Source organism: Vibrio navarrensis, from assembly GCF_015767675.1.
In the GTDB taxonomy this organism is placed as follows: domain Bacteria; phylum Pseudomonadota; class Gammaproteobacteria; order Enterobacterales; family Vibrionaceae; genus Vibrio.
In genome coordinates, this window is record NZ_CP065218.1 from 922744 (window position 1) to 979897 (window position 57154).

Consider the following 57154-nt stretch of genomic DNA (forward strand, 5'->3'; position numbering starts at 1 on the left):
CCTGATGGACCATTTGCAGCGCCCAGCCACGCAAGCGGAAATCGAGCAGATGCGCGCGGCACTGACAGAAGCGATGGAGCAGGGCGCACTGGGGCTCAGCTCGGGTCTGGCGTACGCCAGTGCCAAACAAGCCACCGCCGAAGAGGTGGTGCAACTGGCTAAGGTGTTGGCCGGGTATCAAGGCATTTACACCACGCATATGCGCAGCGAGTTTGCGGAGATCCTCACCGCGATGGAAGAAGCGTTTGCGACGGGCAGACAAGCGCGGGTGCCTGTGGTGATCTCCCATTTGAAATGTGCGGGCGCGGGAAACTGGGGACGCAGTGTGCAAGTACTGGAGCGGATGGAGAGCGCAGCAGCCCTGCAAGAGGTCAGCTGCGATTGCTACCCATATTCGGCCAGCTCCTCAACCCTAGATTTAGCGCAAGTGAATGACGAAATTGATATTTTTATTACCTGGTCAAAAGGATTGCCACAGCAGGCGGGCAAAACCCTCAAACAGATCGCAGAGGATTTACAGTTGCCGTTGCTGCAGGCCGCAAAAGCACTGCTGCCTGCCGGCGCTGTCTACCACTGCATGGCAGAGCAAGATGTTAAACGAGTGCTCAAATACCCGTTAACTATGGTGGGATCCGATGGTTTACCCAACGACCCGCATCCCCACCCGCGTTTGTGGGGCGCTTTTCCCCGAGTGCTTGGACACTACTGCCGCGAGGAGAAACTCTTCTCCCTTGCCGAGGCGATTTTTAAGATGACCGGAATGTCGGCGCAGCGTTTCAAACTGGCGGATCGCGGCGTGATTCGGCTGGGCGCTTTTGCCGACTTGGTACTGTTTAACCCGCACACCATCAAAGATACCGCGACCTTTGCCAACCCAATTTCAGCCGCGCAAGGCATTGAAGCGGTGTTTGTCAACGGGCACCTCTCTTATCACGCTGGCGAAGTATCGCCGACTCGAACGGGTAGGTTTCTCTATCGAAGTCAATTTAAACCAGAAACCGTGTGAATCGCCGCTGGGCAGACAACGGGTTTCTCTAACAAAAGGACAATAACAATGACGATAAAACGATACGGCGTGGAAGGTGGCGTAGGAACGGGTGGACAGCATTTGCCCTTTGCCCGTGCCACCGAAGCGGGCGGCTTTTTGTATGTTTCGGGGCAAACCCCGATGAGAGAGGGTGAAGTGGTCGAAGGCGGGATCGTCGAGCAATCGCGTCTCGCGCTGCAAAACTGTGTCGATATCATGCACGAGGCCGGTTACACGCTGGAAGATGTGGTGCATGTGAAAGTGATCCTTACCGATGCGCGCTATTTTCAGTCGTTCAATAAAGTGTTTAGCGAATTTTTCGCCGCTCATCCACCGGCGCGCATCTGTATGGTGTGTGACTTGGTGGTGGATGTAAAAGTGGAAGTGGACGTCACCTGCTACCGTGCGGATCGCGTATGAGCGCCAGCAAGCTTAAGGTTGGCTTTTTCGGCGAATGCATGCTTGAACTGAGCGGCCAGCCGCTCAAACAACGTTTTGGTGGCGACACGCTCAACAGCGCGCTTTATCTTGCTCGACTATGCCAAGATAGCCCGATAGCGGTTTATTACGCGACTGGGCTGGGAGACGATGACCTGTCGCAACAACTGCTCTTGGCTTGGCAAGCAGAAGGCATTGATACCTCGCTCGTGACGCGCCATGCAGGGCGGCTGCCCGGGCTGTATCTGGTGAGCAATGATGCCTCTGGTGAGCGCCGTTTCCACTATTGGCGTGACAGCGCCGCCGCTAAATTTTATTTTTCCGAAGTGCAGCTAAGCCCGCTGGAGCGTGCATTGCAAGCCGGGGAACTCGATTGGCTTTACTTGAGTGGTATCAGCCTCGCGATTTTACCTGACGCTGACAAAGCGCGGCTGATTGACAAGTTACGCGCTTTCTCGCTAGCGGGAGGCAAAGTGGCGTTTGACAACAATTTTCGTCCTCAGCTTTGGTCGGCGCAGCAGGCGCGGCACTGGTATGGGGAATTACTGCCTTGGGTCGATCTCGCTTTCATCACGCAAGAGGATGACGAGCAAATATGGGGGCAAGAGCGGCCTTTGTATGAGCGATACCAACAATGGGACTGCCCTGAAGTAGTGATAAAACGTGGCGCGCAGCCTTGCCAGTTGCTTTTGCGTCAGCAGGGGGAAGTGCAATCGTTGAGTGTGGCGGCCGAAGAAGTTGCTCATGTTGTCGATACCTGCGCCGCGGGTGACGCATTCGCTGCCGGGTATCTGGTTGGGCGATTCACCGGGAGTGGGCCACAGGCATCGGCTGAGCTTGCTCACCGTTTGGCTGCGCTGGTTATTCAGTATTCAGGCGCAATCATTCCGGCTCAGAGCATGCGTCATCTACAGCTTGAGTCTGGCGAGGTTTAGCGCTGCTCGCGCAGAGTTCTATTTCTTATTTTAGGAGGCAGCATGGCGGCCAACCGTGAACTTAATCTCATGCCCTATCCGCAGCAAGTGCAGCTCCTTTCTGGGCGAATTGCTATCGATGCCGACTTCAGCATGCTGCTTAAAGGTTATCGATGCAACGCGGTGGTGAAAAAACTCAAGCGCACATTGGAGCGCCTCTATCGGCAAACGGGCGTGCCGATGTTGCACTGGCAAGCCTCGTCGCAGCAAAGCGCGACGTTAGTGGTGGATATCGCGAGTGCGCCGCCAAGCGATGTGCCGAATCTGGGTTGGGATGAGTCTTATCATTTGCACGCCGCAGAGGGGCAAGTGGTGATCCGCGCGCCGCAGCCAGTGGGGGCCTTGCATGCGCTGGAAACCTTCTTGCAACTGATTGAAAGCGATGCTCAGGGCTACTACCTACCAGCGCTGTCTATCACGGATGCGCCGAGATTTGGCTGGCGCGGCGTTTCCTATGACACGGCCCGCCGCTACATTGAGCTACCCGTTATTTTGCGCCAACTTGATGCGATGGCCGCCGCCAAACTCAACGTATTCCACTGGCACTTTTGGGACGATCAAGGCATTCGTATTCAGTTCGAAAGCTACCCCAAACTGTGGCAGCACAGTGCTGATGGCGATGTGTACAGCAAAGCCGAGGTGTCGCAGGTGATCGAATATGCTCGCGCGCTGGGGATACGGGTGATACCGGAGATCTCCTTGCCCGGCCACGCCTCTGCGGTGGCGCATGCCTATCCGCATCTGATGTCTGGCCCCAGCGGGCAAACCTACCCACAGCAACGTGGATGGGGCGTGTTTGCGCCGCTGATGGACCCAACCAATCCCGAGCTGTTGAGCTTTCTGGCGAGCATTTTTCACGAAGTGGTGGCGCTTTTCCCCGACCAGTACGTGCATATTGGTGGGGACGAACCCGACTACCAACAGTGGCGCGATAATCCACGCATTCAGCGTTTTATCCAAGAGCATCAGCTCGATGGTGAACGCGGTTTGCAGTCTTACCTCAATACCCAAGTAGAGAGTATGCTGGCGGCGGATGGGCGTAAAATCATTGGTTGGGACGAAGTGTGGCACCAAGATCTGCCGACGTCGGTGGTCATCCAAAGCTGGCAAGGGCACGACAGCATCGGCCGTGCGGCTAAGCAGGGTTATCAAGGGATTTTATCCACGGGTTACTATCTTGATCAGCCGCAACCCACCAGTTATCACTATCGCAACGATCCCATGCCGCAAGGTTTAGCAGTGGATGATCAGTTGGCAACTGGCGACAAGTTTGTCTGTTACACGTGGCATAAGCCGCGGCCTAAAGGTGAGGCGCTAAGTGGCAATCTGATCATTATTGAAAGTGCGCAAGGGCAGGTACGCGCTTTTAGCGATTACCACGGCCGATCTCGTCAGGCAGTCACCGTGTTGGAATATCTTCCCGGCGTGCGTTTTCGCGGTCATCTCGACACCTTTATGTCCTACACGGAATTCCACTACCAGTTTGCTGGCGAGCAGCTTGCTAACGGCAGTTATCAACGGATTGGCAATGTGCGTTATCCCGTTACTGGCGTGTTAAGTGCCAGCAGTGATTGGCCGCAAAACACACTGCCAGAGGCAAAGGGCGGCTACCCCGCTGAACTTAGTGAAAAAGAGCGCGCGTTGATCCTCGGTGGTGAAATCACCATCTGGGGAGAACTGGTCGACTCAATGACGATCGAATCGCGTTTGTGGCCGCGCAGTTTCGCTATCGCAGAACGTTTTTGGTCGAGTGTTGAGCAGCGCGATGAGCAGAGCATGTATCGCCGTATGCAGGTTATCGATACTTGGTCGCAGCTTTCACTCGGTTTACGCCATCAGGCCGACGCGCAACTGGGCTTAATGCGGCTGGCGATGGGCTTTGACAGTACGCCGCTGGCGGTGCTCGCCCAGTACACAGAGCCTGGGCAATACTACGCAAGGCATTGGCAAAAGTGGCAGGCAACGCCGACTTGTGGCGAACGTTACAATCAATATGAGCGACTCAACCGTTTTGTTGATGCGTTGGCGGTGGAAAGCCTTGCCGTCTATCAGATGGAACAACTGCTCCGCGACGTGGATTTCGGCCAGAGAGCAGAGTGCCAAGTGATTCTCGCCTCATTAACCAGCCATTATCAGACGGCAAAATGGGCCGCCACGCAGTCGCTTGAACTGCTGGCACGAAGCGTCTCTGGGGCGCAGAGTGTACCACTGGCACAAGCGACCATTGAGGTGGCCGATTTGGCCTTGATCTTATTGGAGAAAGTGTCCGAGAACGCCACAATAAGCGCAGATCAATACTACGCTTACCAAGCCGTGTTGGATGAGAACTCGGCGCTATTTGATGAGGCGATTGTGGCGCTTGTCAGGCCGACAGAGCAACTGCTTCACAAATTTGCGCACTGATTAGCAAAAGCCGTTGCCGCCTGCGCCGACAGGCGGCAAGGTAGAGAGATAACGAGAAGCAATGGAAGCAAATTCCCATGACGACAGGCAATTTACATTTTTATCTTGGCACTTATACCGATCAACCCAGCATCAGCGAAGGCGTCGCGCAACTGGAATTAAATAGCGAAACGGGTGAGTTGATCCCGTTCAATGAGTTGGTGGTGTTAGCCAATCCCTCTTACCTCACCCAAACTGCACGCGGTTTATACACGTTCAATGAAGTGGCGCAGTCGCAAGCACCGCAACTGGTGTGGCTTGGCTGCCACGATACGGCGCAAATTGAGATCGAAGGCGATTACCCGTGTCATCTCGATATTGACGGTGAGCAGCAGTTTTGCGCGGTGGCCAGTTACGGCTCCGGCAACACTTCAATCTTCAAGTTGGATGAAACCGGTAAGCCGATTGGCAAACTGACAGAGCTGTTTGTTGATGGCAGTGGGCCAAATCAGGCGAGACAAACCGCGCCGCACGCGCATCAGGCTATCTTCCTGCGTCACAGCCCGTATTTGATGGTGGTCGATCTGGGCACGGATCGTCTCAATATTTTTGCCATCGATAGACAAAATGAGACCTTCCGCCTGCATCAATCTCTGTCATTGCCGCCGGGTTGCGGCCCTCGTCATCTGGTATTGACGCAACAGGAAGATCGCATTTATCTGGTCGCAGAGCTTTTTGAAACCTTGATGGTGATTGAGCGCCGCGGCGAACAGTGGCATCTCTGCTCGCAGCAACCGTTGCTCCCGGGCGAGAGCAACGGCGAAGCCGCCTCGGCGATTCGCTTGTCCCCAGATGAGCGATTTCTTTACGTCTCGTGTCGCAGGCAGAATAAAATCGCCATTTTTGCACTCAGCCACGCCCAGCCTGAATGGATTGGCGCTGTTGACACTGGCGGCCAGTTTCCACGCGATTTTGTGCTGTCGCGTGATGGTAAATGGTTGCTTGTTGCCAATCAGCACTCGCATAATGTGGTCAGTTTTCGCCGCGACAGGCAAACGGGGTTACTGAGCCCAAGTGGGTTTAGTTGCCAAGTGGGTAGCCCGGTCTGTTTACTGGAACATCAAGGGGCATGTTAACGCCTCTTGGCTGGAAAGCCTGATGATAACTTGAGATACTTCTGCGCTTGGTTTGAAGTCAAAGAGAAAATAAGCATGACAATTCATCGCATTAACCCCGGCAATCGCTGGTCAGATATTACCGTTTTTAACGGCATCGCCCATTTTGTTGAAGTGGCGGACAGTGATACTTCGGCAGATATGAAAGGCCAAGTGGAACAAATTTTGTCTCAGGCAGAAGTGCAGCTTGCGAAGATTGGTAGCGACCGCTCTCGCGTTCTTTCGGTGACCATCTACGTGACCGATTTCGCCCATTTTGATGCATTAAACCAAGTGTGGGACAACTGGTTCCCACAAGGTTGTGCGCCGAGCCGCGCGTGTGTCAAAGCTGAACTAGCCGATCCGAACTATTTGGTTGAGATGGCGTTTGTCGCCGCTGCGGGTGCAGAGTTTCAATAGCTGCAGACACCATGTAGACGTAATCATTCACAAAGGGGCCGTTTGCCCCTTTGATGTTAGTACTGGTTGCTAATGTTGACCGCTGAGCTGAGCCAATACGTCAGTCAGCGAAGGGAAGATGTGGTGGCCAAAGCGTTTCACTTCGGCGCAAGGTTCAACCAAATCGGGAATTTGGTAGGTGATCATCTGCGCTGCCACCGCCGCACGTACGCCGTTGTTGGAATCTTCAAAAGCCAAACAGCGTTCTGGTGCGATCTTGAGTCGGCTGGCGGCGAGTAAGTAGATTTCTGGGTCGGGCTTGCCGTGGCTTACTTCGCACCCGGTGGTGATGCTGTCGAAGTAGTGATCCAGCCCGGCGAGCTTGAGTTTGACTGACGCGACCTCTTTTTGCGTCGAGGTGGCCACCGCCGTTGGGATCTGCTGAGCTTTTAGCCACTGTAACAGTTCGATCACGCCAGCTTTGACCGGAATAGCCTCATGAAATACAACCTGGTTGTAACGCTGGCGCCACTCGGCGTGCAGGCGGTCGAGGTCATCCCCATACGCTTCGCGCAGCACCGCTTCAATGCCCGCGGCATTACGGCCAATCACCGAGAGGTAAGTCTCTTTGTAAAAAGGTAGGTTTTGCGCATGACAGGCTTGTTCGAAAACCTGCATACAGACACGTTCGGTGTCGAGTAGAAGTCCATCCATATCGAAGATGGCGGCAGCAAAATTCATAGTGACAGCTTGTTTTTATCTCAATAGGTTGGCGCCATTCTGACATAAAGCGGCGCAATTGGGGAAGGGATATGGTCGCGAGCGCGGTTTTTCAGTTATCATGTGCGGCGCGAAATCGATAACAAGTTGATTGAAATTGATAACAACGTCATTGGGGAGAAAGAATGGAAGTCAAAACAGTTGCCTTTATTGGATTGGGAGTCATGGGCTACCCAATGGCAGGCTATTTGAGCAAAGCGGGCTACCAAACGCGGGTTTACAACCGTACATTTGCCAAAGCAGAAAAATGGTCCCAGCAGCATCAAGGGCAAGCGTTTGAAACCCCACGTGAGGCCGCGCTTGGTTGTGATGTGGTGTTTGTTTGTGTCGGCAATGATGACGATGTACGCAGCGTGGTATACGGTGAAAATGGGGTACTGGCTGGGCTAAAAGCGGGCGCGACCTTGGTTGATCACACCACGACCTCCGCTGAGCTGGCGATTGAGCTGGCCGCCGCATGTCAAAAAGTGGCGGTGAACTTCATTGATGCGCCTGTCTCTGGCGGCCAAGCCGGAGCCGAAAATGGCGTGCTAACCATCATGTGTGGTGGTGATGCCGAAGTGTTTGCTAACGTCTCGCCGGTGATGGATGTCTACGCCAAACAGATCACATTGCTGGGTGAAAATGGCCAAGGACAACGCTGCAAAATGGTGAACCAGATTTGTATCGCTGGCGTGCTGCAAGGGCTGAGTGAAGCGCTGCTGCTGGCGCAAAAATCGGGCTTAGATATCGAGCAGGTTGTCAACACGCTAAAACACGGCGCGGCAGGTTCTTGGCAGATGGAAAATCGCGCCCAGACCATGGCACAAGGCAAGTTTGATTTTGGCTTTGCCATCGATTGGATGCGTAAAGACCTCGGCTTCTGTCTGCAAGAAGCGGAACGCGTTGGTTTAACGCTGCCACTGACTGAGCAAGTCGACGCTCAGTACGCCAAGCTGCAGCAGCAGGGGTTAGGACGAATGGATACCTCAGTGCTGATCAAAGCGGTAGCAAAAGAGTAAAAATAATCCTCAGCCGAAAACCTTAATTTTCGGCTGAGTTTCTTATTGGCAGGCGTGTTTGTGTAGGCCATAAATGGCATGATCCAGCACTCTATCTTGCACCTTCTCATTACGAGTGATGATGCCTTCGAGCGTCATACCAAGGCGCTCCGCCACCGCCCGGCTGGCAAGGTTCTCTTTTGCTGCTTGCAATTGCACTTTCTCTAAACCTAGCGTGTCAAACGCATGCTTAATCAGCGTCTGCGCCGCACGCGTGACGATGCCTTTGCCTTTATGCGATTCAGCCAGCCAATAGCCGATACAAGTGCGGCCAAGCTCCGGATTAATTTCATGCAGGCCAATATTGCCGACCAGATCTCCATGGTAAAAAATCGCGCAGGTGAGTGATTTTCCATCGGCGTAATCGTGCAGCGAACGGTGCACAAACAGGCGAAAATCTTGCTCTGAGGAGCAGAAGTCAGGCCACGCGAGCCATTGAGAGAGGTAGGCTTTATGCTCGGCCACCAATTCCACGTACAAAGGGGCAAAAGATTCTTGCACCAAAGCCAACTCAATCTCGTTATCGACGTTTAAAGTAAACATAGCAGGTCCATCAGGTAGGTGTATTTCTATAATAGATATCTATTATTTAATTTTATCAATAAGTTATTTCTTGTTTGGTCACTAAGACCACTCAAAGCCATGAAACGCTATTTCACGCTATTCGTCCACTCTGCCTGCCTAAGTTGAGCAGAAATAGTCAGGAAAGAAATAGATACAGCTGGCTAATGGGCTTACCTTTTCTGCTGCGTGCTTATGTCGTATTCGCTATTCTCCTTTGAGTGACATGATTAATTTTGGGATAGCGTCCAGCGTCACAATGTGGTCGACCGCACCCAATTTGACCGCTTCTTTGGGCATGCCATAGACGACACAACTGCTCTCATCTTGCGCTATGGTGAGCGCGCCTGCCTCGTGCATCTCTTTCATTCCCTGAGCGCCATCGTCGCCCATGCCGGTCATGATGATGCCGGTAGCATTGGCTCCGGCCGCGTTGGCCACCGAGCGAAACAGCACATTTACCGAAGGGCGATGGCGACTGACGAGAGGGCCGTCTTTGAGTTCCACCCGATACTGAGCGCCACTGCGCCTAAGCAGCAGATGTTTGCCTCCATTGGCGATCAGCACTAACCCCGGCAGCACGCGATCATTATGTTCTGCTTCTTTCACGTTCACTCTGCACAATTGATTGAGCCTTTGAGCAAAAGAGGCGGTGAACTGTTCTGGCATATGTTGCACGACAACGATGCCCGGCGCGCTGGGGTCAAGCTGTTTGAGCACCACCTCTAATGCCTGAGTACCCCCCGTTGACGTGCCGATGGCGATGACTCGGTCGGTCGTCTCTGCCATGGGTTTGGCTTTGTTGGTGGACAGGATGACATCGGCACTCAGTTTCGGCGCGCTTTTAAATGGTGTGAGAGGCTGTGGAGAGTGCGGTTTTTTCGAGGTTGATTGAATTTGCAGTTTGTTAAGGTTAGCTGCGGCCGCTCCTTTGATGGCTTGAATCATGGCGATTTTACTCTCTTGCAAGAAAGATTTTAAACCCGCTTTCGGTTTGGTGATGATATCGACTGCACCGGCTGCCATCGCTTCCATGGTCACTTGTGCGCCAACGCCAGCCAACGTTGAGCAGATCACTACGGCGGTTGGCCTTTCCGCCATCAGTTTTTTAAGGAAGGTAATGCCATCCATACGAGGCATTTCGATATCGAGAATGACCACATCGGGCCATCGTTGCTGCATTTTTTTCATGGCGAAAATCGGGTCGGAGGCGGAACCGATCACTTCAATATTTGATTCGCCATGCAGTTGTTCGGTTAATACTTGCCTCACCACGGCTGAATCATCGACGATTAATACTTTGATGCTCATAGGTTATTCCTTTTTACTGCCAGCATTATTTATTACCAGAACTGGATTGGGCGTGATTTTTGTTGTGATTGCTGTAATAGGAAGGCTTTTTCTTGCTTGGCGAGCGTTTGCTGATTTTGTCGGCCAATGCGTTTGACATAAACGCTGAAGTTATCGTCTGGGGTGAAATAAATAACCCTTGCATCCGCTCCGCCTAAACTGGAGGCAACCAAGGGTATTCCCTCCTGTTTAAGAAATTCGACCACAAATTGGCTATTGAGCTGACCAATGGTAAACGGCAACACTTCTTTCCCTTTGTTGTCGAGCAAGTTACAGCCGCCAAACGCTTTCGCTTGCAAATGCTTACGTTCGGCGCCTTTCTTCAGCATGGCGTTGATCAGCAATTCCATGGCGTGAATGCCATAACGGCCAGCCTCAGAGAAGATCAATGGTTCCCGCCGCTGGCTTGTGGTGTTTGCCAGCAGAAAATGGTTCATCCCCATCACATGATGGACAGGGTCCCACAGACAAGTCGCGACACAAGAGCCCAAAATGGTAGAAAAAATGGGTTTTTGGTGGCAAGCGTGATACTCCCCGGGGCCTATTGTGATATGAGTTCTACCTCGGTGAATCGATGAACGCATACCGTTATTCACATTGCTTGCGATAAATCGAGGAGCGAATTAATTTCGCTTGATGATCTAAACCATTCAGGGACTCGGAATGACCAATAAAAAGCAGCCCATTTGGTTTCAACTGCTTTAAGAGTTTTTGGACCACCTTCTGTTTGGTATCGCGGTTAAAGTAAATCATGACATTGCGTAAGAATATCGCATCAAATAGCCCCAAGTTGGGCAAAGGTTCGATGAGATTGACTTGGTGGAAGGTGCAGCGTGAACGCAAAAAGCGCTCAACCAGAAAATGACCTTCTTGCTGCCGAATGCCCTTAAGGCAATATTGGCGCAGATAATAGTCACTCATGGAACCACGGCGAGAGAGCGGATAAACCGCTTTTTGGCAATGGTCGAGCATGCGCTGACTGACATCGGACCCCACCACTTCCCACGCTTTATGCGGCAATGCTTCGGCCAGCGTCATCGCCAGCGTATACACCTCTTCACCGGATGAACAGGCCGCGCTCCAAATGCGAAATGTCCCGCTGGGCCGAGATTCTTTGAGATGTTGTCGCAAAAACTCAAAGTGATTTGGCTCGCGGAAAAAGTAGGTTTCGTTGGTGGTGAGAAGATCCACCATTACTTGCATTTCACCGGGGTGCTGCTGCGTATTTCGCACTAACTGATAATACTGTTCGAAGGTATTCAGATGATAGTGGCGCAGCCTTTTGGCCAAACGTCCAGAGACTAACACTTTCTTTTCGTCAGCCATCGATATTCCCGCTGTACGGAAGATTAACTCTCTGAAGCAGCTAAACTCGTCATCCGTAATCGGGCGAAAGCTTTCCAGCACCGTTGCTCTTTGAGTTTCTGGCGGCATCAAGTTCATTATGCATGTACCACTTCTGGTAAGTGTTCCACTGCGGATTGATGTTGTGATATCTCTTCTAAGGTGAGAACACGGTTGATGTTGAGGAGGGTAATAAAGTCCTCGTTATATCTCGCCATATGGTGGATGTACTCGTTGGCAATGTCCGTACCAAACTCAGGAGGAGATTGCAGCTGTTGGTCGGCAATATCGAGAATTTCACGCACATTGTCGACCATCATTCCCACCAGACTATGTTCTTCATCGTGCTCGGTTTCGACGAAAACGATACAACTGCGTTTACTCATCTTGGCGGGTGTGCCGAGTAGGCGAAACGGTAAATCCACCACGGGCACGACATTTCCTCGCAGGTTGATGACGCCCCGAATCTCTTGCGAGGTCATCGGTACTCGCGTCATTTCGGCGAGTTCGATGATCTCTTTCACATCAAGAATCGAGATGGCCAATACTTGGTGATCAACGGAAAACGTCAGATATTGACGGCTGTGGCCGTCAATATCGCGAACGTCTTTTCCCTGAGCAGTCAGTTGCTTCATGGCGTCTCCTAAAATCGTTCAAAATCCCTTTCATCAAAACCGGTCGCCGCCGCATAACTCAATGAAGGTTGCGGTTTCGGCGTATGAGATGAGGCCGAATTCTTAGCCGACGAGGCTGTCTTGGATGGCGTTGACACGCTATCGCTTGCCACGTTTAATCTAAAGAAAGCGACCGCTTGTTGCAGTGCTTCGGCCTGCGCACTCAGTTCCTCAGCCGTCGCAGCGAGCTCTTCCGATGAGGCGGCACTTTGCTGCGTGGTTTGGTCTAATTGCGACATAGCACTGTTAATTTGCGCCACACCACTGGATTGCTCATCAGAAGCGGCGGCAATTTCTTGTACTAAATCAGCCGTTTTACTGATGCTGGGTACGATCTCTTCTAGCAGTTTGCCAGCTTCTTCGGCAATTGAGACGCTGTTGGTCGCCAACTGGTTGATTTCTTGGGCAGTCACTCGGCTATTTTCAGCCAGTTTGCGCACTTCGGCAGCCACGACAGTAAACCCTTTGCCATGCTCCCCCGCTCTTGCTGCTTCTATTGCGGCGTTGAGGGATAACAGGTTGGTTTTATACGCAATGTCTTCAATCAAACTGATTTTGCTGGCGATCTCTTTCATCGCTTGCACGGTGCGGCCAACGGCTTTGCCGCCTTTCTCTGCTTCGCCAGAGGCTTTGGTCGCCATACCATCGGTCACTCGCGCGTTCTCGGCATTTTGCTGAACAGAGGCGTTGAGCTCTTCGACTGATGCGGTGGTTTCTTCAACGCTGGCCGCTTGTTCCGTTGCCCCTTGACTTAACGTCTGCGCGGTGGCGTTAACCTGTTGTGAGGCGCTGACGAGGGCATCTGCATTGCTGCGTACTTGCTCTATGATGCTGCTAAGGCGCGTGACCATCTCTTGCATCGCCCCGTAGACACCAGTGGCCTGACCGTGATGCTCGAAACGGATGTTCAGGTCACCATCGGCAATTCTGCGAGCGATGGTTTCCATGTCTCTTGGTTCGCCACCAAGCGGTTTTTTGATAATACGGACTAACAACCAAGACAAGATGATACTGACAACAATCGCACTGATAGACACCCAAATTACGGTTGTGATGGTATTTGCATTGTCCTGTTTGACTTGTGGCCCAAGAGTATCTTGATCTTTTTGCACCGATAGGGTGACTTCCTCACTGGCCGTTGAAACGATTTTTTCAAGGCGATCGAGGTCATCGGTGATCATTTTGTGTAAGCTGTTGGCGATTTGATTCATGTCTGATAGCGCTTGAGAGTAGAGCGCTTTTGCCGCCATGAAATTTTCCAGCAGACGTCTGCGCTCTGGGTTTTCTAAACTAGCATCGAGACTTTTTTCTCTTTCCACCATAGTCACATTGAGTTCATTAAATGCGCGATCAGCATAGGCTTGATCGTAAGAGAGCAAATATTTCGTGACGTAAAGGCGGGCCAGAAGAAGAGACTCTTGGGTTTCACTGGCAAAGAAAGTCGCATTTGGATCGGCATCTCGATAGGCGGAATCCATGATACTACTCATGGCGCTGACCATGGTACCTCCCTGAGGCTCCAACTGCTGTTTCATGATGGCATCACGCTGCTCCATTAATTTGGTGATGCGGGAAAACGTCTCGTCGTATTGCGTAATCGAGCTTAAGATGAGCTTAATATTCTCTGCCCGTTCTGGCTTTTGTATGCTTCCATCAGCTTGTTTGACTAATTCCATCAACTGAGAGAAATAGTCCCGATACAGACGCAACGAATCTTGACTCTGGTTGATGATGTAGTCCTTGGCATAGACTCTCGTCAGCAGCATGTGGATTTCCACTTGACTGGCGAGATTGGAGGTCCTAGCCAGTTCACGGTAGTCGTCAAAGCCAGAAGTTGCCTTTGATTGACCGAAATAAGCGGTGATTGATACGGCGATCAACATCGCCATGACTAACGCGTAGCCCAAACTAATTTGAGCGCTTAATTTTAAACGACTAAACATGACGCCATCCCCTTGCCAATCAATTATTCTGAGTTCGATGAAATTGTCATTGAGCGTTCAGAGAACGCCGTTGAATGATGTGTTGCAATGCTTTCCCATTGTTGTGCTGCAATGTTCTCCACATGCGAGAGAAGGTGCTTGATATCCAATAGAATAAAAAACAGTTCATTGGTGCGAGCCATTGCTTTAATAAACTGTGTATCGACGGATTCACCAAAGGTTGGTGGCGGATGAATACACGCTTGCTCGATCTCGACGATTTCGTCGACGCTGTCGACCAACATCCCAATCGGTAGTGCCGGTGGCTTACCCGTTCCCTGTACGAGAATAATGCAACTTCGTCGGTTTAAGGCTCGCTGCCCTTTGCCTAGACGAGCAGAGAGATCAACGACCGGGACCGCTTGGCCGCGCAGATTGATGACTCCGCGAATAGAATTGGGCATCATCGGAACCTGGGTCATCGATCCAAACTCAATAATCTCATTCACTTCCAAAATGCCAACTGCAAACAGTTCATTGGCAACTTTAAAAGTCAGATATTGCTCGATTTGTTCGTCGTTAGGATTTTGCTTTTCGTCTTGTTCAACGCCGAACCCTGTGATCAGTTCCACCATGTTATCCTCCTAATAGGCGTGCGAGCTAATGGAGAGTTTGGAGCGTTTAGGATGTGAGCTCTCACCTTGTTTAATCGCAAGTGTAATGAGCCCTTGAATATCCAGGATTAAAGCGATGTTGCCATTACCTAACACCGTTGCTCCACTGATGCCCTTAAGGCCTTGGAAGACTTTTCCCAATGGTTTAATCACGGTTTGCAGTTCGCCGAACAGTTGGTCAACAACCAGCCCTGCTCGGCTGCGACCAAATCGCACCACCACCAAGTTTTCGCGATCAGTGCGGTCCTCATCCAGCACGTCAAAGAAGTCTCGCAAGCGTAGGCAAGGCATCATATCGCCGCGCAGGCTGATGTGATTGCGCTGGGTGTCTAAGGACCATTGTGCTGGGTCCAGCTCCACGCACTCTTCCACCATGCTAAGCGGGATTACATAACGTTCAGAGCCGACGCCGACCATAAATCCATCAATAATGGCTAACGTCAAAGGAAGGTGAATGGTGACCAGCGTTCCTTTGCCTTTTTCACTGTCGACTTCCACGTTGCCTCTCAGGGCGTCAATATTGCGTTTCACCACATCCATGCCGACTCCTCGGCCGGAGAGGTTGTTCGCTTGTTCTTTAGTGCTTAAACCGGGCTCGAAAATCAGCCGAGTGAGTTCACGACGGCTTAATGTCTGATCGGCTTTGATGAGTCCGTTGACTTCGGCTTTTTTGCGTATTTTTTCCAGATCTAGCCCAGCACCGTCATCGGCTATTTGAATCACGATGTGTCCTGAATCGTGCAGCGCATTGAGTCGCAACGTCCCTGTGCTGGGCTTGCCATTGGCAAGTCGTTCTGCAGGGGATTCAATGCCGTGGTCGAGGGCGTTGCGAACAAGGTGTGTGAGCGGATCAGCAATTTTCTCGACCACGCTTTTATCCAGTTCGGCTTCCCCCCCGGTGATCACCAGCTCAATCTCTTTGTCTAGCTCTTGGCTGACGTCTCGGACCACGCGGCGAAAGCGCGAGAAGGTATCGCCAATCGGTACCATCCGTAGTTGCAGCGCGTGGTCGCGAATTTCTTCAACTAACGCCTCAACGTTGGCGACCACATCTTGCGCGTCTTGCATCTGATATTTATCGACCATCAAACGCACCGCAGCGTTTGAGATGACCAATTCACCAACCAAGTTGATTAAATGGCCTAAGCGGTTGGCATCGACGCGTATCGATTGGTTTTCCTTATTCGCTTTTTCCCGGCTGCTCTGCTGTTTGTGTAGCGCCTTCTCGATCACGGGCTCCGAGACGACTTGACGTTTGATCAATATCTCCCCCAAGGATTTTCCGCTCTCTTGTTGGCTGGCTGATGGGCTTGGCGAGCTTTGCTCTATCAGAGCCAAAGCGAGCTCTTGTTCAGTGATTGCGCCGATGTTAATCAACATTTCGCCGAGGCGTTGAACATTCTCTTCGGGAAGATCATCGAGCAAGTCTAAATAACTGGTTTGCAGACTCTTTGGCGGAAGAATACGGATGTCGCAATCTTCTCTGGCGAACTCAAACACTTCTTCAATCTTGCTTTTGCTTGCATCGCTAACGAGCGAGATGCGAAACGAAAGGTAGCAACTCTCTGCATCCATTTCCTCAGCGGGGGGCAAGTTTTGTGTGAGTGTCACGATGTCTGTGATGTTCCCAATACGTGGCAGATAGCGAATAAAGGAGAGCGGGTCTAGCCCATTACGAAGGGCGTCAGGTTTGAAATCCAGTGAAATAATCCAAAAATCACGGCCGCTTTCTTGTGCGCTTTGCGCATCAATCTGGGCCGTTTTTTGCGTCGCGAGCGGGGTAGGCGGCACGGTTCCTTGCAGCAGCTTTTCTATCAGTTCTTTTCCTGCTTGTTCTAGTTCTTTGGGTACTTCAGCGTCCATACCCTCAGCGACGGTACTCACTAAACGTTCTGTGTGGTCTTTACACTTCAGTAGCAGAGCCACAAAGGCACTGTCGATATTTCTCTGCCCTTTTCTCACCAAATCCATTTGCGTTTCAACCGGGTGAGTAAAATCGACAATACAGTCAAAACCAAAGATGCCAGCCGCGCCTTTGATGGTATGCATTGCTCTAAACACTTGGTTTACGGGCTCTTCATCCTGCGGAGATTGCTCCATGGCGAGTAGCGCATCTTCCATCTGTTCGAGCAACTCTGCCGATTCTTGAACAAAAATAAATTTGGCATCATCGGACATGGCTATTTCTCTCCTGCTGGCAACAAAATAGGGTCGCCGAGGGTGGCAACAAGGTTGAGTGTTTCGAGTACATCAATCACTGCGGGGCTGTGTTTAGCCAAATGCACTTTTTTTTCCAGTCGGCGCGATTCGTTTCGAAGCATCAGCAGGAGCTGAACGCCGGCAGTGTCAATCTCATTGATGGCTTCAAGATCAATTTCTAGTGAGTCGAACTGGCACAAGGCCTCGAATAGGGCTTGTTTCATTTCAGTGACACTGTAAATGGTTAACTCGTCTTGAATGCTCACCTGGGCATGACCTTGCTCGGCTTTTATTGCTATCGTCATGGTGCTTCCTTGTTTCACAAATCAAAGGGAAAACAGCGTTAAACAGCGCTACTGAGCGCTAAGGCAGAACGAGCTTGGCGACAGCATCCAGCATTTTGGGTGGCTGAAAAGGTTTCACAATCCACGCTTTGGCGCCAGCCGTTCGGCCTTCAGACATCTTGTCTTGGCCAGCCTCGGTGGTCAGCATGATAACGGGCGTGAACTTGTAGCGAGGGTGCTGTTTGATCTCTTTGAGAAACGCAATGCCATCCATAACAGGCATGTTGACATCGCTGATGATCAGGTGAATTTTATCCCCAGTCATTTTGCTCAAAGCATCTTTGCCATTGCTTGCTTCAATGACATCGTAGCCAGCACCACGTAACGCAATGCCAACGACTTGACGGATGGAGGTTGAATCGTCAACAACCAGTATTGTTTTAGCCATAGTGTCGTCTCTTCAATCAATTTAAACTCTCTGCAAGCTATCCTGCTTGCGCCTTGTTCTGTTTCTCGCCTTAAAATGGAGCTAGAAAAAACTCACCGAGCCACTTTCCGCAGATGGGCTTACATGGCGAGCTTTAGGGTCGTGTTGCCTGTGTTCTTCCACCGTGGTGTAACTCGATTTCATTTTGGCTAGTAGCTGATCAATATCTTTCTTACTCAGCGGAGTCTCTTGATCGAGCACCTTGCTACTGAGCTCATCCATACTTTTGCTTATTTGGCTTAAGATTTGGCTCACTCGGTCTTGGAACTGTAACTCGATCAGCACTTGCTCAATTTGTTGTTGAATCTCTTGTTGAGTGACCAGCAGTTGCGCGGCTTCGTCGTGCAGCGATTGCGTATAAGCGCCCAAGTTCTCAATCACGTCTTGGATGTGATGCTCGCTTTCTTCAAGGGTTTTATCTTCTTGATCTTTTGTTGACGAGGCTGAAGCCAATATCGAGCTCATCACACCTTTTACTTCATTGATTTTCTTGGTAATTTGATCGCCCGTTGTACCTGATTGGGCTGAGAGATCGCGCACCTCTTGTGCCACGACCGCAAAGCCCCGTCCTGCTTCACCTGCTCTTGCCGCTTCTATCGCCGCGTTGAGGGCAAGCATGTTGGTTTGGTTGGCAATATTGGCGACGGCAAGCGCCATTTGGTCGAGATCGTTAGTGAAGTTTTCCAGCGATTCGATTTGTTCGAATAGCTGGTCGGTGACGTCGTCATACGCCTTTAACTGCGAAAAGATAGTGGTCAATTTATCTCTATCTTGTTCAATGTTGTGATGGCTTTGAGGGCCATTAATCGCACTGGACTCGCCTTGGGTTTGGATCATCAGGGCGACCAGATTGGAAAAGCGGTTTGACAACTCATTAATCGCATTTTCCGAGATGTCTTTACAACTGGTAATGTGCCGCTGCCAAATGGGGATCACCTTATGCCAGATATGATGTTCTTGCTCGCTAAGCTCGTGCTGTTTATGGGATTGAGACTGCTCAGCTGCGATTTGCTGTTTAGCGTTACCAATTTCTCTGTCCATCTCGTTGGCGGCAATGTGGAGGAGAGCAATGAAGGCCGCGCTGCACATCAGCCAAAGCACGACAAAGTAGAGTGCAAAGTCTGGAAATACAAAGAAAGCTACCGCCAATCCGACGGAAAGAAGGAACAACAGCCAAGAGTAGGTTTTCAAATTCACAATCATTAGCGTAGGCAATCCGGTAATTTGATTTTCCTCTTTAGACTAGATAGCAATCAGGTGAGGCAGCGTGATTTAGATCGGAAAATTCAACTTTAAGCAATTTGTAGCACATTTAATTGGTTTTATATTGTTGAAGGCGTATCGCAGATTAAGTGATGTGTTTTGTGAAGAAACTTGTTTATCTGTATGAAAATTAATGATTTTATATTGAGGAGGATTGCGCTGAGGTGATTGCGCCGTGCAAGACAGTGAGGTGACGGGTTTACGCTAGTTCAAGCGTAATACGCACAAATTGCTCATCTTGGTACTGAACCGAATAGCCGTAGGTATTGTTGGCGTAGATTGCGCCAAGGAACAGTGAACGTTGGCTCATCGGGCCGCGAAACAGCATCGAAATGGGTTTGATCAAGGTATTGTGGCTATCAAAATGGTCGTTGAGGTTTTGCGTCAAAACACACAGCAGGCAACCATTTTCGTCATGAGAAAGGTCAACATCTTCAGCGCGCGATAGCAGCACTGTGGTACCGAGTTTTTTCTCGATCTCATTAATCAGCAGGAGGTAACTGTCTAGATGCGGTTGCGTTGGTGGTGTTTCGGCACCGACACATTTTTCCAGCAGTTTTTCCAAGTTGCCTTGATCGCCTTTGGCTTGCTGGGTCAGGGTTTTAAGCGGCTTTTTGATCAGTTTGTAGCGATTGCTTTTCAGTTTAGGCTTGAGCCATTTTTGCAGCAAATCGTTACTGTCTTTAATAGACAGGGATTTATCGGCAGTAGCAAGGCGACGAAATTCAAGATGCAACAAAGCGTGAACAGCAAGTTCCCTGAGAAGTTGATTTGCATCTGCAGCCTGTCTGGCCTGCTTAATACCTTGCATCACATCGAAATTATCTAATAAGGGAATGGTGCCGAGAGAGGGACTCGAACCCTCACACCATAGGCGCTAGCACCTCATGCTAGTGTGTCTACCAATTTCACCATCTCGGCATAGGATGTTGAAGCACTGCTTCAATATTGATGTGGTTCATTTCAAACCGGAGCGGATTGTATATCCAAAAATTTCGTTAGGCGAGTGTTTATTGAAGAGAAATTGATGATTTTGGTTTGTTTGGACATTTGTTGCGCAAAGAGCGGCAAAATTCAGCATTAACCTTGGTTTTTATATTGTTATGAAGGCGGTGGAATAGCGTTTTGTCTGTTTTATAAACGCTTGAACGTTTGCGTAAATAAATGTGATGAATATCTCATTCATATCCCTATACTAGCGACCCGTTTAAACGGGATTCAGGGTAGCACTGTTCGCTGCTCTTACCCATACAAGCCGTCACAAGGAATTAGGCGTCCGCCTGAGTGAATGACCCCACGGATCGGACCAGCTTCCTACCAAAGCTTGTATAAGGTAATAAAAATGTCGAACTATACGTTCTCAGTGATTCACTCTTCTTGGTGTCACACTTCACCATTTCATGCTGCTCCCTCTTTTGCTGATTTCGTCAGCATTTCACTCTTTTTCAAACGTTAAGCAGGTCATCACACATGAGCATTCTATTTGGTCTTCTGGGTGTGATCGCCCTTCTTGGCTGCGCGGTTTTGTTGTCTGAAAGCCGCCGTTCGATTAACTGGCGTACGGTGTCTCGCGCTTTACTGCTGCAAGTCTGTTTTGCTGCGCTGGTGCTGTATTTTCCTTGGGGACAAGTTGCGCTGGCGTCACTCAGTGGTGCAGTATCAGGTTTGTTGGGCTTTGCCGATGAAGGTATTGCGTTCTTATTTGGCGATTTGGCGTCTTCAGGCTTTATTTTTGCTGTGCGTGTATTACCTATCATCATCTTTTTTAGCGCTCTAATTTCGGCACTTTACTACCTTGGCATTATGCAAAAGGTGATTCAGTTTCTTGGTGGTGGCATTCAAAAATTTCTTGGTACCAGCAAAGCCGAGTCTTTGGTTGCAACCGGTAACATATTCCTCTCGCAGGGTGAGTCGCCTTTATTGATCCGTCCTTTCTTGCCGAAAATGACCCGTTCGGAGCTGTTTGCAGTGATGGTAGGCGGCATGGCGTCGGTGGCGGGCAGTGTGCTTGGCGGTTACGCGGGCTTGGGTGTTGAGCTTAAATATCTGATTGCGGCCAGTTTCATGGCGGCGCCCGGTAGCCTATTGATGGCGAAAATCATCATTCCTGAGCGCGCAACGCCTTGCGATTACAACGACATTGCGCTGGACAAATCGGATCAAAGCAATGTGATTGACGCGTTAGCCAGCGGCGCGATGGGCGGGATGAAAGTCGCAGTGGCGGTCGGAACCATGCTGATTGCGTTTGTCAGCGTGATCGCGATGGTGAACACTGGGCTGGAAAATCTGGGTGAACTGCTGGGCTTTAGCGGCATCACATTGCAAGCGATGTTCGGTTACCTCTTCTCACCTTTAGCGTGGCTGATTGGTGTGCCTGCGCATGAAGTGTTGGCGGCGGGCTCTTACATCGGGCAGAAAATCGTAATGAATGAGTTTGTTGCCTTTATCGATTTTGTTGAGCACAAAGCACTCTTGTCTGAACACAGCCAAGTGATCATCACCTTTGCTCTGTGTGGTTTTGCCAATATCGGTTCTATCGCCATTCAGTTGGGATCAATTGGCGTGATGGCACCAGAGCGTCGTGGCGATGTGGCCAACATGGGCTTGAAAGCCGTTGCGGCGGGCACGTTGGCGAACTTAATGAGTGCGTGTTTGGCGGGCATTTTTATCGCCTTGTAAGAGAGCGATAACAGCATGCCTTCGTTCGCGGGGGCATGAACAGCAAAAAAGCCTGAGTGATCGTCGCTCAGGCTTTTCTTTTCTCTTAGCGCTTAAAACGCTTTTGGCGCAAAGCCTGTCATCACATCCAGACGCAGTTCTTTACCGATTTTGGTCATTGGATGGACGATGACCAAGCCTTTGACGCGTTTTTTCAGTTTACCAATGTCTGCTTGCTCTTCTTTGGTGATTTCACGCGAGAAAGGCATGTCGAGCAAACTCTTACGCTCTTTATTTAGCTCGTAATTTTGCTTGTGCTTGAGTTGGGACAGTGACTTAGACAGTTCATCCACTTCATTGGTGAATTTGGTGATCATTTCCTGATCACCGCGAGTACGTGCGGTTTCAAGTTTACGCTGACAAGTGTCTAAACGGTTGTGCAGCTTCTGGATGTCGTTTTTTATGCTCATGAACACTGGGCTCTGGTAGAAATGGTCGGGAAGTATAGCATAGCTAAGCGTAGCACTTTACTAAACTGCCCGACATTTTATCATTCGCTGATTAACTCGTTGCCGCTGGTTGTGCCAGAGAAATAGGCGTCGATGTTGTTTAGCGTCACCGAGGCGATGTTATTGAGTGCCTCGTGCGTCAAAAAGGCTTGATGGCCAGTAAACAGCACGTTGTGGCAAGCGGAGAGACGGCGGAAGACATCGTCGATAATCACATCGTTGGATTTGTCTTGGAAAAAGAGATCTTTCTCGTTGTCATACACATCCAAACCGAGCGCGCCAATTTGCCCCTGTTTTAGCGCTTCAATGGCGGCAAACGAATCGAGCAGTTCGCCGCGGCTGGTGTTGATGATCATCACACCGCGTTTCATTTTAGCAAACGAGGTTTTGTTGAGCAGATGGTAGTTCTCTTTGCTCATTGGGCAGTGCAGGCTAATGATGTCTGACTTCGCATACAACTCATCCAACGACACGTATTGTGCGCCAAGTTCCAGCGCGAGAGGGTTCGGATACGGATCGTAGCAGAGGATAGTCATCCCCAATCCTTGGAAAATACGCATCGCCGCCACGCCGATTTTGCCCGAGCCGATCACTCCGACAGTTTTGCCGTAGAAGTTGAACCCTACTAAGCCATCAAGCGAGAAGTTCGCATCACGGGTGCGCAGATACGCTTTGTGCAGGCGGCGGTTTAAGCACATCATCATGCCGACCGCGTGTTCGGCGACGGCCTCCGGGGAATAGGCCGGCACGCGCACCACTTGCAGGCCGAGCTCTTTGGCCGCCGCCAAGTCCACTTTGTCAAAGCCCGCGCAGCGCATAGCGATCAGTTTGGTTCCGCCTTCCGCCAGTAACTTCAGGACCGGTGCAGAGAGATCGTCGTTGACGAATGCGCAAACCACCTCGTGGTTTTTGGCCAGCGAAGCGGTTTTGCTGGTTAAGCGAAAATCGTGGAAATGATACTCAACCGGATGGTCGCCTTTGGCTTTATTGAAGGAGACTTCGTCGTAGTTTTTCGCACTATAGAAAAGCACATTTACCATAGTAACCTCACAGAATTTAATGTTTTTATAAAGCTTTCTGTTTATAAACTACTTGAATGCGGTGGGGTTGGGTAGGATAAATTGCGTCGAATAAGTTTGCCCAATAGTGTTTGCTTCATTAGTATGCAAATGGCATGGATAGCGATGGAAGGTGCGTGTTGAAAAGCAAAGCAGTGTGGATGTTTTCTCTCTTTTTGACCTTGCCAGCGCTGGCGCAGGTGGATCTGGTTAAAGTCGATAAATCCAAACGCCGCCTCTACCTGATGCAAGGAGAGACAGTCATTCGCGAATACCGCATCGCGCTAGGCAAAAATCCACTGGGACATAAACGGCAAGAGGGCGATCACCGCACCCCAGAGGGCGATTACACGCTGGATTACGTCTCTGAAGAATCCGCGTTTTATCGCTCAGTGCACATCAGCTACCCCAATGAAACCGATTTAGCGCAAGCGCGCGAACGGGGTGTTTCGCCCGGTGGTGATATCAAAATTCATGGTCTGCGTGATGGCGAGCAGCGCCCACCTCAATTTATTCAGAGTTTCGATTGGACTAACGGTTGCATTGCGCTGAACAATACCGAGATGGATGAGTTTATCCGTTTAGTGAAAATGGGCACGCCGATTCACATCGAATGGTAGTTTAATCGTTTTCCTTTCTCACTGGGTGAGAATTTAACCGACCTTTGTCTCGATAGCATCGGTACGTTTTGGCATCATGTCGCTTGCTCAATCTATTTTTGCGTATCTGCAACAATAGCTTATAACCAAGAGAAGGAGGCTAAGACCGCCTTCCTACCAGCACGAGTAATCATATTGACTTCTGAACGCAAAGCTTCCGCCATCTTGATCATGGCCACCATACTGTCCGCTTTTGGCTGGATCTTTTCCAAAGAGACTATCCAAGGGTTACCGCCGTTCGGCTTCGTCGGTTTGCGCTTTCTTATCGCCTCGCTGTGTTTATTGCCGTTTTGCTTTCGCTCGTTGCGCCGCGCGAGTTGGCAAGATATCCGTTCGGCAGCCTTGGTCGGTTGCCTACTTGCAACGGCACTGATCAGTTGGATTCACGCCATTTCGATTAGCGATACCCTCGGTGAAGGGGCGTTTATTCTTAGCCTGTCGATGTTGATGGTTCCGTTTGTTGCTTGGATCTTATTTCGGCAACAGCCCAAACGCATTTTTTGGCTCTCACTGCCGATTGCCATGTCGGGGCTGGCGTTTTTATCGCTCAAAGATGGCTGGCAAAGCTCGTCCAGCCAGCTTTGGTTTTTGTTTAATGCCGTGGTACTGGCACTGCACTTCAATATCAATAGCAAGTATTCGCAGACTTTACCCATTTTGCTTCTCACCTGTATTCAACTGTTTGTGACCGGATTGATTGGTTTAACCGCCAGTGCGCTGTTTGAAAGTGTGCCGCTTGACGTCGAGCCGAGTATTTGGGGCTGGTTTACCGCCAGTACCATACTGGCGACCGCGCTGCGCTACGTGATGCAAACCATGGCGCAAAAGCAGATCAACCCGGGTAACGCGGCGTTAATCATGATTTTAGAGCCGGTTTGGACGGTATTTCTCAGTATTGGCTGGTATGGCGAGGTATTGACGTTGAGTAAGTTAGTCGGCTGTAGCCTGATTTTGTTTTCACTGATTTTGTATCGCACCGACGGCAAACTGCTCTCCTTACTGCGGCGTACACAATCTGCGGCAGGTGATTAACGGTTGACCAAGTCGCAGTGCCATGTACTAACTTTTGTGTTCATCATCGCCATTTACACCAAATTCATTACTCAACACCAAATTAAATTAGATAGACACCAATAATCGCAGTTAAAATTAAACTTTAGTTAGTGTTTTATCAGGGAAGCGAAAATGAAGATTGGTGTAATTGGCGCGGGAGCCGTTGGCGTGGGAGTGTGCAATTATCTGCTCACCTTAGGCAGTGTCAGCGAATTGGTGTTATTGGACCAAAACTTAGCCAGAGCCGAAGGGGAAGTGTATGACTTTCGCCATACCGCGGCGCTCACCTTCTCAAAAAATACCCACATCTTACCGACGCAAAATTATCTTGATTTGCTCGGTGCCGACATTGTGGTGATTACCGCGGGTGCGCAGATCAAACAAGGGCAAACGCGTCTGGATATCGCTGAAATCAATGCCAAGATTGGTGTTGAAATCGCTCATCAGGTTGAGCGTGTTGCACCGAATGCCACTTTGATTGTGGTGTCGAATCCTTGCGATATCGTCACCCACTTCATCGCCAAAAACAGCTCGTTCAAAGCATCGAAAATCATCAGCAGTGGCTGTGTGATCGATACGGCTCGTTTGATGACCATTGTGGCAAATCGCGTGCAACTGGATCCGAAAAATGTCTTTGGCTATGTGCTTGGCGAACACGGTAGCCAGTGTTTTACCCCGAAGAGCCTGATTTCGATCGCCGGGCAGCCTGCGGATTACTACTGTGACACTAACCATATCAAACGCATTGACGCCGATGAACTGTTGGAATCGGTCAAGCAGGCGGGGTATGAGATTTTCAAACGCAAGCACAATACCACCCATGGCATCTCGGCCAGCGTGTTTCGCATCATTCAGGCGATCATGATCAATGAAAAATCGGTTTTACCGGTAGGCACGCTATTGTCCGGGCAATATGGGCTAAAAGATGTGGTGCTCAGCTTACCGACGGTGATTGGCAAACAAGGCGCAGAAAAGATTTTGCACCACCCGTTTAGCCAAGAGGAGCTCGAGACGTTAAGTGAGATTGCCAAAGCGGTGAATGTGGTTGTGGCGCAAGTGGCCAACGCTACGGGACTAAACGCTTAAAAAAATCGGAAATGAAACAGCGCCCGAGAAAACGTGGGCGCTGTTTTTTTTATTCGCTGGGTTGATTCAAGTCACGCACTTGATCCGGTGGTGGATTTTGCCGAAAACGTTTGACGGCGATGGTGGTTTTTTCTTGCATGATGCATTTGGCGATGCGGTGCATGCCGTCAAAAACGCGGTAATCTTCGGTGAGAATCACCGGGTAACTGAGATCCGCGTTATTAATCCGTCGGCAATGCTCTGCAATCGCGCGACAAGTCGGTCCGGGCCCGGAATCACCAAACCAAGTGACTTCGTCCGGGCCACAAATATCCGCAATTGGGATCTCTTCGGTTGGCAACGTCTCGGCCAGTTGCCAGATCCGTTCAATCATCCAAACTGATTGGATGCCATCATTAATTTCTACATATCTTGGTGTTGTCACGTTTTACTCGACTCCTTGAGTTAAATAAATGGCATGCGCAGTGATGCTCTTGATAACAATTGGTGAACCTGTCGCGTGTTTTTTAGCACGAAAAATCCGTGGTTTTCCAGTCAGTTCGCGCTCAGCCCTTGAGCATAAACCATGTTAGGAATAACAACGAATATTATTCATAACGATTAATTAAATTTTCTTTCAAATCCTTAACAATTGCCTAATTATGCGCGTGACCCCCAGCGCGGTGCTGGTTAAGTCTGGATAGCAAACTATGAAATTATTAATCAAAGGACTGGTTTTGAGTGCGCTCTCTTTTAGCGCGGTCTCTCAGGCAGAGAGCGAAGTGCTGAACGTTTATGCTTGGGGGAGTTACCTACCTGAAGCTTCTCTAAAGGCGTTTGAGAAACAAGAAGGCGTCACGATTAACTATTCAACATTTGAAAATAATGAATCGATGTACACCAAACTCAAGCTGCTGAAAGGTGGCGGTTACGATGTGGTGTTTGCCTCCGCGTACTTCATCGAAAAAATGGGTCGGGAAGGGCTGTTGACCAAACTGGATCACAGCAAAATCCCTAACATGAAAGACACGATGGATGGTCTGCTTGGTCAAGCGCACGATCCGAAAAACGACTACTCGCTGCCTTATATTTGGGGCATTACTGGTATTAGTTACAATGAAACCATGGTCGACGCCCCTCTGACTCGCTGGGCCGATCTGTGGGATAAAAAGTACGCGCAACAAGTGATGCTGATTGACGATATCCGTGATGTTTTCGGTATGGCGTTAAAACTTAACGGCTTTAGTATCAACACTAAAAACGAAGCGGAAATCAAGAAAGCATACGAATCTTTGGTTGCGTTGAAGAATAACGTCTTACTGTATAACTCAGATGCGCCGCAAGTGCCGTATGTGTCTGGTGAAGCGTCTGTCGGCATGCAGTGGAACGGGAACGCCTACCAAGGCCAAGTGGAAATGCCAGAACTGAAGTTCGTGATGCCTGAAGAAGGCGCGGTTCTGTGGATGGATAACTTCACCATTCCATCTGGTAGTAAACACAAAGAATTGGCGCACAAGTTTGTTAACTTCATGTACCAACCAGAAAACCAAGCTGAGATTGTCAACAGCCTAGGCTACGCTTCAGCAACCAAATCTGGCCGTGAGTTGCTACCCGCTGAGTTGAAAAACAACCCAACCATCTTCCCATCAGATAAAGATATGAAGAAGGGAGAGTTTATTAATGATGTCGGTCCAGAAACGCTCGCGATTTATGAGAAATACTGGCAGCGCCTAAGAACGCAATAAGGCAAGAATGAGATTATCCCAAGGAGCGCAAAGGCGCTCCTTTTGTTTTGCCGTTACTAAATGCGAATGCTTAAGCGGCGCCACCCGATGCTTTGCCTACATCCATTTCGTGCTGTGCTTTTTGAATCGGTGTAAAAACATCGTTAGGAAACACTTGCTTTTTTTCACTCTTAATGGCACTAAAAGCACATATTTTGCGGAATTTTTCGAGAGAAAAGGATATGGACATCACCTTAAGCCACATCGATAAAAACAACTACCAAGCTGTATGCCAATTAGAGTTGGCTAAGTATCAGGAAGAGCTGGTGGTCAGCAATACTTGGTCACTGATTGAATCTTTTTATCACGAGAATACCCAAGCGCGAGCGCTCTGCTTAGAGGGTAAACCCGTTGGCTTTATTATGTGGGAAATGGGTTCCGATTCTGTGGTCATACTGCGTCGTATTATGGTGGACTATGCCCATCAGCGTCATGGTATTGGTCGTTGTGCCATTGATCTATTGTTAGCAGAAATGGCGAGCCTACCGGCGGTGAAAAAATTGCAGGTCGAATATCCACGCAACAACCGAGCCGCGAAAGCTTTTTTTACGGCGGTCGGTTTTGATGTGGAAGAGGGGCAAAGTGACAGCAATATTCTCTCTGCCAGCATGCTAGTCGACAAATAACAGCACCTTACGCCAATTTTCGTCCATATCGATAATCCTGTGACTAAGCGATAGTCACGGGATTTTTTATTTTTCAATCCCTGTGTTTTCTATTTAAAAGCATACCGTTTTATTTGATTTTGCTTAGAACAGAAACAATTTTTCCAATGATCTTGGCTTGTTTCAGGATCTACTACTTTAAATAATACTTAATTAAAACATGATCTTCTGGGCAGAGTTTGAACAAATTTATAAAACGGCGTTGAATGAATAGGATGGAGTGGTATTTTGGTTATGAATAGATCTTTAACTCTACTCATAATAAAAATATTAAGGGGTATTACATGAAAAAAATCATCTCCCTCTCTGCTCTTTGTGCATTAGCGCTTGTGGGTTGCCAGTCTGAAGAGACGAAAGTGACCACCATTTCTAACGACAAAGCGGGGGAAATTACCAATACAAAACGTGATTTGGCCAAACAACTGAGTGAACATTTTACGGAGTTAGAAGGTACACTGCGCGCCAATATCACTTCTGAGCAACTTAACGTTTCACTTTCCACTCTGGCTGAGCAGCAACCGAAAGCGCAATTTAGTCGCCAATTTATCCAAGCAGATAGCCAGATTCGTACATGGAAAGGCATCTCTGAATACACCGACGAACTCTTAGAAGTGCGCTTAGCCAATGAAGCGATGTTAGCCGCTTGGCAAAATGGCGAGCAAAGCCCACTGTTCGCCTTTGAGCCAACGGGTGATGATGAGCAGTGGCAGTACATTGAAGCCTTTGATATCAATGGACAAATACATCAGTTAAGTGTGAGTGAAATGCCGGAAGTGCCTGTTATCGTGATTGATAACAATAGCTCGGTCGAGTTGAAAGCAGGCTTACAAGCGATGAGAGCCGAAATGCAGCGCCTTGGTCAATCAACGGTCGTTTTGCCTTATCAGAATGAACGTGATCGCGCTGCAACGTCTGTGAAGGCGTTCGCAGCAGGAGAGGCACAGCCAATCCATACCACGCAGCTGAAGAAAATTCGTCTAGCCGATGACCAAGAGCCATGGATCTCAGGAAAAGCAGAAATCTACGCCATTGTGACAGGGGTAAACCCAAGTCGTGATGAGCCTGCGCTTGATCTGGTCGAAATGCCTTATCTCGATTACGACAACAAAGATTACTACCCAAATCAAATTGTGATTCACTGGTCTCGCTACCGCTGGGGCGCCGCTGATATGGTGTTGATGGAGCAAGACGATGGTACGGATTACAAGCAGCTTGCCAAGCTGTTGGTACAGGTGGCGGAAGAGGTGCTCAAAGCCATTCCCGATCCAGAAGTGCAAGCCTACGCGATTATCCCGCAGCTGACGAACAAGATCATTGATGCCATTCCAGATGGTGCGCTAGCCAATGATGATGACTTTGTCGATGTCTACTACACCTTGATGCAAGACACGTCGTATGTTGATCATCCGGGAGCGGGCGTAAACGCGGTAGTGACCTTGGAGCCGCTGACGATCAATCCAACCCGTCCATAAGCACTATTCGTCTATAGGTATTATTTGTCCACAGGTACTACTCATCTATAGGCATAAGTCTCACGCCTGATAGGGCGAAATAAAAAGGTCGAGTTCCGAAGAACTCGACCTATTCCAGACGCGCAAGCGAAAGCGTCAATTCGTTTATATGCCGCTAATGTAATGACTTTCTTGTTGGCGTGTAAACAGTTAATACGCGCATTCACAAAAAAATCATATTCCTTGAAGTAGGATCATACATTGCGTCGTTAATCCGATTTAACTGAGGCTTTGCTGGAAAGGATTACTGCTCGATCACGACTGCGGTACCGCTAGCAGAAACCATCAACATGCCGTTACTCTGGCCTAAGACTTCATAATCGATATCCACGCCAACAATCGCATTAGCGCCTAAAGCGCGCGCTTTTTGCTCTAACTCTTCAAACGCTATGGTTCTTGCTCGCTCTAATTCTTTTTCGTAAGTACCAGAGCGTCCACCAACCATATCTCTTATTCCCGCAAAAAGATCTTTAAATAAGTTTGCGCCAAGAATGGCTTCGCCTGCAATAACGCCTTTGTAGGCGATAATTCGCTTGCCTTCAATTTGCGGAGTAGTTGTTACTATCATCATTTGCCCTCGTTTAGGTTAAAAGTTGCAATTAAATTTCTTCAGATAAGGGCAGGAGCAATTTATATTTTATCCAAGCAGATAGCAAGTTAGTATTTATTAAAAATCAAATCCTTAGAGTTAGAATTGATTTCTTAGATAATTCTTCACTCGCTCAATATGAGTATTTCGATCCACCTCTGAGAACTGTTTTGGATTAACAAACGTTTTCGCGTATTTCTGATCCACTTCGCGCAGTAAAAAAAGCAGATAGATTTTTGGGTCAATATGCCCGGAGGTTGCCATATTAGTCATAATTTCCAGTGACTCAGCTAAGGATTTGCCTTTTTTATACGGGCGATCGTTTGAGGTTAACGCCTCAAACACATCCGCAACCGCCATCACTCTTGCGGGAATCGATAACTGTTCTTCGCTTAAACCAAGCGGATAGCCTTTGCCATCCATGCGCTCGTGGTGGCCGCCCGCAATTTCCGGAATATTTTTCAAATGCTCTGGATACGGCAGGCGATTGAGCATGACTTGTGTCTGAATGATGTGATCGTTGATGATAAAGCGCTCTTCATCATTCAAGGTGCCATAACGTATGGTGAGGTTGTGTAACTCACCACGATTGTATTTACAGTTGCCGGGTTTGAGCACATAAGGCTGTTGCCAGTTCTGGCTCGGATGACCACCTTGTTCCCACGGAATCATATGCACGGGTTTGTCGGCCAGCAACGGCTCCATGACGGGTAGCGATGGTTTGCTGGTGTGGCGTTTTTGCTCTATCCACGATACGCCGAGTTGATCATCTAGCGTGCGTTTCCACTCGCGTTGAGCGATCCTGCGCAGACGCTCGACATCTTGCTGCGCCATATCCTCGCTACCCACGTTACACCGGGCGACAAAAGCAAACTCCTCATCCAACTGGCGATGTTTCTCGTCTAGCGTCTGTTTGGCTTGTGCCGCTTCTACGCCATTGTAGAGCGCTTGCCAGTAGCTGACTTCTTCTTGCAATTTCAGCACTTCAAAGCGCATGCGGATTTCGTGGATGCGATCGTAAATCGTCTCAAGCTTGGTCGCTTTGTCGACCACATATTCAGGGGTGGTCACTTTGCCGCAGTCATGCAGCCAAGCGGCCAGTTTGATCTCTTCCCACTGCTTGTTATTGACGGAAAAGTTGGGGAAGTATTTTTTGTCTCGATGAATTTCTTCCGTCAGCCAATTGACCAGTTGTGGCACGCGCTGACAATGCCCGCCAGTATAAGGGGATTTGGTATCAATCGCAGAGGCAATCAGCTCGATAAAGGCGTTGAGCATCTCTTTTTGTTGTTGCATCTGGTCGATATTGTCTTTAGCAATTTGCGCGAAACTGAGCAGCTCGCGTAAAAAAGCATGTTTATCCATTTGCGCATCGGTGGGAGTGCGCTCGTAACCGATAGTGACAATCCCGACCAGTGACTTTTCACGGTTGAGTAACGGGAAGAAGAAGATATCCGTATTGAAAATGGTATCGTGATGGCGTTTTAACGCGTTCGAGGTACGGTCAAGGTGAATGGTTTCCCCCTCTTTCAACTGCGCCATCATCCAGGGCGTTTCGTTGATGAACTCATTGATGTCGATTTTGAGCGGAATAATGGCGTGATTCGCCGCTGTGCTCAGTTTCTTCTCTTCGTCGGATTGGATGTAAAGCATGATGGTTTCTGCTTTGGTCACCAAATAGGCTTGATGGGCGATGGTTTTCGCTAGCAGGTCAAAATCTTGATTGCTGGCGGTATCTCGCAATAAACGCAGTAGATCGTGCAGAGTATGTTCCATCAACTCGATGGAGTTGGTTAGGTTCATCACCTCTTTAATCATGCTCTGTGGGTAGCGCGTGCGTTTGAAATCAAAACGGGCGATGTTGTCAGTAAGTAAGATTAAATTTTGCAGTGGTCTAGAGAGACGATTCGCCACCACCCAGACAATGGCAAAACAGATAAACAGCATCAGAATAGCCGTGACGACCTGCTTATCACGCATAGAAATCAAATCGCTGAGCAGTTCGTTGGTTGGCGTCGCCTCGGCGAGCGTCAACTGCACTCTGTCAGTCAGGTAGACAGGCGTCATGGTGAGTGACCACTCATCGCCCTGATATTGCTGAGTTTGGAAGCGCGTATTTCCCTGACCAATATTGTCAAGCAGAGGCGCAAATAAGGTAGAAAACGTCTTACTTTGTTGTAAATCCTGTCCTGTCTTATCCTCAGTTTCTAACTGATGCTGCGCCAACAGGCGACCTTCAGCATCGAGCAAGGCTAATTTTGTGCGTGGCGCAAAGGCGAGCGCCTCCATCTGGTTAGAAAGATTAGACAGGGTAAAATCGGCACCGATAACGTGTTGTCCGTCGGCTGATCTACGTGACAATGTCACGCCATTGGTCTGCAAAAAGTAAAAAAAATATGGCTGAGTCAGCCGAATCTGCCCATCGGGCTCTGAATTGACAAACCAAGGTCGAACTCTTGGGTCAAATTGATTGTCGTTTTGTAACCGATAGTCGACTTGTTGAAAATCTTGGTCGAGATAGACAAACTCGTTGCGACCATCGACGTGCGTGGTGTTAATTAAGAAATAAGCCCCCTCTGGCGCGTCAAAGCGGGTTCTCATCATCTCGGAAGTGAGCATTCGATACTGGGTGAATATGCCACTTTCCGAGGCATGATAAAGTGCGACCAAATTGGGGTTTTGGTTAAAGATCAACGCCAGTGATTTGAGCCAAGGCGCCAATCTAGCGGCATCATTCTGCTCATCCAAAAACGCACTTTCTGCCATGAAATTGAGCGTGGTCAGCACCGGGCTCACCGACGTTTGGTAGGACGATTCCAATTTGTGTGCGTGTTCAAGGCTGATGCCTTCGGCGCTTTTGCTGAGCAACGCTTGTGAATGGTTATAACTGATGGAAATCAACACAATACCGATGATAGTGGTTAAAACGAGAAACAGACTCGTAATATGTATGCTCAGCGGGTAGCGTTGTTTTTTCATTCAGTGCTCCGTGCTCTCAAACGTTGGGGGAAAGTGCACAACTCGCTGCTCCAACCGCAGCCACTGCTGTTGTGCTAGCGCATAGTATGTGTTTAATTTGTGCGCGCTTTTTTCTACGTCTGCTTAAGTATTGTCGAAATTAGCCGCCTTGCCAAAAAATAACTGGTTGATTTTTAGTCTGTATGCGCTAGCGTGTTACTGGCATGCTTCAGGGAGGAAAAGCCATGTTGACCTTGAATTATCATATTGAGATAGACGCAACACCGGAAAAGGTGTGGCAGGTGTTGACCGATCTGGAACTGTACAAACAGTGGGCAACCGCTTTCTCACCGCAATCGCAATTCTCTGGTGATTGGCGCGAAGGTGAAGACATCAAATTTTTTGACCCCGAAATGGGCGGGACCCGAGCCGTCATCGATGCCATTGAACCCAGCCGCAATATCGAGCTTCACCATGTGGCGATTTTCAATCCAGATCATGTGCAAGATATCGACAGTGATGTCGCCTGCAAATGGATTGGCTCCAAAGAGCGTTATCAACTGCGCCCCAAAGAGGGCAAACTACTGCTAATGGTGACCATCACCACCCACAGTGACTTTGTCTCCATGTTCAATCACGGTTGGGAAAGGGCGTTGCCGCTGATTAAAGTACTCAGTGAACGCTAGTTTTTACGGGCTCTCGTTTGCCTAACGGGGTAAACTAACCGCACTGATAGCGCGATGCAGAGAGTGATGATGGAACTGAAGATTGATACGCACACCCACACTTACGCCAGTGGTCATGCTTACAGCACACTGATTGAAAACGCACAATGTGCTAAAGAAAATGGCTTAGCCATGTTTTGCAGCACCGATCATGCGGAATCGATGCCGGGAGCGCCACACTATTGGTTTTTCTCCAACCAGCGTGTGTTGCCGCGTTTTATCCACGACGTCGCGATTCTTCGAGGTGTCGAAGCGAACATCTTAAACACCGAAGGCGAAATTGATATTCCGCTCAGTGTGGACCCCAATCTGGATTGGGTGATCGCCAGTTTTCACGAGCCCGTGTTTGTCCCTTCAAGCAAAGAAGCCCATACCCAAGCTTTGATCAATGTAATCAAAAATGGCCGCGTCGATGCACTCGGCCATCTGGGTAATCCGCACTTTGATTTTGATTTCACCGCCGTGCTGCAATGCGCCAAAGAGTATGACGTGGCGATTGAGATCAACAACTCCACTTTACGTGGCCACAGCCGAGTGGGCAGTGTCGAGCGCTGTTACGAAATCGCCCGAGTCGGCAAAGCCATTGGCGTCTATTTCACGACCGGAAGCGATGCCCATTTTTGTCAAGATGTCGGAAAACTCGATCTGGCTAGTGAGCTGCTGGATAAGGTTGGCATTGAATCCACTCAGGTGATCACGCATTCTGCCAAGCAGTTTCTCGCCTTTCTTGCGCTGCGTGGTCGAGGAGAGATTGCCGAATTTGCCCATTTGAGTCTGTGACTTTTTACATTTTCTTTGCTTATTTTTCGCGGGCTATGCAGTACACTAGCGGCGAAAAAATGATAAGAACAACGGAGAAGTAATGAAGTTTGGTTCAATTTTGCTCGGCTCAGCACTGATTTTGTCTTCCTTCCACGGCGCAGCGAATGCGGCTGGAGTGGACTTAAAACAAAACATGCAACAGATGAAACTGGAGTTTCGTCATGCAGCAGAAGCGCAAGATATTAACAGCATGCAGGCGGCGGTGACGCAACTGCAAGCACTGGTTGAAAGCTCTAAGCGAGGCATCTACCCTGCCGAGAAAGATGGCGTTTACCAAGAAGGTTTTAACAAGCTGTCGGTAGTGCTGAGTAAAATCGATCAAGAGCTAAAGCAGGGCGATCTGCAACAAGCAAAACAAGCACTGCGTGAGATTGACCAGCTGCGCGAAGAGTATCACGACAAGCGTAACCCGAGTATCTGGAGCAAGCTGTTCGGCTAAGCCTCTCTCTTATCACATTAACGATCAACCCGCTTTAACCCGCTTTTAAGCGGGTTTTCTTTTGCCGTTTTTCATGCGGTTACTGGATTGATGTGATGAACAAATCAGTTATTTGTTGCCATTTTTGCAAGCCATGCCGCTTTACTATAAGCTTTTTGCAAACCTTCAACCCGTAATGGCAATGCGTTTCTCCCGATTCAATCGCGCTATGTTGCTGGCAACCGCCTTGAGCTGGACGCTGGTATCACTGATGCCTGTTATCAATGCACATGGTAGCAGCGCTGGCGTGTGGGCGACACTTTGTACACTGAACGGGTTTGAACTAGTACAGATCGAAGAGGGCGATCAAAGGCCAACTCACAGCGGCAAGCCCTGTCCGTTCAGCCATTTTTCTTCTTTTCATCAAGATTCACTTCCAACTACACCATTACTTTCCCGACTGAGCTTCGTTATTTCAGACAGCTACACTTTTTTGGCTCTAAGTGTACGATTTGAAAGACAAGTTCCGAGAGGGCCGCCGTTGCCTCCTTTTGTTGCTTAAACCCTTGCTGCTCACCTCTCCTCGTTTACATCACGTTGCCTTTTCTTAAGCGCGTTAAAACACCAAGTTTTCATTCACAAAATCAATAAACACCCTCAGTCTTGCGGGCATGTACTTGCTTTGTGGGTATTGCATGGCGATCGCGCCATGGTAGTTACTTTTGATCATCCAATCAGACAGCACTTCCACCACTTCGCCACGCTCTCGTGCTTCGCGGATGACAAAATCATGGAAGATGCCAATGCCAAGCCCTTGCTTGACGCCGTTAAGGCGCATCTGCGAGTGGTTGACGGCATAGCAGCCGGACACCGCGACGGAGTGCAACTCTTCCTCTTTGGAGAACGACCAGAGATTGTCTTTGTCGTTTTCCGCCAGATACAGGCAATCGTGTTGCACTAGTTCAGTCGGGTGATGCGGGGTTCCTCTGCGCTTGAGGTAATCTGGCGAGGCGCACAGCACTAAACGGGTTTTGCTCATCTCTTTGAGCACTAAGTTTTCATCGGGTTTGTCCGTGAGTTTAAACGCCAGATCGATACCATCGCGGAACAGATCAATCTCTCCGTCTGCGGCGCGCAGCTTAAGTTGGATGTGCGGATAGCGAGTCAAAAACGGCACCACAAACGGCTGTAATACCGAATTAAGAAACGCTTCGGGTGCGGCAACGGTTAACGCGCCAGAAGGTTCGCAGTGCTCAGCTTCCGAGACTTCAATCGCCTGCTGCGCCGCATTCACCATCGCAACGCTTTGGTCATAAACCTTTTGCCCAGCTTGCGTGATGATCAACTTGCGCGTGGTGCGTTCAAAGAGCTTCACCTTTAAGGCCTGTTCAAGACGGGTAATGAGTTTGCTCAGCGCCGAAGGCGTGACGCCGAGTTTTTTGGCCGCCGCGGTGAAGCTCCCTTCGTTGACGACCAAAATAAAGCTGGCGAGATCAGGCAGTAAAGCGATGAGTTTCGGATTAACCATAGGGTGCTATCTCTTTTAGCAAAGCGCAGATCGGGCGAGCATTGTAACAGAAAGGGCACAAATCACTGCATGGGGAAGGGAAATGAGCGCGAATTTTGCCCATCTGAGAGGGACAATGAATGGGTAATCTCCAATAAAATTTGTGGCTATTATTTTTGTTAACAACTTTTGTTAACAACGGGTTACATATCCTGCGTTGTGCCCCTATACTGGGCGAATTATTCATCCAATCACCTATTTACGCCTGCCATCAGGTTGTTCACGTCAGTCAGAGCAAGGAGCCACAATGCAAGAAGAGAGTTTGTTTCAAAGAGAGCGTGTCAGGCGGTTTAATTTTTCGGTTTGGACGGTGCTCAGCGGCACTTTGTTGGCGCGAACCAGTTACTTTATGGCGTGGCCATTTCTGATTGTGTTCTTGTATCAAGACTACGGCGCGAGCGCGGCGCAAATTGGCGGCATGCTGGCAGGCTCGGCGATTGTTGGCGCCTTGACCGGCCTTTATTCGGGGTACTTGTCAGACAAATTTGGCCGAAAATGGGTGATGGTGTGCGGCAGCTTGGTTGCCGCAGCGGCGTATTCTGGCATCGCACTGGCGAGCGAGTTGTGGCACTTCTATGTCCTCATTTTACTGGCAGGCTTAATGCGGCCGATGATTGAAGCGCCCGCCAAAGCGGTGCTTGGCGATAACTTAGCCGATGTAAAAGATCGCGAACTGGCGATGAACATTCGCTATTTCTTACTCAATTTGGGCGGCGCGATTGGCCCACTGCTCGGGGTGACGATTGGGTTGAGCTCACCGCAGCATCTGTTTTACATCACGGGTATCACATATCTGCTCTACACCTGCTGGCTGTTTTTTGGCATTGAGCGCAAGCAGGCGTTTAGTAAGCCCGATCCCTCCCAACTGCCGAATTTTCGCGCCACCCTCAAAGTCATCAGCCGTGATGCGATTTTCGTTAAGCTGATGATCGCCAACTTCCTGATGATGTTTGTGTATGCGCAGTTGGAGTCGTCTATTCCGCAAGTGATTGTACGCTCCGACATCATCGACGCGGCGAAGATTGTCGCCGGTTTGGTTTTGGTCAACACCATGACGATCATCGTTTTTCAGTTTCCGATGTTGAAATGGCTGGAGCATGTGCCGCTGTTTGCGCGTACTCGCATCGGTATGATCTTAATGGCGTTGGCGCAGGTTGGCTTTATGCTCACGCCAGCCGATATGCCGCTCGGCTGGGGGCTGGCCTGCTTTGTCATGAGCCTTGGAGAAGTGATCGCCTTTCCAACCCTCAATGTGCAGATTGACCGTTTGGCACCTGCCCATTTACGCGGCTCCTACTTCGGCGCCGCAGCGCTCTATTCGCTCGGTTTTGCCGTGTCTCCGCTGATTGGCGGGATGATGCTTGATTCGTTGAGCTCCAACTGGCTGTTCGGGCTCTGTTTTGTGTTGTGTCTTGCTATGATCTGGCTCTACTGGTTGGCGGAACATCATTTAGAGTGTGATGTGCCGCAAGCGGTCAGTGCTGAAAGATAAAAATAACGCCCCATGATGGGGCGTTGTGCTTATTGTGCGTAGAGCATCCTCGTCGGTTCTGGCTCGGTGTAATCAATCAACTCGCTGTGGCCAAGCTGCTCGATCTGCTGCTTCTCCCCAGTCACCACCAACACTTGTTGTTTGACGAGGGCATCGACGATTTCAATCTCGTAGGAGCGAAGAAGCTCACGCACTTGCTGCTCTTTACCTGCGTGATATTTAACGAAATAACGGGCAGGGGCAGCCGCGGCTTGTTGCACACGTTTATCGACCACCGGAAAGCCTGCGTTGTTGGCGTGTGACTGTGGCATAAACGTTAGCGCCGTGATCGTGGTAAGCACCACACTGCCAACTGACCATAGAATGCGCTTCTTCATACTCTCTCCTTATTGAAATGACAGGGTCCAGCTGTTGAGGGTACCCGTGTCTTGTTTGGCGTTGTCGACCACTTTAAGTTGCCAAGTTCCCTTCGCCTCATAGCCAGTAAAATCGGCCGATAGCGTGGTGCGAATGTTGTTGGCAGAACCGCCGCTGTTATTGTGTAGAACCACTTGGCCGCCCGTTGGGGAGATCAAAGTGACCTTGAGATCGCCGATATAAGTATGGCTGATGTTCAGATCCACGCTCACGTTACCCGCATCGCCGCTGCGCAGCACATTAAGCTCACTCACCACGCCTACCGATGCGTTATCAGGGATCGCCACCGCGTTGGCATTGGTGTAGCTCGAAGGCGTTTGGCCGTCCGTCGGTTCATCGCTGCCGTTATGCGTAGCGGTTAACGAAGCGCCGGAATAAGCCGCGTAACCATAGACCAGCACTTCATAGGTACCCGCTCGGGTGACATTAAGATTACAGCGTTCACCGTTGCCACTTTGCCAAGAGCGACAATCGTAGCTGCTGGTGGTCGGCGTGCCGTTAAAGCGCACATACATATCCGCATCGCCCGTGCCGCCGCTTAAGTTAAAGCTGGCTTGAGTGGCATCGGCTGGAACGTCAAAAGTAAACACGGCACTGGTTTTCTCATCACCAGAGAGTGGGCCTTTGGCTACGCCGTTTTCCAGCGCGTTTCCATCAGGATCGACAGGTCCTGTTGGGCCGTCACAGCCTGCGTCCAGATACGCTTTCGCCGCATCGGCATTGATCAAGCCATAGCCAGTACGGTTATCGCGGCCAGCAACGTCGATGTCGGTGGCGGTAGCGCGAAGCGCTTTACGCATTTGCTGCGCGCTGCAGGTTGGATGGTAACTCCACACCAGCGCGGCAACGCCGGTAACGTGTGGGGTTGCCATCGAGGTGCCGTTGTAGTACTCGTAATCTTTGCCCGTTTCGGTGGACACAGTGACGCTGCTCCCGACTTGGTTAGCCAGTTCCAAACCAAGCTGACGGTCGACCGTCACCGACACCATGCGGTAGCGGTTGTTGTCATCCAGTACAAACGGGTTTTGCAGGCCCGGTAGCGCTTGGTTACTGTAAACAATCGCCGCTTTCGCGCCAGCGTTGTAACAGGCTTTGACCGCATCGATTTCCGGATCGAGCGTCGCGGTTTGGTTGTCAATACGTTCGGTGAGACAGACTTTATTGCTCATATCGCCACAGTTGTAGCTGCCTGAAGAGACATCACAACTTGCCAGTGGCGCGGTGACACTGCCTGCAACTGGTGCTGGCGCGTAATTGCTTCCGCTGACGATCAAACGGTTGTGCGGTACGACCCCACGCTCAAAGTAGCGGTTACCAGAGAGTGAAATGTCCGACAAAATCCCTTCGCCTACCGTTACGGTCGACAAAATGGCCATGCCCGGCGCGGCAACTTCAACTTGGTTTGTCGCCTGAGAAAATGCCGCGTGATCGTTGTGGTTGTCCACCGCCGCCACTGAAACCACCGAGTCGTAAGAGGCCGGATAGCTGTGCGCGGTGTTGCCCGAGTTACCGGCGGCGGCAATCAGCAACACGCCTTGATCGTAAATCGCTTTCAGTGCGGCCTCTTCCGTGCGGCTGGACTGGCTGCCACCTAAGCTCATGTTAACGACATTAGCACCATTATCGGCACAGGTTTGAATCGCTTTGACCAAGCTGGAAGAGTAACCCCAACCCGACTCGTTAAACACCTTAACGATGTGCAGATTGACGTTCTGATTCGGCATGATCCCTTTCACTCCTTCGCCGTTAGCAATGGCCGCGATGGTGCCTGCCACGTGAGTGCCGTGGGCGTTATTGTTGCCCGGATCGCTCCACGCGCCAGTGCCACTGTCGTTGCTGCCATTGACGCGGTTACCACTCAAATCGTTGTGATTGAGATCGTAGCCGGAGTCGATGATACACACAGTGCGGTTGCCTCCGCTGCCGTCATCCAGTCGCTGCGCGTTTACCGCGCCGTAGCCCCATGGGGTGGTTTCACTCAGCAGATAGCGCGGCGGGTCAATTTCCACGTATTCCACTTCGGCGTTGTTTTGCAGTGCAGTAAGCTCGTTGCTATCGATTTCAACGCTGTACAGCGCTTGACGACCGAGCTTTTCCACTTGGCGCGCGTTGACTTGGTTAAGCACCGCTTCTCGGACCAAATTCGGGCCGAAAAACGGGTTGCTTGCCATGGTCGAACGCGTTTGAAGGTCGTCTTTGAACTTTACTATGTATTTGGTTGGAAGGTCTGCCTCGTTGAAGCCAATACCGGGTGCAGCGAGCGCTGATGCTGATGCGGTGATCGCTACAGCGATAGCAGACAGGGAAAAGATCCCTTTGGTTTTTGTTGTTGTGTAGTGCATTTGCTCTATTCCTTTTTGAGCTGTTTATTATTCACTTTATCTTCATGAAAAGTCACTTTTATGTGCGATTCATGAGCTGTCTAGCTATAGCTTATGGTTATAGAATGCCAAGATAATCGTGTCTTGAATGATAAGAATTGTACAAAATGTCACCCAATAAACAGCGGAGGTGAACATCACTTGTTTATTTAAAGTTCTTATAAAGCAAACAGTTAATTGGTTAAAATTGCATGTTAAATTATTTCTAGTGGGTAATTATTCTATTTTTATAAAATAATCTTCAATTGATAGAATGAATGTTTTTTGACTTTGATGCCAGATTTGTAAAATTGCATATTTAGGTGGTTGACTCGATAGGGTATCTGCCCAAAATGATAAAACTGTCAGCGATAAATGCTCTCATTTGCCAGTTTAAAATCATAAAACAAGAAGATAATTCGATGAAAAAGATGACAATACTGCTGGGGGCTCTGTTCCCCCTCGCTTCTGCAGTGGCTGCTGAGCCAGCGCTCTCTCCTGAATCCATAACGACTGCGCAAGTGGTCAGTACCCAAAACAAACAAACCTACACCTATGTTCGCTGCTGGTATCGCACCGGAAACTCTCATAACGATTCGGCAACGGATTGGCAATGGGCACAAAATCCCGATGGGAGCTACTACACCCTCAATGGCTATTGGTGGAGCTCGGTCTCTTTTAAAAACATGTTTTACACCAATACCTCGCAAAACGTGATTAAGCAGCGTTGTGAAGAGACGCTCGGTGTGAACCATGAAAACGCCGACATCACTTTCTTTGCTGCCGACAATCGTTGGTCGTACAACCACACGATTTGGAGCAATGATCCGGTGATGCAAGCCGATCAAATCAACAAGATGGTCGCATTTGGTGATAGCTTGTCGGATACCGGCAACATCTTCAATGCCTCAATGTGGCGCTTCCCCAACCCTAATACTTGGTTCCTCGGCCACTTCTCCAACGGTTTTGTCTGGACGGAATACATCGCCCAAGAGAAAAAACTGCCGCTGTACAACTGGGCCGTGGGCGGCGCGGCAGGCTCGAATCAATACATCGCGCTGACTGGGGTAGGGGATCAGGTCTCTTCTTATCTGACCTACGCCAAAATGGCGAAAAACTACAAGCTAGCCAACACCTTGTTTACGCTTGAGTTTGGCTTGAATGATTTCATGAACTACAACCGTGAAGTGGCCGACGTGCAAGCGGACTTCGCCAGCGCGTTAGCTCGCCTTACCGATGCCGGTGCACAAAACATCATGTTGATGACGTTGCCAGATGCGACCAAAGCGCCGCAGTTCAAATACTCGACCGCCGATGAAATTGCCAAAGTGCGCGTGAAGATCCTAGAATTTAACGAGTTCATCAAAGCGCAAGTGGCACTATACATCCTGCAAGGCTACAACATCACCCTGTACGATACTTACACCCTGTTTGAACAGTTGACTACCAACCCGCAACAGCATGGCTTTGTTAACGCCAGCGACGCGTGTTTGAACATCAACCGTTCGTCGGCGACGGATTATCTCTACAGCCATAGCTTGACCAGCGAGTGCACAGCACACAGCTCAGACAAATACGTCTTCTGGGATGTCACTCACCCAACCACCGCAGTGTACAAATACATCGCAGACAAGATGCTCGAACCGGGCACAGGTATGCAGCGTTTTGCCTTTTAAAACAATCTCTTAGCGCCTAATCAGAACGGAAGCCAAACGGCTTCCGTTTTTCATTGTGATTATTGCCTCTGATTCACTAATGCTTTTCCAATGTCAGGGATAATCGTTTTCCAAGCCATAGATTACACTTGAAAGTAATAACGGCCATTCGCCTGTGACCCTTGTCACATAAAGGCTGCCTTACAATGAGTCGGCTCTCAAGCCGCCCCCAACCATCTGCAAGGAATACTCCATGTCTTCAGCATTTTACCAACAGATCCGCAATCAACTTGAAGAAGTGAAAGCGGAAGGCCTGTACAAATCTGAGCGCATCATTATCTCTGATCAGCAAGCGGCGGTGAAAATCGCCAGCGGCGAAGAAGTGCTGAACTTCTGCGCCAACAACTATCTGGGCCTAGCCAATCACCCGGCGTTGATTAAAGCGGCCAAAGAGGGGATGGACAGCCACGGTTTTGGTATGGCGTCGGTACGCTTTATCTGTGGTACGCAAGACATTCACAAACAGCTTGAGCAGAAGCTTTCGCAATTCTTGGGTAAAGAAGACACCATTCTTTACACCTCCTGCTTTGATGCCAACGCTGGCCTGTTTGAAACCCTGCTGGATAAAGAAGACGCCATCATCTCTGACGCGCTGAACCACGCTTCGATCATCGACGGCGTGCGTCTGTGTAAAGCCATGCGTTTTCGCTACAGCAACAACAACATGCAAGAGTTGGAAGAGCAGCTGATCGCGGCCAAAGCAGCGGGCGCGCGCAACATTCTGGTCGTGACCGATGGCGTGTTCTCAATGGACGGTGTGGTTGCCAACCTGCCAGCCATTTGTGACCTAGCAGAAAAATATGGCGCATTGACCATGGTCGATGACTCACACGCAGTCGGCTTTATGGGCCCAACAGGTGCAGGCACGCACGAGTATCACAACGTGGTGGATCGCATCGACATCATCACAGGCACGCTTGGCAAAGCGATGGGCGGCGCATCGGGCGGTTACACAGCGGGTAAAAAAGAGGTGATCGACTGGTTGCGTCAGCGCTCTCGTCCGTACCTGTTTTCAAACTCGGTAGCGCCGGCGATCGTTGCTGCCTCCATTCGCGTGTTGGATCTGCTGCAAGAGAGCGGCGATCTGCGCGCTCGCTTGTGGGAAAACGCGGCGCACTTTCGCACTCGCATGACTGAGGCTGGCTTTACTATGGCCGGTGCCGATCACGCCATCATCCCCATCATGCTGGGTGATGCCAAAGTGGCGGCGGAGTTTGCTGAGCGCGCATTAGCCAAAGGCATCTACGTGATCGGTTTTTCATTCCCAGTGGTACCCAAAGGCCAAGCGCGTATCCGCACTCAGATGTCGGCTGCACACTCTCGCGAGCAGCTTGATAAAGCCATTGATGCGTTTATCGAAGTCGGCAAAGAGATGGGCATTATCTGATTTTTTGCCTCGCATCGCGCGGGGCATATTTGGTGAATAATATGAAAATCAAAGCATTATCAAAGCTTAAGCCTGAAGAAGGCATCTGGATGACCGAAGTGGACAAGCCTGAACTTGGTCACAACGATCTGCTGATCCGCATTAAGAAAACCGCTATCTGTGGCACCGACGTGCATATTTATAACTGGGATGAATGGTCACAAAAAACCATTCCAGTGCCTATGGTCGTCGGCCATGAATACGTGGGCGAAGTGGTCGGTATCGGCCAAGAAGTGCGTGGTTTTGCCATCGGTGACCGAGTTTCTGGCGAAGGCCACATCACGTGTGGTCACTGCCGTAACTGCCGTGGTGGCCGCACGCATTTGTGCCGCAATACCATCGGTGTTGGCGTTAACCGCACAGGCGCGTTTGCTGAATACTTGGTGATTCCAGCGTTCAACGCATTCAAAATCCCAGATGGCATTTCTGACGATCTCGCGTCCATCTTCGACCCATTTGGTAACGCAGTGCACACCGCGCTGTCGTTTGATCTCGTGGGTGAAGATGTGCTGATCACTGGCGCAGGCCCAATCGGCATTATGGCCGCCGCTGTGGCGAAGCACGTTGGTGCGCGTCACGTAGTGATCACCGATGTGAACGAATACCGCTTGGATCTTGCGCGTAAAATGGGCGTGACTCGCGCGGTGAACGTTGCCGAGCAGAAGCTCGATGATGTGATGGCTGAGCTGGGCATGACAGAAGGCTTCGATGTGGGCCTAGAGATGTCGGGCAACCCATCGGCGTTTAACTCAATGCTGAAAACCATGAACCACGGCGGCCGCATTGCACTGTTGGGTATTCCACCCTCAGACATGGGCATCGACTGGAACCAAGTGATCTTCAAAGGCTTAGTGATCAAAGGGATCTACGGTCGTGAGATGTTCGAAACTTGGTATAAGATGGCGAGCCTGATCCAATCTGGCCTCGATTTAACGCCAATTATCACCCATCACTTCAAAGTAGACGATTTCCAAAAAGGCTTCGACGCTATGCGTAGCGGGGCTTCCGGCAAAGTCATCCTCGATTGGGAATAAAAAACAAAGCGCTCCGAAAGGGGCGCTTTTTGCATTGGATACTACTGTAAGCATAAACAGTGAAATGGAAAATAAAGCCCCATTTAGCCCTAGAAAAAGCCCTAATTTAGCCCTAAAGGCATTTTCACCACGCCCCAAAGCACTCACTTTTAGCCCTAAACTCCTCATAGGCTTTGGTATATGGTGAGGGTAGATTATTGCCCGTTGAGCGAGGTTATAAGTACTTATCTTTACAGATATTGCAGACATAACGCCTTGTTATGCGATTGTTGGACCTTAATATTCAACCTTCTGAAGGCGACGTTCAGCCAAATCCTTGTAAAAACTATCCCCGTCACCGGATTCCTTGATAATTAAGTTCAACCATTCGCGAGTCTTTGCCCAGTCTTTATTGCTCCAATATGCCTGTGCAATTTGGTATCTGAATGCTTGAAGCGTTGATGCCGTTGGATGTTCCTTTTCAAAAGATGCAAAAGTCTCAAGAAGTTGGGGCATATATTTTCCGAACGCAGACTTAACGCCATGTTTATCACCATATCTTCCTGGATCTTCCCAACCCAGAAGCGTTCGAAGTTTATCTTGGTAGGCTATGCGCGATGCTGTCGATTTGGGAAACTCAGAAATAACTTTGTCATACCACTTTATTGCAGTCTCAACATTTGGAATCCAACTGGAATCAATAGTGAACTTACTATCTTTTCCTCTGGACCAAAAATCCCCATGCCGGAGATATGATAAAGCGATAGCGTTTTCGACAGATTCCTTCGTTGATTCACCAACAATTTCTGCGAGTTCACTAATCCTGTCTTTTACGGTTTTCGCTTGAGTGGAGTTCGGGTACTTTTTAACAAGATTACGCCATGAATCAAGCGCGACTGAAACCTTATTTTCATCAAATGCAATGCTGCCCAGCAAATAGTAGGCTTGTGCTTTGTCGGAATCGGCTGACTTACTGAAAACCACCTCAATCAGCTCGGACTTTGCTTCCTGTGTTAATCCATGCTGATTTAGCATACCCGCCTTTTCGACTGATGCCGCAATAGACACTGGCGTTGCTATCAATGCCGCAGCCATTGAAATAGCTAATAGCTTAACTTTCATCTTTCACTCCTTCGTTTTTTTGGTTTTACGCCGCTTAAGGTGAGCAACGCAATACCGATACCGCCGCATACCACCTTAAACACTAAATCCAACGCATAGTAAAAATGCCACGCGTTGCGAATTACTCTTCAGCAGTTTATTAGCAATATCAACCTACACACTTCGCTGCTGGTTCAGCAATAAACAAATATAATGCAGGAGTCACCAGCATAAACAACGCGGACGCTAGTCTGCTCTTTACCAAACTCACTTCTTCCCCAAACCCATTGTTAGCGATATATCTAACTAGCTCAGAAAGCATTACGTAACACAATACAATGATACTTGTAAGAAAAGATCCTAGTGCATAATCAAAATTACCGAAAAGCAACATTAAAATAGTGAAGCCTAATATCATTCCGTATGATGGAGCGCAAAATGCTGTTAAAAAGGATAACAATGGATTCACAAGTTTTTTAAATAGAAACTCTTTAATTACATTGTCATTGGAAGTTTTGTGACCAAATACCAACATAATTAGAGAAGCCATCATAATCGCATTTATTAAAAGAAAAGATATTGTTCTTATAGCAATATTCTCACTAAATATTGCGGTAGCTTCTTCTTCGAACTTACCTCCGATCATGTACGCTAAGAGCAACACACATATAGACAACACAACGAACGGAATTACCTCAACAAAGAAGTTTTTCAGCCTTTTATTCATACAGGTTTTCCATATTGCTAACGCCGCATCAGGGTGTGAGCAACGCAACCACCTAATCTTAACCATATCACCGTAAACACAAAACCCAACGAAGGAATGAAAAATGTCAAGCGTTGGGAATCACTCTTAAATGCTTTGTTATAAACATGGCTATGCTGTTTTTATTACTTCTGCAATTTCCTCGGCAATTTCTTCTACAGTGTGCATGGCAGTATTTCGCCCTAATTTATCAGCCAATGATGGGCTATAATCAATGACTTCTTGTTTAGAAATATTGTGCCAGATAGGAAGCAATACTTGCTCTTGGGTAACTGATTTAGTTACAAGACCATCTAGCTCATAATTTGTCCAGCCTTTACTTAGGAATGATTTAGATAAAACTACAACGCCAAATTTGCTTTTTGCTAAACCAGAGTCTATTTTCCGTCTTAAGCTATCACCTATTTTTAATTCATATTCGTCATACCAAACCTGTAAGCCCTTTTCTTTTAACGCATTTGCTAGAGGACGGACTACATCATCTTTATCTTCTGATGCATGAGAAATGAAAACATCAAACTCACGATGAACTTCCTCATTTGGAAAGTTGGGATCTGGCTCATCACGGCGAACTAGGCTTGGGATAGAGGCCAAGCTTGCTTCTTGTGCAACAGGCAACGCACTAGGAAGAACTCTAACAGCCGACCTAACTTGTCCTCTTAAGCCTGCCATATCGACTGTAACGTGCCATTGACCTGAGCTTGGAACTGTAAGCCTGAAAGGTGATTGTTTAACTAAACCGCCGTAGTATTGATGCCTACGACCGTTTTTATATGATTGAAAATTTGAATTATTCATCAGCCGCACATTTGCAGCGCTTCCTTGCAAAGTGACCTCAATAACATCACCACTTGATAAACGATCAAATTTATAATGAGTAAAATTCATGAATAATCCTTCATTGTTGAATAATGCTTATAACGCCCGCCAAAGGGGGTGGCAACGCACAACACTAAGCTCAAAAATAACAACTGCAACCACCGCGGTTCAATGGGACTGGAAACGCCATGCGTTGACAGTCCCTCTTGAGGCGTTTGTTAAGTGCCTTTTCGCGCTGGCTTATAACTCTTTTTGGCATTTTCTATAAAGTTTTGCCCGTCAATCACTTTTTTAACTACAAGATCTATAAATGTATCTGAGTAGTAGTGAATCTCTGGATTACAATTTTTGTGATGATACTCGTTATTCGCATTCTTTATTTTTAGTTTGTCGACTATTGCCCTGAAACAATGTTGGTTAATAGTAGGCTTCCCTGATTTTTTACATCTCGCAACTAAGAATGTAGTCAATGCCTCCTCGGAACATTGCTCTTTAAGCCTATCATTAAGCTTCTTAATTGCTGTATTTTCCAAGTAAGGGTGAGATTTTTCTCGATCGATTGGCTTATGTATAATTAGAGCTTTCTTTAACCCTTCCATACCATCTTCTGCTTTGGCTAAAGTTATCGGCTGCCCATCAACATCTCCATCCTTAGCAAACACCAACTTCACATTTAGTGGTATGGCAAACTCAATATCATCTGTATTTTTAACATCTTCGGTCAGGCTTTCAGCCAAAGTTAATATTTCTGTTGCAACATCACCGTAATTTGTTTTAAGAACTGATACTGGAGGATATTTAAAGTCACCAACCAATGAAATCATGCCAGTATGTGATGAATTTAAAAAAGATTGTTCAGAAAACTCTTCAAATTTTGCGGAATAATTCAAAACCCCAGATTGAAATAGCCTCGAAGCAATTCCCTGAATTTCAGGCATTAGTAGGTGTACAGCTTGATCTCTGAAGAATACTATTTTCTCTAAGTTTGCTTTTACCTTATTTCCTTCAGGAAATATTAGGTTGATGGCTTCTCGTAATGAAATGGTTTCTTTAATACCGTTTCTCTTGAGCTTTTTGAATATAGTGTTTTCACCATCTTTTTCAATGATCATGGCTTTTAGGAGTTGCTCCCAAGCTGTGCAAAAACACATAACAAAACCGTCCATACGATTTTCGAGTGACGGTCTGTTATATAGCTCCAGAGCCAGAAGCATGTTATCACGGGATTTACGAAGCAGAGCTTTGGCAAGTTTAGATTTACAATTGTGCCCCAATCCACGACGGTGCTTACTTTGTGATAATTTCTTGGAGAACTCAATTAAAGACAAGTTAAGTGAGTTAGATGCTTCGTACGAACCTAAAGTTACTTCGCTTAAAAAGTCTGAAAGCTGCCCTTTATTGAAATATGTCTTAAATGTTGATTCCTTCCAACCAGTAGCGCTTATCAGTTCGTCTTTCGTAAAGCTTTTACTAGTTCTCTCCTTTTCTTGTAAAAAACAGAGAAATCGTTCGTGGCTTTTATTAACTTTCATAATTATTTTGCCTATAACTCAACTCAAAACTTAGCGATTCTTAATGGAACACTCTGTCACTTAACTACCACTAACCAACACTAACATTCTAACCCTTGCCCCACGCGGCTTATACTGTACAACGACTTCTATCGCACATTGAGCAACTTGTATCACAAAAACTAATGATATAAGCATCATGTTGTGTCTTCTGCTTACATTATTGAGCATTACAATGGGAAGCAAAGGCGGAACGGGGTGTTTGGGGCAGGAAAAAGGCCGCTAAAAAAGCGGCCTGAATGAGTTTAGCGGTGCTTGTTAACTTGCTTACACAACCTTTCGCTGACAACGCGTGAGAGTTCGGCGAGCTGTTCTAGATCGCTAAAGCCGACATCGGGTTCTTTGAAATAGTTGATGTACTGGTAGCGGTTCATGATCATTTCATCGGCGCCGCGTGTCCATGATTCAACCTATTGTAAGCCGCAAATGCAACGCATCCCGAATCGATTTGCTCCGTTTGCTCGGCATATTACCGATTGCTGCAAGAGAAGAAGCGATCCTCAAACTGATGATTCGCTTCTCGCGTTTTAATCTCGTCTATTGTGCGCAGCACTGGATTGTCACAAACGGCCGATTTGACGAAGCTTTCACATTTTAAGCTTGAGCTACCGCCCACAGGCAAACAGTGCTCGTCGTAATACCAGTTGGTGACGATGCCAGTTGCATCCATCACGGAAGCCGAGGCGAGCTTGGTATCCACGCCAGTGTGCCTGTCGAAACCGTAGAAGGGCGTTGAGCTGTTGAACGATGCCTCAATGCATTGATAGACGTCGGTCACATCCTGATCGAGTTCAGACACACCACAATCGTGATACGAATCCCCGCTTGCCAATGAGTCCAATACGCTTGCTTGAAACGTTTCAAAGGTGATTTTTTTCTCTTCACCGGTGTTTTGATTGGTCTCTTTCTCCTCATTTGAGTTCGCGACACTGCTGTCATTGCAACCCGCTACCACGGCAAAAAGCAGTAGCATCCAACACTTCGTCTTGCTGTTCATCAAATCTCCTTATTTGTCTAACATGCAGTAGCCGCATACCAACGCGGTAACTGTTATTCCAGGCGATGCATAATGTACAATGACTTGCGTAAAATGTTGAGCAACTTATGTCACATAAACTTATGGATTGAGTGCCAATTTGTTTATTCTGCTCACACTATGCAAAGCAAAAGAGGCAAGGGTTTTGTTTTAGTTCTGGCAGGCTTGAGACGGAAAAGCAGGCCGTTAGAAACGTAGCCTGCTGAGATTAACGGTGCTTGTTGACTTACTCATTTACGGCAGTGGATTAAGTAAATCGCATCGCTAGTTTGTCGGTGTAATCAATAGTAGAAAATGGAAGCGAAAATACTATTTAGCGCACTCCGTTTTTTCTATTTCTTCATCGTTGGCTACGTTACATAACATTAACTTGTCACTACTCATCGCTTTAGTAAAATCACTTTTTGTTGGATTACCTTGCAGGACAATACTGGTTAATTTAGCGACTTCGGATTTTGTCAATGTTTCATAATCGATATTATATTGTGCAATAATAGGCTGCTCATTGTTCTTTTGATAACAGAGCTTGTTAATATAATGGTCACCAATATCAACACGGGTCTCATCGTAAAAACCCTCTACTGAGATATCGATAGTACAGACTAATGCACCTTGGGATTTTTCATCATTATCTGGCAAGCGGGGAAGGCTGGCAGAAAGATTAAAACTGTTATCCGTACGCTTTAATTGATACGTTTGCATGTTGTGCGACCAGTATCCGGTATACGGCAGATTTGTCTTGTAGCCCCAAATGTCCTCCGAATTAAAGTTGCCAGTGTACGTTAGGTCATTGCATGTATTACGGAAAAAGTGGTAACTGTCGCGATTAACAGAACTATTTTTAACGTGTACTACCTTGGTATCTGCCGCACAATCCCCACTATTATCACCACCACACCCAGGGCGTCCGCATGAATGGTTAGAATTTAGTCATTGACTTAAATCCAGCAACTAAGACTTGCTCCAAGAAGCCGGGGTTCATCATGCAACGTTTCTGCTTCATTGGCACACTAATTTTGCTTGGCTCAGCTCTTAGCATGTTAAGTGCCATGTGTCTTAAACCTGCCAAATTTTCAGCCGCGTTTTGTCGGTAAATCTGACAAGCGTCTTCTCGCATGCTCACATCTAAAATCCAGTGCATTGACTCTATGCCCCAGTGGGCTCGAATGGCATTTCCTGCCTGCTCCGCGGTCAGGTCTGCTGAACTTATGTAGTAGCGGTACTCCAACTTTGGCGCTTTACCTTTGGCTACTCGGTAATTTTCAACCATGACAATACTGGTGAGTCCGCTCCACGTTGAGAAGTCACCCTCTAACTCACTAGCCTTGAGTACATGGCAAGTACGTGCTTCAACGCGGCCTTTTTGTTTCTCGATTTGATAGGTGGTTTTGTCAATTGGGGCACGGCGGTGTGGGGCGAAGGCTGTCTGTATGGCTGCCGACAACTTGCCTTGATTCCCCTTTACTGCCAACAAGTAATCACCGCCCTTGCTAGTGATCGCCTTGGCAATCTTGGTCTGGCAGGCCATCGCATCAATCGTCACGATAGCTCCTCGCAAGTCGAGCATCTTAATAAGCTCTGGAATCGCGGTAATTTCATTGCTTTTATTGTTGGTTTTGAGTTGACCCAGTACCATTTGGTTAGCACTTGCATAGGCGCTCACCATATGGATGGTGCTTTGCCTGTCGTCTCTATCGTAGGAGCCGCGCAAAGTCTTGCCATCAATGGCAACCACCTCACCAAACGTCATGGTATGTACCGCATTCATCCAACCCAGGAAGCAGTCGCGAAACTCGGCAGGATCAATATTTGCAATCAAACGAGCAAAGGTATCGTCGACAGGCACACCGTTTTCAAACAGCCCCTGTTTAAGAAACCACTCATGGTGGCCAAGAACATATTCACGAATGTCAGTCCAGCCTTGACCTCCGGCTATCACGGCACAGATAGACCCAAACAAAATATCAAACAGAGGATAATCAACTTTTGCACTTTGCCGTTTGTCACGGATGATACTGAAATGCGCTTTGATGGTATTAATATTCATGGTCGCTCCCCAAAAGAAGAGCATAAGATCACAGACCGTGCTTCAGGTCAAATTTAACCTTGCGTTGTACAAGAAATGTTCATGATCTTGCCCTGCCACCACACCCAGACAATACCGCCAAGGTAGTAAGAATTAACAAGCCATTTTTCATTATTTTTCCTCATTCTGAGATTATAATTTTTTTAAGACTTGCTGATTATTCAAAGTTTATAAAATCATTCTAGGTAAAAAAAGATATTATTGATCTTCGGTCACACTCGGTAGGGGTAATAAATGCAGTTCCGAATTTTACTTACAGAAAAATAACATATTTTAATATCTTGAGTGTTCAATTTTTGATCATGTTGGCAATGCTTCTAATACAACGTTTCGCAGATTCACAGACTCCAGATAACTGATAAAAGCCATGAATGACGCCTAAATAACGTTCACAGTAGCTTCCACACCTTGCGAAATCAGTGAGCGACACTATTCGCCCGCACTGTCGCCGACAAAAACGATCTGCTCCGTATTCGCGCCTATGGATATTCATGCTTTCACCTCCTATGCTTGCTTTACATCAGTGAAGGGGGAGCGCACATGGTTCACTTTATTCGTCGGTTATGCACTTTTGCTTTGATTGTCTTCGTGACCTTACCTGTTTCAGCTACGACGACCATTCGGTTAACCTATTCAGATCTTGAGTCTTATCCGTTTCTAATGGGGGATGGTTCCGAGCTGGCAAGCCCGCCCGGATTGGCATTAGATGTGCTTGACCACGTTGCATCAAAACTTGATCTGAAAATTGAATATGTTCGACTGCCGGGCAAACGTGCTTTACAAAACATAGATTCTGGTCACGTCGATGGCGGATTTATTTTTTCCTACAACGCGCAGCGTGCACAATATGCACGTTATCCGATGAACGGCGATCTGCCCGATGGCACAAAGCGCATCGCCACCATTGGGTACTATTTCTACACGCTGGCAGATAAAACGTTGGACTGGGATGGAGAAAAACTTGCCGATACTGAACAACAGATAGGCGCTCACTTGGGGTTTTCTATTGTCAATGAGCTGAAGAAAAAACAGCTCAAAGTTCAGGAAGTCAAGAGCACAGAACAGCTGTTCCAAATGTTGGAGCTTAAACGTATTTCTACCATGGCGGTTCAAGATACGATGGCCCAGCAGTATATTGCCATTCACAACCTATCAAATGTAAAGCAGGTGGAGCCAGCCATCACGACGAAAGATTACTACTTGGTGTTTAGCCACCAGTTTATGGAAGCCAATGCTGAGCTCGCTGAAAAGATATGGCAAGAGATTGAACAAGTCAGAGATGACGTCTACTCAAAGCAGAAAGATAAATATCTTGAATGAGTCAGTCAGCCATAAGGTAGCTGTTCAATGTTTGATTGTGCCATAGGGGATAATATTAACTCATTGATTATGTTAACTTTTTAAAATAAATTAAGAAATAGATATCTATTGTACGTACTTAGTGTATAGTAGCGGCAGCTCAAGTAGCGAGCTATTAAAAAGAATATTTAGTTCAAGATCTCCCAGTTTTATTGATTTGATTTGTCATATTCATCCTGCGATACCTTTTTCTTCATTCCTCACTTAGTAGCTTCATTTTTTAAATTCATTAATTTATCGAGATTTATATGTCAAATAATACAACTGGCCTAGTTAAATGGTTTAACGAAACTAAAGGTTTTGGCTTTATCACTCCAGATAACGGCGGTGCTGATCTTTTTGTTCACTTCCGTTCTATCACAAGCAACGGTTTCAAAACTCTAGCTGAAGGTCAAAAAGTATCTTTCAGTATCGAACAAGGCAACAAAGGCCCACAAGCGGCTAACGTTACTGTTCTGTAAGCGCTTTTCGTGAGATCTCGCCTATGCCTAGTTAAGGCGAGATCTTGTTTTCTCATGTGCAGTAAGGAGTTAAATGACTCGAAGAGCTAATCGTAAAACATATTGGTATTACGTTTTGCGTGAGCAACAAATACCAAAAGGACAACAATTCATTGTTCAAAATCAATTATTGCCTACACCACAATAAGACCTCTTGGTCATCCACCATCAATCAGCTAAATAGTGATGCATTAAAGCGTCATATTTTACCCAAAGTCACAACAGATTTTTTTGACTTAGATTTTTCATATTGCGAGTTAACTCATTCAGGCGAAATTAGAGATTCACAGGGCTTGGTCTTGGGAAGCTTTTATATCTCTGACAACCAAGGAGATTGAACGTTGAAGAGTAAAGTAGATCGCTGTAACGCTAAGGCGGATAAAAGTAGAATCAGCATTAAAGATGAAAAGCCTGACAATCTTCATAAAGTAAGAAAAAAAATCGAAGAGATTCTGTTGGAACGCGAAAACAAAAAACTTTGGGAACTATAATTAGGGGAATAGATATGAAAAAACCAGTGAAGAAAACAGCAAAGAAAATGCGTAAAGCGGATTTTGAAGTTCGATTCGCGGTGATGGTTGGAGAATATAACAGTGCGAAAGAAGTACTCGATGCTCTCCCAGAAGGTTCACCTGATTATGTAAAGCAGAAAAAAAAGTGTGACAGTTTGTTTGCCACCGCAGAACGTTTTATCAATACAAATCAATAACCTAGAATTCCCTCTATCAAGCAAGTTCTACCCGATGATTCACCAATGAAGCAAATCGCGCAGCGCTCATAGTTTTCCGGGCGTTATCCGTGCGATTGCGCGAAACTCGCGGGTCATATGAGCTTGATCACTAAAGCCAAACTGTTGTGAAACCTCCACGAGACGGGCGCACTTGTACTGGCGTAAATAGTCGATGGCTTTTTTCACTCTCAAAATGCGCTGATACTGCTTGGGTGTCATGTCCATCCAGTGTTTAAACAGGCGCTCGATTTGCCGCTGACTTAGGGCAATTTGTTCATCTAATTCTCCTAGCGTGATATCGAGCTGAATGCATTCGAGAGCCTGCTCAAGTGAGCTTGGTATGAGATCAGTTCGCTGAACATTGTCGTTAAGCCATGTGTAAAGCGTGTCAATCCGGCTTGCGTTGTCGCTGTGTGATTGCAGTGTGTCGTACAAGTCATACAGTCGAAAGCGCTGATCCTCTGGCCTCTCGAGTAAGGTGAGACGGTCAAAATGCTGACCTAACACGCCATAGCCGATGGCGGGATGAAAGCGGATACCGGCCAGTGTCGCGCCGGGAAAGAGCGTGATCTGCTGTGATTGCTTTTCTACGGGCGAAACGAGCACGCCGTGAGTGAGCGGCTTTTCTCCCAGTGTTACTTCGCCGCCGAGATGGAACACAATGCCGCTGCCTGCATCGGTGTACAGAGGTTTTATGACAGGTTCGCTGTGCAGTTCGCAGACAGAAGCCGACCAAATGCCTTGCACCAATACAGACAACTGCCCCGAGGGTTGGGACAGTTGAAAGTTGAACGCGGACTGGTGAGATTTACTGTGGTTTATAGCTGCCTACCTCGGGTTTAAACACTTTCACAATGCGATTCCAACTATTGATAGCGTTGATGGCGATGGTCAAATCAACCAACGTTTTTTCACCGAACGCGCTGACCACTTTATCATAACACTCAGCGTCGACCGTTTTTCCCGCCGTTAAATGTTCAGCCCACTCTAGTGCGGCGATTTCGCTATCTGTATACAAAGGCATGTCACGCCAAGCGTTTAACCCTAATATACGTTCGACACTTTCGCCAGCCGCCATCGCATCTTTGCTGTGCATATCAATACAGAAAGCGCACTGGTTGATCTGCGATACGCGCAGTTTGACCAGTTCCCAAATTTCTACCGTCACGGTTTCGGAAGCACGAAACTGCTCTCGCAAATAGTTTTCCTGTTCCAGCAGAATCTGCATTCCTTTGGCCGCAAGCCCGAAGTAGTTGGCACGTAAAGTCATTGTATTTCTCCTCTGTGGTTGTGAAATACACAATAAACTTTTCGTGCCGAGCCAGTATTGAATAATTTCGACATGCGACCGATCTTAATTACTCAAAATGCGGCGTTTAGTTGGCAGCCTAGATGCCCCCATTCGGCTTATTGACATTGTTTTATAACAATGAGATCCAAGTCCCTCATTCCACAAGATTGATGTCTAATTTGTAAGGATTTATATGTTAAAATTTAGTGCTTTAACTCAGTTTCTATCAACAATTTGCTGCCGATAGTCGGGATGACTACTTTGCTCTGTTGGTACTGAATTTATCGTCAAGCACGCAATTCTTTTAAATAATGTTGTTTGCCTTGCTATCTCTGCACAGTGAAGTGAGTGAGGCAGGAGGAAATATGAAAAGACTCATCTTAGCGGTTGTGGTGGCCATGTTCGCCTTGGCTGCGATTGCCAGTGCCATCTCGACGTCTTACGTCTCGTATCAAGAGATCAATAACGTCATTTTGATT

General features: G+C 48.2%; 58 protein-coding genes, 1 tRNA gene and 1 pseudogene (2 of these 60 running past the window's edge). 27 read left to right on the forward strand and 33 right to left on the reverse strand.

Annotated features, from left to right (window positions below):
• The 6 genes from I3X05_RS20755 to I3X05_RS20780 all read left to right on the forward strand — a co-directional run.
• Window positions 1-1006, forward strand: the 3' portion of a protein-coding gene (locus tag I3X05_RS20755; protein WP_045570044.1) for an N-acyl-D-amino-acid deacylase family protein. Its footprint begins 449 nt before the window's first position; 1006 of the gene's 1455 nt are visible here — the last part of the coding sequence; its start codon lies off the left edge, out of view; the stop codon is at window positions 1004-1006.
• A gap of 48 nt (window positions 1007-1054) precedes the next feature.
• Window positions 1055-1447 (forward strand): RidA family protein, encoded by a 393-nt coding sequence (locus I3X05_RS20760; RefSeq protein WP_039426911.1) that lies wholly within the window; start codon window positions 1055-1057, stop codon window positions 1445-1447.
• On the forward strand, window positions 1444-2400 hold the full coding sequence (locus tag I3X05_RS20765) for a sugar kinase (protein WP_045570045.1): 957 nt from the start codon (window positions 1444-1446) through the stop codon (window positions 2398-2400). The genes I3X05_RS20760 and I3X05_RS20765 overlap by 4 nt, the downstream gene beginning before the upstream one ends.
• Window positions 2401-2442: 42 nt before the next feature.
• Complete coding sequence (locus I3X05_RS20770) at window positions 2443-4842, forward strand: beta-N-acetylhexosaminidase (RefSeq protein ID WP_226972163.1); 2400 nt, start codon at window positions 2443-2445, stop codon at window positions 4840-4842.
• Between the two features lie 77 nt (window positions 4843-4919).
• Window positions 4920-5957: a lactonase family protein gene (locus I3X05_RS20775; RefSeq protein WP_045570047.1), complete on the forward strand. Its 1038-nt coding sequence runs from the start codon at window positions 4920-4922 to the stop codon at window positions 5955-5957.
• Window positions 5958-6032: 75 nt separating this feature from the next.
• On the forward strand, window positions 6033-6395 hold the full coding sequence (locus I3X05_RS20780) for a RidA family protein (protein WP_039426923.1): 363 nt from the start codon (window positions 6033-6035) through the stop codon (window positions 6393-6395).
• 69 nt (window positions 6396-6464) lie between these two features.
• Here the strand turns inward: I3X05_RS20780 and I3X05_RS20785 are convergent, their stop codons facing one another.
• The gene (locus I3X05_RS20785) at window positions 6465-7115 is read right to left on the reverse strand and encodes an HAD family hydrolase (protein ID WP_045570048.1); all 651 of its coding nucleotides are present in this window, start codon (window positions 7113-7115) and stop codon (window positions 6465-6467) included.
• A gap of 164 nt (window positions 7116-7279) precedes the next feature.
• Between I3X05_RS20785 and I3X05_RS20790 the strand changes: the two genes are divergently transcribed.
• The gene (locus tag I3X05_RS20790) at window positions 7280-8155 is read left to right on the forward strand and encodes an NAD(P)-dependent oxidoreductase (RefSeq protein WP_045570049.1); all 876 of its coding nucleotides are present in this window, start codon (window positions 7280-7282) and stop codon (window positions 8153-8155) included.
• A 42-nt stretch (window positions 8156-8197) separates the two neighbouring features.
• Here the strand turns inward: I3X05_RS20790 and I3X05_RS20795 are convergent, their stop codons facing one another.
• The 13 genes from I3X05_RS20795 to I3X05_RS20855 form a co-directional block, all read right to left on the reverse strand.
• A complete protein-coding gene (locus I3X05_RS20795) occupies window positions 8198-8737 on the reverse strand; it encodes a GNAT family N-acetyltransferase (protein WP_039441862.1) in 540 nt (179 codons plus the stop codon).
• A 225-nt stretch (window positions 8738-8962) separates the two neighbouring features.
• Window positions 8963-10066 (reverse strand): protein-glutamate methylesterase/protein-glutamine glutaminase, encoded by a 1104-nt coding sequence (locus I3X05_RS20800; protein ID WP_045570050.1) that lies wholly within the window; start codon window positions 10064-10066, stop codon window positions 8963-8965.
• A 32-nt stretch (window positions 10067-10098) separates the two neighbouring features.
• Complete coding sequence (locus tag I3X05_RS20805; protein WP_197541311.1) at window positions 10099-10542, reverse strand: chemotaxis protein CheD; 444 nt, start codon at window positions 10540-10542, stop codon at window positions 10099-10101.
• Window positions 10543-10693: 151 nt separating this feature from the next.
• Window positions 10694-11539: a CheR family methyltransferase gene (locus I3X05_RS20810; protein ID WP_193157478.1), complete on the reverse strand. Its 846-nt coding sequence runs from the start codon at window positions 11537-11539 to the stop codon at window positions 10694-10696.
• Between the two features lie 8 nt (window positions 11540-11547).
• Entirely contained in the window at window positions 11548-12084 is a 537-nt protein-coding gene (locus I3X05_RS20815) for a chemotaxis protein CheW (protein WP_045570052.1), read from the reverse strand.
• Window positions 12085-12092: 8 nt separating this feature from the next.
• Complete coding sequence (locus I3X05_RS20820) at window positions 12093-14066, reverse strand: methyl-accepting chemotaxis protein (protein ID WP_337971231.1); 1974 nt, start codon at window positions 14064-14066, stop codon at window positions 12093-12095.
• 23 nt (window positions 14067-14089) lie between these two features.
• Window positions 14090-14680, reverse strand: coding sequence for a chemotaxis protein CheW (locus I3X05_RS20825; protein WP_045570054.1), 591 nt, complete (start codon window positions 14678-14680; stop codon window positions 14090-14092).
• Window positions 14681-14689: 9 nt separating this feature from the next.
• Window positions 14690-16897: a chemotaxis protein CheA gene (locus tag I3X05_RS20830; protein ID WP_337971232.1), complete on the reverse strand. Its 2208-nt coding sequence runs from the start codon at window positions 16895-16897 to the stop codon at window positions 14690-14692.
• 2 nt (window positions 16898-16899) lie between these two features.
• A complete protein-coding gene (locus I3X05_RS20835) occupies window positions 16900-17223 on the reverse strand; it encodes an STAS domain-containing protein (protein WP_045570056.1) in 324 nt (107 codons plus the stop codon).
• 58 nt (window positions 17224-17281) lie between these two features.
• Complete coding sequence (locus tag I3X05_RS20840; protein WP_039441878.1) at window positions 17282-17650, reverse strand: response regulator; 369 nt, start codon at window positions 17648-17650, stop codon at window positions 17282-17284.
• 81 nt (window positions 17651-17731) lie between these two features.
• Entirely contained in the window at window positions 17732-18892 is a 1161-nt protein-coding gene (locus tag I3X05_RS20845; protein ID WP_337971233.1) for a methyl-accepting chemotaxis protein, read from the reverse strand.
• Between the two features lie 259 nt (window positions 18893-19151).
• Complete coding sequence (locus I3X05_RS20850) at window positions 19152-19763, reverse strand: DUF2913 family protein (RefSeq protein WP_045570059.1); 612 nt, start codon at window positions 19761-19763, stop codon at window positions 19152-19154.
• Window positions 19764-19789: 26 nt separating this feature from the next.
• Window positions 19790-19873: transfer RNA gene (locus tag I3X05_RS20855), tRNA-Leu, on the reverse strand.
• A gap of 549 nt (window positions 19874-20422) precedes the next feature.
• On the opposite strand from I3X05_RS20855, the gene I3X05_RS20860 reads away from it, so the two are divergent.
• A complete protein-coding gene (locus tag I3X05_RS20860) occupies window positions 20423-21631 on the forward strand; it encodes a NupC/NupG family nucleoside CNT transporter (RefSeq protein ID WP_337971234.1) in 1209 nt (402 codons plus the stop codon).
• 92 nt (window positions 21632-21723) lie between these two features.
• On the opposite strand, the gene I3X05_RS20865 is transcribed toward I3X05_RS20860, so the two are convergent.
• The gene (locus I3X05_RS20865; RefSeq protein WP_039432941.1) at window positions 21724-22080 is read right to left on the reverse strand and encodes a YibL family ribosome-associated protein; all 357 of its coding nucleotides are present in this window, start codon (window positions 22078-22080) and stop codon (window positions 21724-21726) included.
• An 80-nt stretch (window positions 22081-22160) separates the two neighbouring features.
• Window positions 22161-23159 carry a 2-hydroxyacid dehydrogenase gene (locus tag I3X05_RS20870; RefSeq protein WP_045570061.1) on the reverse strand — a complete coding sequence of 333 codons (999 nt, stop codon included), beginning with the start codon at window positions 23157-23159 and terminating at the stop codon, window positions 22161-22163.
• Between the two features lie 179 nt (window positions 23160-23338).
• On the opposite strand from I3X05_RS20870, the gene I3X05_RS20875 reads away from it, so the two are divergent.
• From I3X05_RS20875 to I3X05_RS20885, 3 genes are all read left to right on the forward strand, one after another.
• On the forward strand, window positions 23339-23797 hold the full coding sequence (locus tag I3X05_RS20875) for a L,D-transpeptidase family protein (protein ID WP_045570151.1): 459 nt from the start codon (window positions 23339-23341) through the stop codon (window positions 23795-23797).
• 174 nt (window positions 23798-23971) lie between these two features.
• The gene (locus I3X05_RS20880) at window positions 23972-24868 is read left to right on the forward strand and encodes a DMT family transporter (protein WP_045570062.1); all 897 of its coding nucleotides are present in this window, start codon (window positions 23972-23974) and stop codon (window positions 24866-24868) included.
• Window positions 24869-25021: 153 nt separating this feature from the next.
• The gene (locus I3X05_RS20885) at window positions 25022-25975 is read left to right on the forward strand and encodes a lactate/malate family dehydrogenase (RefSeq protein WP_045570063.1); all 954 of its coding nucleotides are present in this window, start codon (window positions 25022-25024) and stop codon (window positions 25973-25975) included.
• 49 nt (window positions 25976-26024) lie between these two features.
• On the opposite strand, the gene I3X05_RS20890 is transcribed toward I3X05_RS20885, so the two are convergent.
• Window positions 26025-26399 carry a hypothetical protein gene (locus tag I3X05_RS20890; protein WP_045570064.1) on the reverse strand — a complete coding sequence of 125 codons (375 nt, stop codon included), beginning with the start codon at window positions 26397-26399 and terminating at the stop codon, window positions 26025-26027.
• 265 nt (window positions 26400-26664) lie between these two features.
• Here I3X05_RS20890 and I3X05_RS20895 point away from each other — a divergent pair, with 265 nt between their 5' ends.
• The 3 genes from I3X05_RS20895 (at window position 26665) to I3X05_RS20905 (ending at window position 29875) form a co-directional block, all read left to right on the forward strand.
• On the forward strand, window positions 26665-27699 hold the full coding sequence (locus tag I3X05_RS20895) for an ABC transporter substrate-binding protein (protein WP_045570065.1): 1035 nt from the start codon (window positions 26665-26667) through the stop codon (window positions 27697-27699).
• Window positions 27700-27920: 221 nt separating this feature from the next.
• Window positions 27921-28364 (forward strand): GNAT family N-acetyltransferase, encoded by a 444-nt coding sequence (locus I3X05_RS20900; RefSeq protein ID WP_193167374.1) that lies wholly within the window; start codon window positions 27921-27923, stop codon window positions 28362-28364.
• Between the two features lie 323 nt (window positions 28365-28687).
• Window positions 28688-29875, forward strand: coding sequence for a DUF3103 domain-containing protein (locus I3X05_RS20905; protein ID WP_045570067.1), 1188 nt, complete (start codon window positions 28688-28690; stop codon window positions 29873-29875).
• 283 nt (window positions 29876-30158) lie between these two features.
• On the opposite strand, the gene I3X05_RS20910 is transcribed toward I3X05_RS20905, so the two are convergent.
• The gene (locus I3X05_RS20910) at window positions 30159-30482 is read right to left on the reverse strand and encodes a heavy metal-binding domain-containing protein (protein ID WP_045570152.1); all 324 of its coding nucleotides are present in this window, start codon (window positions 30480-30482) and stop codon (window positions 30159-30161) included.
• Window positions 30483-30602: 120 nt separating this feature from the next.
• Window positions 30603-33482, reverse strand: coding sequence for an HD domain-containing phosphohydrolase (locus tag I3X05_RS20915; protein WP_337971235.1), 2880 nt, complete (start codon window positions 33480-33482; stop codon window positions 30603-30605).
• Between the two features lie 224 nt (window positions 33483-33706).
• Here I3X05_RS20915 and I3X05_RS20920 point away from each other — a divergent pair, with 224 nt between their 5' ends.
• The 4 genes from I3X05_RS20920 (at window position 33707) to I3X05_RS20935 (ending at window position 35988) form a co-directional block, all read left to right on the forward strand.
• Entirely contained in the window at window positions 33707-34147 is a 441-nt protein-coding gene (locus tag I3X05_RS20920; RefSeq protein WP_045570069.1) for an SRPBCC family protein, read from the forward strand.
• Window positions 34148-34216: 69 nt separating this feature from the next.
• Complete coding sequence (locus I3X05_RS20925; RefSeq protein ID WP_193167372.1) at window positions 34217-34966, forward strand: phosphatase; 750 nt, start codon at window positions 34217-34219, stop codon at window positions 34964-34966.
• Window positions 34967-35048: 82 nt separating this feature from the next.
• Complete coding sequence (locus I3X05_RS20930; protein WP_045570071.1) at window positions 35049-35447, forward strand: cytochrome b562; 399 nt, start codon at window positions 35049-35051, stop codon at window positions 35445-35447.
• Window positions 35448-35628: 181 nt separating this feature from the next.
• Window positions 35629-35988 (forward strand): hypothetical protein, encoded by a 360-nt coding sequence (locus I3X05_RS20935; protein ID WP_082069640.1) that lies wholly within the window; start codon window positions 35629-35631, stop codon window positions 35986-35988.
• A gap of 54 nt (window positions 35989-36042) precedes the next feature.
• Here the strand turns inward: I3X05_RS20935 and I3X05_RS20940 are convergent, their stop codons facing one another.
• A complete protein-coding gene (locus I3X05_RS20940; protein ID WP_337971236.1) occupies window positions 36043-36954 on the reverse strand; it encodes a LysR family transcriptional regulator in 912 nt (303 codons plus the stop codon).
• 286 nt (window positions 36955-37240) lie between these two features.
• Between I3X05_RS20940 and I3X05_RS20945 the strand changes: the two genes are divergently transcribed.
• Entirely contained in the window at window positions 37241-38485 is a 1245-nt protein-coding gene (locus tag I3X05_RS20945) for an MDR family MFS transporter (RefSeq protein WP_045570073.1), read from the forward strand.
• 29 nt (window positions 38486-38514) lie between these two features.
• Here I3X05_RS20945 and I3X05_RS20950 read toward each other — a convergent pair whose 3' ends face one another.
• Window positions 38515-38862: a hypothetical protein gene (locus I3X05_RS20950; RefSeq protein WP_045570074.1), complete on the reverse strand. Its 348-nt coding sequence runs from the start codon at window positions 38860-38862 to the stop codon at window positions 38515-38517.
• Window positions 38863-38871: 9 nt separating this feature from the next.
• Window positions 38872-41244: a S8 family serine peptidase gene (locus I3X05_RS20955; protein ID WP_337971237.1), complete on the reverse strand. Its 2373-nt coding sequence runs from the start codon at window positions 41242-41244 to the stop codon at window positions 38872-38874.
• Between the two features lie 440 nt (window positions 41245-41684).
• On the opposite strand from I3X05_RS20955, the gene I3X05_RS20960 reads away from it, so the two are divergent.
• The 3 genes from I3X05_RS20960 (at window position 41685) to tdh (ending at window position 45437) form a co-directional block, all read left to right on the forward strand.
• Window positions 41685-42938, forward strand: coding sequence for an SGNH/GDSL hydrolase family protein (locus tag I3X05_RS20960; RefSeq protein WP_045570153.1), 1254 nt, complete (start codon window positions 41685-41687; stop codon window positions 42936-42938).
• Window positions 42939-43170: 232 nt separating this feature from the next.
• A complete protein-coding gene (locus I3X05_RS20965) occupies window positions 43171-44364 on the forward strand; it encodes a glycine C-acetyltransferase (protein ID WP_045570076.1) in 1194 nt (397 codons plus the stop codon).
• A gap of 41 nt (window positions 44365-44405) precedes the next feature.
• Complete coding sequence (tdh, locus tag I3X05_RS20970) at window positions 44406-45437, forward strand: L-threonine 3-dehydrogenase (RefSeq protein ID WP_039426995.1); 1032 nt, start codon at window positions 44406-44408, stop codon at window positions 45435-45437.
• A gap of 276 nt (window positions 45438-45713) precedes the next feature.
• Here the strand turns inward: tdh and I3X05_RS20975 are convergent, their stop codons facing one another.
• The 9 genes and pseudogenes from I3X05_RS20975 to I3X05_RS21015 all read right to left on the reverse strand — a co-directional run.
• Window positions 45714-46538, reverse strand: coding sequence for a tetratricopeptide repeat protein (locus tag I3X05_RS20975; RefSeq protein WP_193167369.1), 825 nt, complete (start codon window positions 46536-46538; stop codon window positions 45714-45716).
• Between the two features lie 148 nt (window positions 46539-46686).
• Entirely contained in the window at window positions 46687-47244 is a 558-nt protein-coding gene (locus I3X05_RS20980) for a hypothetical protein (protein ID WP_193167368.1), read from the reverse strand.
• Window positions 47245-47394: 150 nt separating this feature from the next.
• Window positions 47395-48171: a DUF1883 domain-containing protein gene (locus tag I3X05_RS20985; RefSeq protein WP_193167367.1), complete on the reverse strand. Its 777-nt coding sequence runs from the start codon at window positions 48169-48171 to the stop codon at window positions 47395-47397.
• Window positions 48172-48320: 149 nt separating this feature from the next.
• Window positions 48321-49634: a DUF3644 domain-containing protein gene (locus I3X05_RS20990; RefSeq protein ID WP_193167366.1), complete on the reverse strand. Its 1314-nt coding sequence runs from the start codon at window positions 49632-49634 to the stop codon at window positions 48321-48323.
• A gap of 284 nt (window positions 49635-49918) precedes the next feature.
• Window positions 49919-50047: a hypothetical protein gene (locus I3X05_RS20995; protein WP_264299421.1), complete on the reverse strand. Its 129-nt coding sequence runs from the start codon at window positions 50045-50047 to the stop codon at window positions 49919-49921.
• A gap of 95 nt (window positions 50048-50142) precedes the next feature.
• Window positions 50143-50670 (reverse strand): hypothetical protein, encoded by a 528-nt coding sequence (locus I3X05_RS21000; RefSeq protein WP_337971238.1) that lies wholly within the window; start codon window positions 50668-50670, stop codon window positions 50143-50145.
• 348 nt (window positions 50671-51018) lie between these two features.
• Window positions 51019-51411, reverse strand: coding sequence for a hypothetical protein (locus I3X05_RS21005; RefSeq protein ID WP_337971239.1), 393 nt, complete (start codon window positions 51409-51411; stop codon window positions 51019-51021).
• A gap of 217 nt (window positions 51412-51628) precedes the next feature.
• Window positions 51629-52756 (reverse strand): ISAs1 family transposase, encoded by a 1128-nt coding sequence (locus tag I3X05_RS21010; RefSeq protein WP_337970597.1) that lies wholly within the window; start codon window positions 52754-52756, stop codon window positions 51629-51631.
• Window positions 52757-53084: 328 nt separating this feature from the next.
• Window positions 53085-53221: pseudogene (locus I3X05_RS21015) on the reverse strand (alpha/beta hydrolase); the annotation flags it as partial.
• Between the two features lie 114 nt (window positions 53222-53335).
• On the opposite strand from I3X05_RS21015, the gene I3X05_RS21020 reads away from it, so the two are divergent.
• The 4 genes from I3X05_RS21020 to I3X05_RS21035 all read left to right on the forward strand — a co-directional run bounded on the left by I3X05_RS21020 (window position 53336) and on the right by I3X05_RS21035 (window position 55363).
• Window positions 53336-54115 (forward strand): substrate-binding periplasmic protein, encoded by a 780-nt coding sequence (locus I3X05_RS21020; protein ID WP_337971240.1) that lies wholly within the window; start codon window positions 53336-53338, stop codon window positions 54113-54115.
• A gap of 287 nt (window positions 54116-54402) precedes the next feature.
• The gene (gene cspE / locus I3X05_RS21025) at window positions 54403-54615 is read left to right on the forward strand and encodes a transcription antiterminator/RNA stability regulator CspE (protein ID WP_039427009.1); all 213 of its coding nucleotides are present in this window, start codon (window positions 54403-54405) and stop codon (window positions 54613-54615) included.
• A 380-nt stretch (window positions 54616-54995) separates the two neighbouring features.
• A complete protein-coding gene (locus tag I3X05_RS21030; RefSeq protein WP_171816715.1) occupies window positions 54996-55145 on the forward strand; it encodes a hypothetical protein in 150 nt (49 codons plus the stop codon).
• A gap of 14 nt (window positions 55146-55159) precedes the next feature.
• A complete protein-coding gene (locus I3X05_RS21035) occupies window positions 55160-55363 on the forward strand; it encodes a hypothetical protein (protein WP_045570084.1) in 204 nt (67 codons plus the stop codon).
• Between the two features lie 66 nt (window positions 55364-55429).
• On the opposite strand, the gene I3X05_RS21040 is transcribed toward I3X05_RS21035, so the two are convergent.
• On the reverse strand, window positions 55430-56143 hold the full coding sequence (locus I3X05_RS21040) for an AraC family transcriptional regulator (RefSeq protein ID WP_045570085.1): 714 nt from the start codon (window positions 56141-56143) through the stop codon (window positions 55430-55432).
• A 49-nt stretch (window positions 56144-56192) separates the two neighbouring features.
• Window positions 56193-56654, reverse strand: coding sequence for a carboxymuconolactone decarboxylase family protein (locus I3X05_RS21045; RefSeq protein WP_193157465.1), 462 nt, complete (start codon window positions 56652-56654; stop codon window positions 56193-56195).
• Window positions 56655-57040: 386 nt separating this feature from the next.
• On the opposite strand from I3X05_RS21045, the gene I3X05_RS21050 reads away from it, so the two are divergent.
• Window positions 57041-57154, forward strand: the beginning of a protein-coding gene (locus I3X05_RS21050) for a methyl-accepting chemotaxis protein (protein WP_045570087.1). 1455 nt of this gene lie beyond the right edge of the window; the window shows 114 of its 1569 coding nt (coding positions 1-114); it begins with the start codon at window positions 57041-57043; its stop codon lies beyond the right edge, outside the window.

Bases quoted from the DNA above. Each gene is read 5' to 3' on its own strand.
- I3X05_RS20760 (WP_039426911.1), top strand. From the start codon at position 1,055: ATGACGATAAAACGATACGGCGTGGAAGGTGGCGTAGGAACGGGTGGA.
- I3X05_RS20765 (WP_045570045.1), top strand. From the start codon at position 1,444: ATGAGCGCCAGCAAGCTTAAGGTTGGCTTTTTCGGCGAATGCATGCTT.
- I3X05_RS20770 (WP_226972163.1), top strand. From the start codon at position 2,443: ATGGCGGCCAACCGTGAACTTAATCTCATGCCCTATCCGCAGCAAGTG.
- I3X05_RS20775 (WP_045570047.1), top strand. From the start codon at position 4,920: ATGACGACAGGCAATTTACATTTTTATCTTGGCACTTATACCGATCAA.
- I3X05_RS20780 (WP_039426923.1), top strand. From the start codon at position 6,033: ATGACAATTCATCGCATTAACCCCGGCAATCGCTGGTCAGATATTACC.
- I3X05_RS20785 (WP_045570048.1), bottom strand. From the start codon at position 7,115: ATGAATTTTGCTGCCGCCATCTTCGATATGGATGGACTTCTACTCGAC.
- I3X05_RS20790 (WP_045570049.1), top strand. From the start codon at position 7,280: ATGGAAGTCAAAACAGTTGCCTTTATTGGATTGGGAGTCATGGGCTAC.
- I3X05_RS20795 (WP_039441862.1), bottom strand. From the start codon at position 8,737: ATGTTTACTTTAAACGTCGATAACGAGATTGAGTTGGCTTTGGTGCAA.
- I3X05_RS20800 (WP_045570050.1), bottom strand. From the start codon at position 10,066: ATGAGCATCAAAGTATTAATCGTCGATGATTCAGCCGTGGTGAGGCAA.
- I3X05_RS20805 (WP_197541311.1), bottom strand. From the start codon at position 10,542: ATGAACCATTTTCTGCTGGCAAACACCACAAGCCAGCGGCGGGAACCA.
- I3X05_RS20810 (WP_193157478.1), bottom strand. From the start codon at position 11,539: ATGCCGCCAGAAACTCAAAGAGCAACGGTGCTGGAAAGCTTTCGCCCG.
- I3X05_RS20815 (WP_045570052.1), bottom strand. From the start codon at position 12,084: ATGAAGCAACTGACTGCTCAGGGAAAAGACGTTCGCGATATTGACGGC.
- I3X05_RS20820 (WP_337971231.1), bottom strand. From the start codon at position 14,066: ATGTTTAGTCGTTTAAAATTAAGCGCTCAAATTAGTTTGGGCTACGCG.
- I3X05_RS20825 (WP_045570054.1), bottom strand. From the start codon at position 14,680: ATGGTGGAACTGATCACAGGGTTCGGCGTTGAACAAGACGAAAAGCAA.
- I3X05_RS20830 (WP_337971232.1), bottom strand. From the start codon at position 16,897: ATGTCCGATGATGCCAAATTTATTTTTGTTCAAGAATCGGCAGAGTTG.
- I3X05_RS20835 (WP_045570056.1), bottom strand. From the start codon at position 17,223: ATGACGATAGCAATAAAAGCCGAGCAAGGTCATGCCCAGGTGAGCATT.
- I3X05_RS20840 (WP_039441878.1), bottom strand. From the start codon at position 17,650: ATGGCTAAAACAATACTGGTTGTTGACGATTCAACCTCCATCCGTCAA.
- I3X05_RS20845 (WP_337971233.1), bottom strand. From the start codon at position 18,892: ATGATTGTGAATTTGAAAACCTACTCTTGGCTGTTGTTCCTTCTTTCC.
- I3X05_RS20850 (WP_045570059.1), bottom strand. From the start codon at position 19,763: ATGCAAGGTATTAAGCAGGCCAGACAGGCTGCAGATGCAAATCAACTT.
- I3X05_RS20860 (WP_337971234.1), top strand. From the start codon at position 20,423: ATGAGCATTCTATTTGGTCTTCTGGGTGTGATCGCCCTTCTTGGCTGC.
- I3X05_RS20865 (WP_039432941.1), bottom strand. From the start codon at position 22,080: ATGAGCATAAAAAACGACATCCAGAAGCTGCACAACCGTTTAGACACT.
- I3X05_RS20870 (WP_045570061.1), bottom strand. From the start codon at position 23,159: ATGGTAAATGTGCTTTTCTATAGTGCGAAAAACTACGACGAAGTCTCC.
- I3X05_RS20875 (WP_045570151.1), top strand. From the start codon at position 23,339: ATGTTTTCTCTCTTTTTGACCTTGCCAGCGCTGGCGCAGGTGGATCTG.
- I3X05_RS20885 (WP_045570063.1), top strand. From the start codon at position 25,022: ATGAAGATTGGTGTAATTGGCGCGGGAGCCGTTGGCGTGGGAGTGTGC.
- I3X05_RS20895 (WP_045570065.1), top strand. From the start codon at position 26,665: ATGAAATTATTAATCAAAGGACTGGTTTTGAGTGCGCTCTCTTTTAGC.
- I3X05_RS20900 (WP_193167374.1), top strand. From the start codon at position 27,921: ATGGACATCACCTTAAGCCACATCGATAAAAACAACTACCAAGCTGTA.
- I3X05_RS20905 (WP_045570067.1), top strand. From the start codon at position 28,688: ATGAAAAAAATCATCTCCCTCTCTGCTCTTTGTGCATTAGCGCTTGTG.
- I3X05_RS20910 (WP_045570152.1), bottom strand. From the start codon at position 30,482: ATGATAGTAACAACTACTCCGCAAATTGAAGGCAAGCGAATTATCGCC.
- I3X05_RS20915 (WP_337971235.1), bottom strand. From the start codon at position 33,482: ATGAAAAAACAACGCTACCCGCTGAGCATACATATTACGAGTCTGTTT.
- I3X05_RS20920 (WP_045570069.1), top strand. From the start codon at position 33,707: ATGTTGACCTTGAATTATCATATTGAGATAGACGCAACACCGGAAAAG.
- I3X05_RS20925 (WP_193167372.1), top strand. From the start codon at position 34,217: ATGGAACTGAAGATTGATACGCACACCCACACTTACGCCAGTGGTCAT.
- I3X05_RS20930 (WP_045570071.1), top strand. From the start codon at position 35,049: ATGAAGTTTGGTTCAATTTTGCTCGGCTCAGCACTGATTTTGTCTTCC.
- I3X05_RS20935 (WP_082069640.1), top strand. From the start codon at position 35,629: ATGCGTTTCTCCCGATTCAATCGCGCTATGTTGCTGGCAACCGCCTTG.
- I3X05_RS20940 (WP_337971236.1), bottom strand. From the start codon at position 36,954: ATGGTTAATCCGAAACTCATCGCTTTACTGCCTGATCTCGCCAGCTTT.
- I3X05_RS20945 (WP_045570073.1), top strand. From the start codon at position 37,241: ATGCAAGAAGAGAGTTTGTTTCAAAGAGAGCGTGTCAGGCGGTTTAAT.
- I3X05_RS20950 (WP_045570074.1), bottom strand. From the start codon at position 38,862: ATGAAGAAGCGCATTCTATGGTCAGTTGGCAGTGTGGTGCTTACCACG.
- I3X05_RS20955 (WP_337971237.1), bottom strand. From the start codon at position 41,244: ATGCACTACACAACAACAAAAACCAAAGGGATCTTTTCCCTGTCTGCT.
- I3X05_RS20960 (WP_045570153.1), top strand. From the start codon at position 41,685: ATGAAAAAGATGACAATACTGCTGGGGGCTCTGTTCCCCCTCGCTTCT.
- I3X05_RS20965 (WP_045570076.1), top strand. From the start codon at position 43,171: ATGTCTTCAGCATTTTACCAACAGATCCGCAATCAACTTGAAGAAGTG.
- tdh (WP_039426995.1), top strand. From the start codon at position 44,406: ATGAAAATCAAAGCATTATCAAAGCTTAAGCCTGAAGAAGGCATCTGG.
- I3X05_RS20975 (WP_193167369.1), bottom strand. From the start codon at position 46,538: ATGAAAGTTAAGCTATTAGCTATTTCAATGGCTGCGGCATTGATAGCA.
- I3X05_RS20980 (WP_193167368.1), bottom strand. From the start codon at position 47,244: ATGAATAAAAGGCTGAAAAACTTCTTTGTTGAGGTAATTCCGTTCGTT.
- I3X05_RS20985 (WP_193167367.1), bottom strand. From the start codon at position 48,171: ATGAATTTTACTCATTATAAATTTGATCGTTTATCAAGTGGTGATGTT.
- I3X05_RS20990 (WP_193167366.1), bottom strand. From the start codon at position 49,634: ATGAAAGTTAATAAAAGCCACGAACGATTTCTCTGTTTTTTACAAGAA.
- I3X05_RS20995 (WP_264299421.1), bottom strand. From the start codon at position 50,047: ATGAACCGCTACCAGTACATCAACTATTTCAAAGAACCCGATGTCGGC.
- I3X05_RS21000 (WP_337971238.1), bottom strand. From the start codon at position 50,670: ATGAACAGCAAGACGAAGTGTTGGATGCTACTGCTTTTTGCCGTGGTA.
- I3X05_RS21005 (WP_337971239.1), bottom strand. From the start codon at position 51,411: ATGCAAACGTATCAATTAAAGCGTACGGATAACAGTTTTAATCTTTCT.
- I3X05_RS21010 (WP_337970597.1), bottom strand. From the start codon at position 52,756: ATGAATATTAATACCATCAAAGCGCATTTCAGTATCATCCGTGACAAA.
- I3X05_RS21020 (WP_337971240.1), top strand. From the start codon at position 53,336: ATGGTTCACTTTATTCGTCGGTTATGCACTTTTGCTTTGATTGTCTTC.
- cspE (WP_039427009.1), top strand. From the start codon at position 54,403: ATGTCAAATAATACAACTGGCCTAGTTAAATGGTTTAACGAAACTAAA.
- I3X05_RS21035 (WP_045570084.1), top strand. From the start codon at position 55,160: ATGAAAAAACCAGTGAAGAAAACAGCAAAGAAAATGCGTAAAGCGGAT.
- I3X05_RS21045 (WP_193157465.1), bottom strand. From the start codon at position 56,654: ATGACTTTACGTGCCAACTACTTCGGGCTTGCGGCCAAAGGAATGCAG.